This window comes from Pseudomonas sp. GW821-FHT02A08 (assembly GCF_059422045.1).
Window position 1 is genome coordinate 56,865 of sequence record NZ_JBWKWD010000014.1, and the last position, 57,671, is coordinate 114,535.

The following is a 57,671-nucleotide window of genomic DNA, read 5'->3' on the forward strand; positions in this document are numbered from 1 at the left end:
CGGCCGATCAGGGTGCTTTTGCCGTCGTCGACGCTGCCGCAGGTGATAAAACGCAGCAGGTCCTGGCCTTGTTGCTGTTCGAGGTAAGCCTCAATGGTCGAGGGTGATTGCGGGGCGATTGCCAGAGCTTTCGGGGCCATCAGAAGTATCCTTCTTTCTTTTTCTTTTCCATGCTGGCGGAGTTGTCACTGTCGATGGCTCGGCCTTGCCGTTCGGAATGACTGGAGTCCAGCAGTTCAAGCAAAATGTCGGCCACGGTGGTGGCATTCGAATCCATTGCGCCGGTCAGCGGGTAGCAACCCAGGGTGCGGAAGCGAATGTTCCTGGCTTCGATTTTCTCGCCGGGCAACAGGGGCATGCGGGCGTCATCGACCATGAGGGTCATGCCGTTGCGCACCACGACGGGACGTTCCTTGGCGAAGTACAGGGGTACCAGCGGAATGTTTTCCTGGTAGATGTATTGCCAGATATCGAGTTCGGTCCAGTTGGATAACGGGAACACACGAATGCTCTCGCCCGGTTTTTTGCGCGTGTTGTAGAGGTTCCACAATTCGGGACGCTGCTGTTTCGGGTCCCATTGGTGGCTCTGGGTGCGGAACGAAAAGATGCGTTCCTTGGCCCGGGATTTTTCTTCATCGCGACGTGCGCCGCCGAACACCACGTCGAACTTGTATTTGTCCAGCGCCTGCTTGAGGCCTTCGGTCTTGGTGATGTCGGTGTGCAGTGCCGAACCATGATCAAAGGGGTTGATGTCCTTGCTGATGGCTTCCGGATTGATGTGCACCAGCAGGTCCATACCGCTTTCTTGCGCCATCAGGTCGCGGAAGAGGTACATCTCCTGAAATTTCCAGCGCGTATCGACGTGCAGCAAAGGCAGTGGCGGTGCAGAAGGGTAAAAGGCTTTGCGCGCCAGATGCAGCATCACCGCGCTGTCCTTGCCCATCGAGTACAGCATCGCGGGGTTTTCCGCTTCGGCCACCGCTTCGCGGATGATTTGCAGGCTTTCTGCCTCAAGATGCCTGAGGTGGGGCGTGCGCACTTTCAACGCATCGACCGGACCGACCTGGCTGCTTGTGTTCAGTATGGCCGGGTACCCCAACAGCCCAAACTCAACCTGTTCTGGCGCAGTGGCCTGCCTGCAAACGTTGACCAGGCGACCACTGGGGAAGATGACGATGCTCTTGTCGATGTGGGCCTGCAGGCGACGCAGTGCAGCGCCAAGGGATTGAGCGTCAAGCGGTTCGATCCCGAGTGGCAACCAGTAGCGCGCACCTCGGGCGTCGTTGGCGTGCAAGACGTCCGTGCCGTCAGCCGTGCGATGCAACTGGGCATATAGCACCAGCTTGCGTTTGATCCGGGCCTTTTCAATCTCCCAGTCCAGAACCGAGGGTGTCGGACTGCGCCCGGATTCGTCGCTCAGGTTTTGCGCATTGAGCGTATCGGGCAGAAGTGCAAGCTCATGCAAGCGTCGTTCGGCGGTGCGCTTGGTGTCAGCTTGTTTGAGTTGATTGAGATGGACGAAGGCCTGCTGCGTATCCCATACAACCGGGGCATCGAGGCCAAGAAGATCGGGGTTTGCCACTGGATATCTTCCTTGTCGCAAAATGTTTATTTTGCTTTTTCGGATTCTGATTATTATGTTTTATCGAGGTTTTTCGATTTGATTCGCCATTAAATCACAAGTTGCGACATCGGTTCATTGAAAGTTTATGTGCCTGCACCACAATGCCGTGTCGGGCAGTAATCCATTGCCATTCTTGTGCAGCGCTGGTTATAGTCAGCCCTCGGCAGGTTCATGACCTGCTTTTCCACTCCTGAAAAAGATCAGCCCAATGCCTGCATCCCTCATCAACGCGGTAGTCGATTCAGCGGTCAACGCTGGCGTCGTGCCGTGCGGGAATCAGCAGCCGGGGCAGGTCAGTCATTACCCCCCTCCTGTCAGTCGCACGCCAGTGTGCGCGGTGGTCTCACCGCCAGGCGTTGGCATTTCGGGCTGATCGGCTGCTTTCTGCCGTTCCCCCCGCCAACCTGAAAAAAAACGACTGAATTTCAGCTTCGGCTGAGTTGGCTTTTTGCCTGACTACAGGTGGTATTCATGTTTGTCCTTTCGAAAAAGTCCGCGCTCGCGGCGGCGTCCACGAGCCTGTTCGTTCTGCTGTGGAGCAGCGGGGCGATTTTCTCCAAATGGGGGCTGGCCCACGCGTCACCCTTCGCCTTTCTGATGTTTCGGTTCGTCATCGCCCTTTGCGGCCTGATGTTGCTGGTGCCGTTGCTCAAGCTGAAGTTGCCCAAGGGCGGCAAACCGATGCTGTATGCGATGGCCACCGGCATGGTGTTGTTGGGGGCATATCAGATTTTCTATCTGCTGGCCCTGGACCTTAAAGTCACGCCCGGAGTGATGGCGACCATCATGGGCGTGCAGCCGATCCTCACCGTGGTGCTGATGGAGCGCCAGCGTTCCTGGAGCCGGATGTTCGGTCTGGCCATGGGGCTGACCGGATTGGTCATGGTGGTCTATCAGGGTATCGGGCTGGCCGGGATGTCGCTGGCCGGGATGCTTTTCGGCCTGCTGGCACTGGCGAGCATGACCTTCGGTTCGATCATGCAGAAACGCATCACCGATAATCCCCTCGGCACATTACCGGTGCAGTATCTGGCCGGACTGCTGTTGTGCGGGATTTTCGTACCCTTCCAGCCGTTTCACTTCGAGCACGGCAGCGGTTTCATCCTGCCGGTGCTGTGGATGGGGCTGGTGGTGTCGGTGCTGGCGACGCTGTTGCTGTACCGCTTGATCGCCCGGGGCAATCTGGTGAACGTCACGAGCCTGTTTTACCTGGTGCCGGCGGTAACGGCGGTGATGGACTATCTGATCTTCGGCAATCGCCTGGCGATGTTGAGCCTGTTCGGCATGCTGTTGATCATCGTCGGTCTGGTATTCGTCTTCCGTAAGACCGCGTAATTGCGAGGAAACCCGAGAAGGCCTGGAGCAATGCTCCGGGCCTTTGTGATTTTTGGCGCCTGATCAGCCGCCTTCGCGGGCAAGCCCGCTCCCACAAGGACCGCGCAAACCCTGTGGGAGTGGGCTTGCCCGCGAAGGCGTCATCCGCAACGCAACAGTTCTACCGGTCAGCCAGCAAGCCCGGTTTCACGGCAGCCGGCTTCAACACCAACCACAGCGCCACTGCAATCAGCAGCCCGCCATATATATGCGCCATCGACAGCGGCTCATCGAGAAACAGTGCCCCCCACAGCACGCCGAACAGCGGGATCAAAAAGGTCGTAGTCATCGATTTCACCGGACCAATCGAGCTCAGGAGCCGGAAGTAAATAATGTACGCAAACGCCGTGCATCCCAGACCCAGCCCCAGCAACGAGAGCCAGACACTCCAGCCGCCCCAGGTCGCGGGTGGTTGGCTGATCACGCTGTAGCCGAACAGCGGCAGCAGGAACAACGTCGCGCCGAGCATGCTGCCCAGCGCCGACAGGCGACTGTCGAGTCCACCGGCCTGATCGAGCCAGCGGCGGGCCAGAAACCCCGCAAATCCGTAGCAAGTGGTCGCGAGCAGGCAGGCGACGGCACCCATCAGCAGTTGCATGTCGAACGCCACCGGGCCGGCACGGGTCAACACGCCCACGCCGAACAGGCCCAGGAAGACGCCGCCGACTTTGGCGCCCGTGAGTCTTTCATGGAAAAACAGGCCGCCGATCAGCACGCCCATCAAGGGTGTCGTGGCATTGAATATCGACGAGTAGCCAGCCGGTAGCACCTGCGCGGCCACCGAATAGAGCGTCGCCGGAATCCCGGAGTTGATCACTCCGAGCAGCATCACGGTCTTGAGTTTGCCTTTGAAGTCCCAACTGATGCGCATCAAACCGAGAATCACCAGCAGTCCGGCAGCGGCTATCGATACACGGAAAAAAGCGGTAGGGATGCTGCCAATCGCCGGGGCGATGATGCGCATGAACAGAAAACTGGCCCCCCAAATGGCCGCCAGGGAGAGTAAACGGAATATGTCGACGGGGTTCACAGTGCGGTCCTTCCTTGGGGGAGGGGCGAAAGTGTTGCTGAGTGTGTGATCGATGGCAACCGAAAACCGGGCATTTAATTCACCCGGAAAATTACGCTTCTCCTGCACCCGGTTCACTGGCTAAGCTCAAGCCTCCCGAATTCCCGTAGAGGTCTCTCCATGCCGCAGCAATGGCCAGCCGCCGACATCGCCCGCTTGATCCTCGATGGCTTTGACGATTACCGCGAGCATTTTCGCCAGATCACCGACGGCGCCCGGGCCCGCTTCGAACAGGCCCGGTGGCAAGAGACGCAGTCGGCCTCGGCGGCGCGGATCAATCTGTACGAAGAGAAAGTCGGTGAAACGGTGGAGCGACTGCGCACCGCGTTTGATGCCGACACTCTGGACGTCAGCTGTTGGCCGCTGGTCAAGAGCGCCTATATCAGCCTGATCGACCTGCGCTTCGACGATGAACTGTCCGAGACTTGGTACAACTCGATCTTCTGCGGGCTGTTCAGCCATGACCTGATCAGCGACGGCTGCATGTTCATCCACACCACCCGGCCGAGCCTGCGCCGTGCCCGGGCCGCGCAAACCCGCACCTACAAGCCGCAAGGCCAATTGTCGGCGATGCTCGCCAGCATCTTCGCCGACTACCGTTTCAGCGAAGATTACGCTGACCTGTCCGGTGACCTGAAGCGCCTCGAAGCGCAACTGCGCGAGAACCTGCCGGATTGGGTGTGCAAGGACCCGGAGCTGAGCGTCGAGCTGTTTTCCTCGGTCTTGTACCGCAATAAGGGCGCGTACCTGGTGGGGCGCATCTACACCGCCGACGAGCAATGGCCGCTGGCAATTCCATTGCTGCACCTCGAAGGTCGCGGCATCCAGATCGATGCGCTGATCACCGACGAGGCGGACGTGTCGATCATATTCTCGTTCACCCGCTCGTATTTCATGGTGGATGTGCCGGTGCCCGCCGAGTTCATCGGTTTCCTGCGGCGTATCCTGCCGGGCAAGCACATCGCCGAGCTGTACACCTCGATCGGCTTCTACAAACACGGCAAGTCGGAGTTCTACCGGGCGCTGATCAATCACCTGGCCAACACCGACGACCAGTTCATCATGGCCCCCGGCGTGCGCGGCATGGTCATGAGCGTGTTCACCCTGCCGGGTTTCAACACCGTGTTCAAAATCATCAAGGACCGTTTCTCGCCATCGAAAAACGTCGACCGCGCCACGGTGATCGAAAAATACCGCCTGGTGAAAAGCGTCGACCGGGTCGGGCGCATGGCCGATACCCAGGAGTTCGCCGATTTCCGTTTCCCCCTGAGCAAGTTCGATCCGGCGTGCCTGGAGGAACTGCTGGAAGTCGCACCGTCGACGGTGTCGGTGGAAGGCGACACGGTGCTGATCCGTCACTGCTGGACCGAGCGCCGCATGACCCCGCTGAACCTCTACCTGGAAAACGCCAACGAGGCGCAGGTGCGCGAGGCCCTGGAAGACTACGGGCTGGCGATCAAGCAACTGGCGGCGGCCAACATCTTTCCTGGCGACATGCTGTTGAAGAACTTCGGGGTGACCCGTCACGGCCGGGTGGTGTTCTACGACTACGACGAGATCTGCTTCCTCACCGAGGCCAACTTCCGTCACATCCCGCTACCGCGTACACCCGAAGATGAAATGGCGTCCGAACCGTGGTATTCGATCGGGCCACTGGACGTGTTCCCGGAAGAGTTTCCGCCGTTTCTGTTTGCCGATTCGGGGCAGCGCAAGTTGTTCGATCAGTTGCATGGTGAGCTGTACAACGCCGATTACTGGAAGAGCCTGCAGGAGGCGATTCGCGCCGGCAAAGTGATCGACGTGTTCCCGTATCGCCGCAAGGGGCTGGATAACGAATAACCGGCTCCGCACAAGCTTGTAGCAGCTGGCGAAGCCTGCGTTCGAGGAAGCAGTCCTCGCAAAACCGGGCATCGCGGTGCGTCAGGAACAGCCGAACGCAGCCTCGCCAAGGCTCGACAGCTGCTACGGGGGATCTCGCTCGTCCTTCAAATCTGCGACAATCGCCACCCTGCGCCACTAGACGACTGAATTGCGTACCCGATGACCGACGAATCGCCCTCCATCGACAAACTGCTGAAAAACCTCGATCACGCCATGCTTGCCGACCGCCACCGGCTGCGGCGGCAGTTGCTTGAGCTGCGCAAGAACCCCGATGAGGCCAAACTGGGCCAGTGGGTGACGCGGATGCAGGCGTCCTGTGACCAGGTGCTGGCCCGCCGCGCCAGCCTGCCGGTGATTCGTTACGACGACAGTTTGCCAATCGCCGCCAAGCGCGACGAAATCAAGAAGGCGCTGGAAAAACATCAGGTGCTGATCATCGCCGGTGAGACCGGCTCGGGTAAAACCACCCAGTTGCCGAAGATCTGCCTGGAAATCGGTCGCGGCCAGCATGGCCTGATCGGCCACACCCAGCCACGCCGGATCGCTGCGCGCAGCGTCGCCAGCCGGGTGGCCGAAGAACTCGGCACGCCGCTGGGCGCACTGGTCGGCTATCAGGTGCGCTTCGAGGATCAGAGCGATTCCAGCACCCTGATCAAACTGATGACCGACGGCATCCTGCTGGCGGAAACCCAGAACGACCGCTATCTGGAACGCTACGACACGATCATCGTCGACGAAGCCCACGAACGCAGCCTCAACATCGACTTCCTGCTCGGCTACCTGAAAACCCTGCTGCCGCGTCGTCCGGACTTGAAAGTCATCATCACCTCGGCGACCATCGATCTGGAGCGCTTCTCCAGGCACTTCGACGATGCACCGATTGTCGAGGTCTCCGGCCGCACCTACCCGGTGGACACCTGGTATCGCCCGCTGACGCTTGAGCAAGACGAAGAGGGCAACCGCGTCGAGGACGACCTGACGGTGGATCAGGCGATCCTCGCCACTCTCGACGAAATCGCCGCGTATGAGCGCAGCGAGCGCCGCAGTCCCGGTGACGTGCTGGTGTTCCTGCCCGGCGAGCGCGAGATTCGCGATGCCGCCGACATGCTGCGCAAGGCTCAGCTCAAGCACACCGAAATCCTGCCGTTGTACGCGCGGCTGTCGCCAGCCGAGCAACAGCGGATTTTCCAGTCGCACCCGGGGCGTCGCGTGGTGCTGGCGACCAACGTCGCGGAAACCTCGCTGACCGTGCCGGGCATTCGCTATGTGATCGACAGCGGTACGGCGCGCATCAGCCGCTACAGTTACCGGGCCAAGGTTCAGCGCCTGCCGATTGAAGCTGTTTCCCAGGCCAGCGCCAACCAGCGTAAGGGCCGGTGCGGACGGGTCGAACCGGGCATTTGTGTGCGCCTGTACAGCGAAGAGGACTTCCTCGGTCGCCCGGAATTTACCGATCCGGAGATCCTGCGCACCAACCTCGCGGCGGTCATCTTGCAGATGCTGCATCTGCGCCTCGGCGAGGTCACCGCGTTCCCGTTCATCGAGCCGCCGGATGGCAAGGCCATCAGCGATGGTTATAACCTGCTGCAGGAACTCTCTGCAGTGGACCGTAATAGCCAGCTGACACCGCTCGGCCGGCAACTGGCGCGGTTGCCGGTGGACCCGCGCATGGGCCGCATGCTGCTCGAAGCGGCGAAGCTCGGCAGCTTGCAGGAAGTGCTGATCGTCGCCAGCGCCATGTCGATCCAGGACCCGCGCGAGCGTCCGCCGGAGCGTCAGCAAGCGGCGGATCAGGCCCACGCCCAGTGGAAAGACGCCGACTCGGATTTCGCCGGGCTGGTCAATCTGTGGCGTGGTTTCGAGGAGCAGCGCCAGGCGCTGACTGCCAGTCCGTTGCGTAACTGGTGCCGCAAGAATTTCCTCAATTATCTGCGCCTGCGCGAGTGGCGCGATTCCCATCGCCAATTGAGCCTGATCTGCCGCGACATGCAGTTGAGCCTCAATAAAGAACCGGCGGACTATCCGAAACTGCACAAAGCGGTGCTGGTGGGGTTGCTCAGCCAGATCGGGCAGAAAACCGAAGACGGCGATTACCTTGGCGCCCGTCAGCGGCGGTTCTGGATTCACCCATCGTCGGGCATCGGCAAGAAGCGCCCGCAGTGGCTGATGACAGCCGAACTGGTGGAAACCACCAAGCTTTATGCGCGAATGGTCGCCAAGATCGACGCCGACTGGATCGAGCCGCTGGCCGGGCACCTGATCAAGAAAAACCATTTCGAACCCCACTGGGAGAAGAAGCGCGGCCAGGTCGTAGCCTTCGAACAGATCACCCTGTTCGGGTTGATCGTGGTCGGGCGGCGGCCGGTGCATTACGGCCCGGTCGACCCGGTGGTGTCCCGCGAGTTGTTCATCCGCGAAGCGCTGGTGCGCGGTGAAATCCAGTCCAGGGCCAAGTGCCTGACAGCCAACAAGCAACTGCTGGAACAACTCGACGAACTGGAAGCCAAGGCCCGTCGTCGTGACATCCTCGCCGACGAAGAAACCCTGTACGCCTTTTACGACGCGCGACTGCCGGCGGAGATCCACCAGACCGCGACCTTCGACAGTTGGTATCGGATCAACAGCCAGAAAGATCCGCAGCTGCTGATCATGCGCGAAGAAGACGTGCTGGCCCGCGAAGCCAGTGAAGTCACCGCCCAGCATTACCCGGATACGCTGCACATCGGCGATCTGGAGTTGGCCCTGAGCTACCACTTCGAACCGAATCACCCGCGGGACGGGGTGACCCTGCGCGTGCCGGCGCCGCTGTTGCCGATGCTGCCACCGGAACGCCTGGAATGGCTGGTGCCGGGCGTCATCGAAGCCAAGTGCATTGCCCTTGTACGCAACCTGCCGAAGGCCTTGCGCAAGAATTTCGTACCGGTGCCGGACTTCGTCAAGGCGGCCTTGCAGCGCATGACCTTTGCCGAGGGCTCGCTGCCCCAGGCCTTGGGTCGCGAGCTGCTGCGCATGACCGGTGCCCGGGTCAGCGATGAAGCCTGGGCTGAAGCGGCGCAGCAAGTCGAAAGTCATCTGCGGATGAATCTGGAAATCGTCGACGCCCAAGGCAAGTTCCTCGGTGAAGGTCGCGATCTCGCCGAGCTCACCGCGCGTTTCGCCGAAGCCAGCCAGGCTGCGTTGGCCGTGCCGCAAACCGCGAAGAGCCAGCAGCCGGTGGAGCCGAAAGTGTTCGCCGCCGTGGCCGAGAAAACCCAGCAGAAGATCGCCGGGCTGTCGATGACGGTCTACCCGGCGCTGGTGGAAGAGGGCGGCACAGTCAAGGAGGGGCGTTTCTCGACCCCGGCCGAGGCCGAGTTCCAGCATCGCCGTGCCCTGCAACGCCTGCTGATGCAGCAACTGGCCGAACCTGCCAAGTTCCTGCGTGGCAAGTTGCCGGGCCTGACCGAACTGGGCCTGCTGTATCGCGACATGGGACGCGTCGATGCGCTGGTGGAAGACATTCTGCTGGCCAGCCTCGACAGCTGTATTCTAGACGGCGAAGACCCGTTGCCCCGTGACGGCGCCGGTCTGGCGTCCCTGGCCGAGCGCAAGCGAGGTGCCTGGACCGAGCACGCCGAGCGTGTGGCGAAGCTGACCCTGGAAATCCTCAAACTCTGGCACGGCTTGCAAAAGCGCTTCAAGGGCAAGATCGACCTGGCGCAGGCCGTGGCCCTGAACGACATCAAGCAGCAGCTCAGCCAGCTGGTGTATCCGGGGTTTGTCCGGGAAACGCCGATGCAGTGGCTCAAGGAGTTGCCGCGTTACCTCAAGGCGATTGAACAGCGCTTTGAAAAAATCGGTGCCCAGGTGCAGCGCGACCGGGTCTGGAGTGGGGAGTTGAGCGGGCTGTGGACGCAATACCAAGCCCGCGCCAACAAACACGCCCAGGAAGGCAAGCGCGATCCGCAACTGGAGTTGTATCGCTGGTGGCTGGAGGAATACCGGGTTTCGCTGTTTGCGCAACAGTTGGGAACCAGGGTGCCTATCTCCGACAAGCGCCTGAACAAGCAGTGGAGCCAGGTCGAACCGTAGACCCGAGGCTGGTGCAATACCCTGTGGGAGCGGGCTTGCTCGCGAAGGCGTCTTCAGTTTCAACATCAGCGTTGACTGACCCATCGCATTCGCGGGCAAGCCCGCTCCCACAGGTTGCTGTGGTGCCTGTAGCAAATGGTTCATCCAGCAAAAAGGCGCCAAAACCCAAGGTTTATGGCAAACTTCGCGACCATAAACGCCGGTTTCGCGACCTAGAGCCTTCGGCCAGGTCGCGTCACGGAATAAAGCGATGCCAGGTTTGCGTCCCCCGGATGAGAATAGACCCTTTGTGTGTTGGTACGACGGTGCCAATACTTTCTGCCTGAACAGATTAGAGACACGACCATGCATAACGTCGTCATCAGCGGCACCGGCCTGTACACCCCGGCCAACAGCATTTCCAACGAAGAGCTGGTGCAGTCTTTCAATACTTATGTGGCGCAATTCAACGCCGATAACGCCGACGCCATTGCGCGCGGTGAAGTCGAAGCGTTGACCGAATCCAGCGCCGCATTCATCGAAAAAGCTTCCGGCATCAAGAGCCGCTTTGTCATGGACAAGGAAGGCATCCTCGACCCGCAACGCATGGCTCCACGCCTGCCGGAACGTTCCAACGACGAGTGGTCGGTACTTTGCCAGATGGCCATCGGCGCCGCCGAACAAGCCTTGCAGCGCGCCGGCAAGACCGCAGCGGACATCGACGGCGTGATCGTCGCCTGTTCCAACCTGCAGCGCGCCTACCCGGCCATTGCCATCGAAGTCCAGGAGGCGCTGGGTATCCAGGGTTTCGGTTTCGACATGAACGTGGCGTGCTCGTCCGCAACCTTCGGTATCCAGACCGCCGCCAACAGCGTGCAACTGGGCCAGGCCCGCGCGGTCCTGATGGTCAACCCGGAAGTCTGCACCGGCCACCTGAACTTCCGTGACCGCGACAGCCACTTCATCTTCGGTGATGCTGCCACTGCAGTGATCATCGAACGTGCCGACCTGGCGACGTCCAAGTACCAGTTCGACATCGTCAGCACCAAACTGCTGACCAAGTTCTCCAACAACATCCGCAACAACTTCGGCTTCCTCAACCGCGCGGCGGAAGAGGGCATCGGCGCCAAGGACAAACTGTTCGTGCAGGAAGGCCGCAAGGTGTTCAAGGAAGTCTGCCCGCTGGTTGCCGAGCTGATCGGTGAGCATCTGCAGGAGAACCAGCTCAACGTCAGCGACGTGAAGCGCTTCTGGCTGCACCAGGCCAACCTCAGCATGAACCACCTGATCGTCAAGAAGCTGCTGGGTCGCGACGCCACCGAACAGGAAGCGCCGGTGATTCTCGACACCTATGCCAACACCAGTTCCGCCGGTTCCGTGATTGCGTTCCACAAGAACCAGGACGATCTGGCCGCCGGTTCGCTGGCGGTGCTCAGTTCGTTCGGTGCCGGTTACTCGATTGGTAGCGTGTTGCTGCGCAAGCGCTGAGTCTGCGGCTTAAAGAGATCGCAGCCTGCGGCAGCCCCTACGGGACTGGATTTCAACGTGATATTGCGGAGAATCCGGTGAGCGTAGGAGCTGCCGAAGGCTGCGATTTTTTTTTGCGGGAGGTTGGAGGTTATTGCGGGAGAGAAAACAGCCTGGCGTTGATGCATCGGAGGATGATGGGGACCGATGTATCAACGCCAGGCTGTAAAAGAGGCTCGGGCTTCCTTGCCCGAGTCGTGTAGCGGGGTGAATCAGAACTTGGCTTCGGCATCCAGTTGCAGGGTGTTGATGTCCGAATCGGTTTTCTTGATGTTGGCGTTGGTCTGGTCCGAGGTCGCCATGTAGTAGGTCGCGCCCAGGGCAAAGTTCTTGTCCAGGTCGTAGCTCACTTTCAGCTTGCTGCCGCGTGAACCGGTGAAGCCGTTGGCGAAGTCGGAGTCGGTGAAGGCACCCACCACAGCGTTACGCTGCACGTCGCGGTAGTTGTAGTCCACGTTGAAGCCGTAGAGCTTGGACTTCACACCGGCCAGCCAGCCAGTGTCCTGGTCGTTGCTGGCATCGGTGTTATTGACGTACTGACCATAGATCGACAGCGGAACCGGCAGGTTGCTGAAGTCCAGCTGACCAAAACCTTCGTACAGGTTGAACTGCTCGCCCGGGCTGTTGCCGTTGACGGCCAGTGCGCATGGCGCAGTAACGGTACCCGAGGTCGGGCAGGCGCTGCTGTCATCGTTGTCGTAGGCGTAGAGACTGCCGCCCAGGGTCATTTTCATGCTGTCGGTGATGGCGAATCGCGCACCCAACTGGCCGGCGTACAGACGCAGGTCGTGCTTGAATTGCACGCCTTCGCCGTCGACGTTGTCCTTGAGGGTGTAGTGACCGGCACTACCGAACAGTTCGGTGCTGCCGCTCAACGGGTACTTGTAGGTGACGGCCAGACCTTCGGGGTTGATGTCGCTATCCCAGATGATGTCGCCCATGCTCACCCATTGTTGCGGCATCTTGCCGCCAACCAGGTGCAGGTTCTTGATCGCATCCGGGTGGTAGTCGATGTAACCCTGGTCCAGCCAGATCTGCTTCTTGTCGAAGTAGTTGTTCAGGTCCTGGTTGGTCGAGCGAGCGTCGTCGTTGCTGCCGGTGGCGATACGGATGCCGGTGTCGACTTGCGGGTTGATTTCGCTGTAGGCACCCAGGCGGGCACGAATGCGCTGACGATCCTGGTCCTTGTTGTTTGGCACGCCATCGTTGTGGACATTTTCCTGACGGAAGCGCACGTCGCCCTTGAACTGAGTCTTTGCCGCCCATGCAAGCTTCTGGTCGAAGGCGCTCAGTGTGTCGGTTTTCTTCGCGGTGGCCGCGATTTGCTCGTTGGTCTCTTGCTGAGCCTGACGGGCAATCTGCTGTTCTTTCTGATCCCTGGCCAGCTCGGCTTGCAGTTCGCTGTACTGCGCGTTGGTGATCGAGCCGTTAGCCTTGAGCATGTCGAGCAGTTTGGCGTCGACTGCGGCACTGGCCGGAACACTCATGGCCAGCAACAGGCCACCACACAAGGCCGCCGCAGTTTTCGTGGAAGCAAGACGCATATCAATCTCCGAAGATGAGAGGGGATGACAGAGCCATCCGGGACACAACCGACCGTTAGGGGCGGAAAACTGTGGCCGGGTATAACCCGGCGCTCTAAAAACAGGCGCCAGTATCGCGATGGTTTATTACAGGGCGGTGGCAATGTGATGTCATGTCGATGACGATACAAAGTCGCCGTGAACTATTGAGTTAGAGCACTGTCGTCGTTTTGCCCGTGTGCATTGCAGAGCGATAGGCGATACTCGCGGGGCTTTCACGCCATGAAGAGTGAGGACGGTGATGCCGTTGCAACGCCTGCAAAAACTGTCAGAAATCGTCCCGCAAACGTGGGATGCACTGGTGCCCGAGACTCAGCCTTTTCTGCGTCATGCCTTTTTGAGCGCACTGGAAGACAGCGGCAGCGTCGGACCCCATACCGGCTGGCAGCCCGAGCATCTATTGCACGTAGAAGGGGATCGACTGATCGCCGCGCTGCCCGGTTATCGCAAGTGGCATTCCTACGGCGAGTACGTGTTCGATCACGCCTGGGCCGATGCCTGTGAGCGTGCCGGCATCGATTACTATCCCAAACTGTTGAGCGCGGTGCCGTTCAGTCCCGTCAGCGGGCCGCGGCTGTTGGCGGCCACGGTCGAAGACGGCTTCGAGTTATTGAAAAGCCTGCCGGGCTACCTTGAACTCGAAGGGCTCTCCAGCGCCCACATCAATTTCACCGATCCGTTCACCGACGCGGCATTGAGCGAGCAGCCCGGCTGGCTGCAGCGCGTTGGCTGTCAATACCACTGGCAAAATCGCGGCTACCGGGATTTCCAGGACTTCCTCGACGTGCTCAGTTCGCGCAAGCGCAAACAGATGCGCAAGGAACGCGAGCAGGTGGCCGGGCAGGGCTTTGAGTTCGAATGGCTGGAGGGGCGGGAGCTGGCTCAGGCGCAATGGGATTTTGTCTATGCCTGCTACGCCAATACCTATGCGGTGCGCCGACAAGCACCGTACCTGACGCGGGAGTTTTTCAGCCTGTTGGCCGAACGCATGCCTGAGTCGATTCGTGTGGTGCTGGCCAAACAAGGTTCACGGCCAGTGGCGATGGCGTTCAGTCTGGTGGGGGGCGACAGCTTTTATGGCCGTTACTGGGGATGCCTGGCGGAGTTCGATCGCCTGCATTTCGAGACCTGTTTCTACCAGGGCATGGACTATGCCATCGCCAACGGTTTCCAGCGTTTCGATGCCGGGGCCCAGGGCGAGCACAAACTGATTCGTGGATTCGAGCCAGTCATTACCCATTCCTGGCACTACTTGCGCCATCCCGGATTGAAAGCGGCGGTGAAAGACTTCCTGGAGCAGGAGCGGTTGGGGGTGCTGGCGTATGCAGAGGAGGCGAAGTCAGCCTTGCCTTATCGACAAGGCTGATCTCCAGCGTTTCAGCTTTCTTCCTTGCCCAACCAGCGATACAGCACGCCGCCAACCACTGCACCGAGTAGCGGTGCGACCCAGAACATCCACAGTTGTTGAATCGCCCAGCCGCCGACGATCAGCGCCGGGCCGGTGCTGCGCGCCGGGTTGACCGAGGTGTTGGTGACGGGGATCGAGATCAGGTGGATGAGGGTCAGCCCCAGGCCGATGGCAATCGGCGCCAGTCCTGCTGGTGCTCGTTTATCGGTGGCGCCGAGGATGATCAGGATGAACATCGCAGTCATCACCAGTTCACAGACAAACCCTGCCGCCATCGAATAGCCGCCAGGCGAGTGTTCGCCGTAGCCGTTGGATGCAAGACCTCCCGCCAGTTCGAAACCGGGTTTGCCGCTGGCAATGAAGTACAGCAGGGCGGCTGCAATCACGCCGCCAATGACCTGGGCAATGATGTAGGCCGGCAACTCCTTGGCCGGAAACCGCCCACCCACCACCAGACCGAGGGATACCGCGGGATTGAGATGGCAGCCGGAAATATGGCCGATCGCGAAAGCCATGGTCAGCACGGTCAGGCCAAACGCGAAAGACACCCCGAGCAGGCCAATCCCCACCTCCGGAAAAGCCGCGGCCAACACCGCACTGCCGCAACCACCCAACACCAGCCAGAACGTACCTACCAACTCAGTCGCCGAACGTTTTAACAGAGACATAAGAGAGTGCCCTTTCGAGATTATGCTGCCTTGAGCATCCAGCCGATGGACTGCAGAACCATCTCCAGAACGTTGCAGTGAGTACAGCAGGGTTTTTTCAGAATTCCAGCAGGCATAAAAACCGCCAGGCCCCGTTGTTGAAGGGTTCTGGCGGTGTTTTGGGGGCTATCGGTCACGCCAATCCCTGTGGGAGCGGGCTTGCTCGCGAAGACGGTGTGTCAGTCGGCATCGTTGTTGAATGATCTACCGCATTCGCGAGCAAGCCCGCTCCCACAGGTTTTGTGGCCGCAGCAAAGATCAATCGATCCCGACAAACCCGCCGGTCTGGTGTTGCCACAACCGTGCATACAAACCGCCATGGGCCAGCAGTTCGGCATGGCTGCCGGTTTCGGCGATCTTGCCGTTTTCCAGCACCACCAGCCGGTCCATCCGGGCGATGGTCGAGAGCCGGTGAGCGATGGCGATCACGGTTTTGCCCTGCATCAGGGTTTCGAGACTTTCCTGGATCGCCGCTTCGACTTCCGAATCCAGAGCCGAGGTGGCCTCGTCCATGATCAGGATCGGCGCGTCCTTGAGCAACACACGGGCGATGGCGATGCGCTGGCGCTGGCCGCCGGAGAGTTTCACCCCGCGCTCGCCAACGTGGGCATCGAAACCGGTGCGGCCCTCTGCGTCCGAGAGTGAAGGAATGAAACCGTCGGCCCGGGCCTTGTGCACGGCCTCCCAGAGTTCGGCGTCGGTGGCGTCGGGTTTGCCGTACAGCAGGTTGTCGCGGATCGAACGGTGCAACAGCGAGGTGTCCTGGGTGATCATGCCGATGCGTTCGCGCAGGCTTTCCTGACTGACATCGGCGATGTTCTGGCCGTCGATCAGGATGCGTCCGCCTTCGACGTCGTACAGGCGCAGCAGCAGGTTCACCAGGGTCGATTTACCAGCACCGGACGGGCCGATCAGGCCGATTTTTTCACCCGCCTTGATGCTCAGGTTGAGGTCGCCGATGATCCCGCTCTGCTTGCCGTAGTGAAAATCCACATGCTCGAAACGCACTTCGCCACGGGCCACCGCCAGGGGTTTGGCCTGGTCGCGGTCGGTGACGCTGACCGGTTGCGAGATGGTCTGCAGGCCGTCCTGCACCATGCCGATGTTTTCGAAGATGCCGGTTACCACCCACATGATCCAGCCGGACATGTTGACGATGCGGATCACCAGACCGGTGGCCAGGGCAATCGCCCCCACGCTGATCAACGACTGCGTCCACAACCACAGGGCCAGGCCGGTGGTACAGACGATCAGCAAGCCGTTCATGCTGGTGATGACCACGTCCATGCTGGTGACCACGCGGCCGGCCAGTTGCGCCTTCTCGGTCTGTTCCTTGATGGCTTCGCGGGCGTATTGCTGCTCGAAGTTGGTGTGGGCGAACAGCTTCAGGGTGGTGATGTTGGTGTAGCCGTCGACAATCCGCCCCATGAGTTTGGAGCGCGCATCGGACGCCACCACCGAGCGGTCCTTGACCCGTGGCACGAAGTAACAGAGGGCACCGATGAAGGCGAAGATCCACGTCAGCAGCGGGATTATCAGGCGCCAGTCGGCTTCGGCGAACAGTACCAGGGAACTGATGGCGTAGATCAGCACATGCCACAACGCATCCACGGCCTGCACGGCGGAGTCGCGCAGTGAGTTGCCGGTTTGCATGATGCGTTGGGCGATGCGCCCGGCGAAGTCGTTCTGGAAGAAGTTCAGGCTCTGCTTGAGCACGTAGCTGTGGTTCTGCCAGCGGATCATGCTGGTCATGCTGGGGCTCAGGGTCTGGTGCACCAGCAGGTCATGCAGGCCCACGAATATGGGGCGCAGCACCAGCGCAACCACCACCATCCAGGTCAACTCGAGGGCGTGCTCCCGGAACAGATTGGCGTTCGGCGTGCCTTGGGCCAGGTCGATGATGCGGCTCAGGTAACTGAACAACGCCACCTCGATCAAAGCACCAATCAGGCCGACGATCAGCAGGGCGGCGAAGCTCGGCCAGACCTGCTTGAGGTAATAGGTATAAAAAGGGAATACACGGTCTGGCGGAGACGCCGTCGGTGCTTCACGGAAAACATCGATCAGTTTTTCAAAGCGGCGATAAAGCATGGGTTGTTCGCCCGCGGGCGGGCTCTCCTTTTAACGGTTTGAGCGTTGCCGGCAAACACCGGCAACGGCTCGGACATCCTTGTCCAGCTTAGTCTCAGTCGATGCGCTTGGCCGACTTGATGAACACAGGATCGGCCGGCACATCCTTCATGCCGCCACGGACGGTGGTTGGCGAATTGACGATGATGTCCACCACGTCCATGCCTTTGACCACTTTGCCGAATACCGCGTAGCCATCGCCCTGGTCAAGGAAGTCGTTGTCCTTGACGTTGATGAAGAACTGGCTGGTGGCCGAGTCAGGCACCGAGGTACGGGCCATGGACAAGGTGCCGCGCACGTTATGCAGGCCGTTTTTCGATTCGTTCCTGATCGGTGCGTTGGTGTCTTTTTGCTGCATCTGTTGAGTGAATCCGCCACCCTGGACCATGAACCCCGGGATCACCCGGTGGAAAATCGTGTTGTTGTAGAAGCCTTTGTCGACGTACTCAAGGAAGTTCTTGGTACTGATCGGGGCCTTGACCGGGTCCAGTTCGATTTCGATCTGGCCGTTGGTGGTTTCCAGCAGCACATGCGGTGCCTTTTCCGGCGTCGCGGCCATCAGGTTGGCGGCAAACAGGACGGAGCCTGCGGCGAGGGCGATTTTTTTCAGCATGGGTCAGTGATCCTGAGTGGTGGTATCGACTGCGGCCAGAAACTCCAGCAGTGTTTGGTTGAAGTGTTCCGGCTGGTCCAGCGGCGTTGCGTGGCGTGAATCGGCGATCACCACCAGCCGCGCGTCGGGCAGCAGTTTTACGTAGTTTTCCTTCAGCGCCACCGGTGTGTAGTCCCTGTCGGCGCTGACGATGAGGGTTGGACAGGTGACCTTCGAAAGTCGTTCCTGGACCCCCCAGCCGACAATGGCATTGAAGCTGGCGAGATAAGCATGTTTGTCGTTTTTTGCCCAGCGCTCGGCCATCTTTTGTCGCAATTCGGCCTGCTCGGGTTTTGGGAACAGCTTGCCGCCCAGCGCTTTGCCGATGGTGCGCAGGCTGAGTGCGTGCATCAGGCTCCAGCGCTTGAACCATTGCCAGTAATCGTCGCGGCTGCGCAGTTTGACCTCTGGCGCACTGTTGACGATGCACAGGCTCTTGAGCAGTTGCGGCTGATCCACGCCCAACTGGAAGCCGATCATGCCGCCCATGGACAGGCCGACATAATGTGCCGGACCGATATTGAGGTGCTCGATCAATGCAATCAGGTCGGCACTGAATCCGGTAATGCTGTAGCGATCCCGGGGTTTGTCCGATCGGCCGTGACCGCGCACATCCGGGACGATCACCCGGTAGCGGGTGGCCAGTGTCGGGATCTGTTTTTCCCAGTCCAGGGTGCTCGAGCCCAGGCCATGGACCAGCAGCAGCGGCGTGCCGTGGCCATATTCCTCATAGTGCAGGTTGCAACCTTCGTGTTCGAAATAGGCCATGCATACACTCCGTGTCAGGCTTGTTCGGGGGCGGCGAACGGTGCGTCCAGTGGGGCGGTGTCAAATGTACGCAGCAGTTCGATGAGAATCTGCGTGGCCGGCCCCAGCGGTTTGTCCTTGTTCGAATACAGGTAGAAGCTCGGGTTGCGGCTGCCGCCCTGATCCAACGGTAGCAGCTTGAGCGTGCCTTCCTTGAGTTCCCGTTCGATCAAGTGCCTGGGCAGCCAGGCAAAACCCAGGCCGCTGCTGACGAAGGTCGCGGCGGTGGCCAGGCTGCCGACGGTCCAGCGCTGTTCGGCACCGAGCCAGCCGACGTCCCGTGGTTGCTGGCGCCCCGAGTCGCGGATCACCACTTGCATCTGGCTTTCCAGGTCCTGGAAGCTCAGTTCGCGGTTGAGGCGGTGCAGGGGATGTTCCGGGTGGGCGACCGCGACGAATTCGACGTCGCTCAATTCCGCGCCCAGGTAACCGGGAATACTGAGCCCGGTGATGGCCAGGTCGGCCACGCCTTCGAGCAGGACTTCCTCCACGCCTGACAGCACTTCCTCACGCAGGCGCACCCGGCAGCCACGGCTTTGCGGCATGAATGCGGTCAAGGCGCGGACGAGGCGGGCGCTTGGGTAAGCGGCATCGACCACCAGGCGTACTTCGGCTTCCCAGCCCTGCTCCATATGATGGGCCAGGTCTTCGAGTTGGCTGGCCTGTTTCACCAGTTGCCGGGAGCGGCGCAACAGCACGCCGCCGGCTTCGGTCAGCACGGCCTTGCGTCCGTCGATGCGCAGCAATGGCACGCCGAGCTGATCCTGCATGCGAGCCACGGTGTAGCTGACCGACGATTGCGAGCGATGCAGCGCCTCGGCGGCTTGAGCGAAACCACCGTGATCGACCACGGCCTGCAGCGTTCGCCATTGATCAAGGGTCACGCGGGGCGCTTTCATGTTGAGCTCCTCTTGTCCTAAGCTGGCAGCCCTTATTGGAGGCTGCTGAATGAAAAAATTCTGTTGTGTGCTGCTGGCGCTGCTGCCGCTGACGGCGATGGCTTACCCGATCGACGTGAAGAAAGACCTCAACGGCATGAAGATCGATTACCAGACCTACGACACGGATAGCGATATCGGCTCCATTCAGGTGGCCAACTACGGCGACGTCGATGCAAGCTGCAAGGCCGTTTTCATCAATGGTCCGGAAGCACCACGTACCCGCAAGATCGACGTACCGGCCGGCAAGCACAAAAATGCCACCGCCAAGTTCAGCCGCAACATCATCAAGCTGCGCATCGAGCTGAGCTGCACCCCGAAATGACAGCAATCTCCTGTGGGAGCCGGCTTGCTCGCGAAGAGGCCGTGTCAGTCGATATCAACGTTGAATGACACACCGCCTTCGCGAGCAAGCCCGCTCCCACAAGTATGCTGAGCTTATAAACGAATTTATTGATGGGTTATAGCAATTATTTGCGCTTTTTCATCGATATGACTCTGTTTAACCTTCACTCCATCGACCTACAGCATTCTCAGATGGAGGCTACATCCCATGTCCCGCGTTCTGATCATCGAAAGCAGTGCCCGTCAGCAAGACTCGGTTTCCCGCCAACTGACCCAAACCTTCATCAGCCAGTGGAAAGCCGCTCACCCCAATGACCAGATCACCGTCCGGGATCTGGCCGTCAAGCCGGTGCCGCACCTGGACATCAACCTGCTGGGTGGCTGGATGAAACCCGCCGAGCAGCGCAGCGACATCGAACAGGCGTCCCTGGAACGCTCCAACCAGCTGACCGACGAATTGCTCGCCGCCGATGTACTGGTCATGGCCGCACCCATGTACAACTTTGCGATCCCCAGCACCCTGAAAGCCTGGCTCGACCATGTGCTGCGTGCCGGCGTGACCTTCAAGTACACCGAAACCGGCCCGCAAGGCCTGCTCAGCGGCAAGCGTGCCTATGTGTTGACGGCTCGCGGCGGTATCTACGCCGGCAGCACCGCCGATCACCAGGAACCGTACCTGCGTCAGGTCATGGGTTTCATCGGCATCCACGACGTGACGTTCATCCACGCCGAAGGCATGAACCTGGGCGGTGACTTCCAGGAGAAAGGCCTGAACCAGGCGAACGCCAAGCTTTCCCAAGTGGCCTGACCGGTTAATCGCCAGATAATCGCTGGATGGTCTAGTGACCTGGCGCAACCCTTCAAGCCTGTACGCGCATCGAACCTCCCTTCGCACTTGTTGCTCCTGAGTGCTCTGGCCCGATTGAACGCTTTAGCGAGATCGGGCTTTTTTTTGCTCGGGATTTGGCCATCACCCAAAAAACCTGTGGGAGCGGGCTTGCCCGCGAAAGCGGTGTTTCATCCCACATTTATGTCGACTGACACTCCCTCTTCGCGAGCAAGCCCGCTCCCACAGGTTTTGTATTAGCTGACTGTTCGCGATCAGCAGCAAAACCCGCTATCGTCGCCGCCATTCGAAATGAGGCGAGCATGGGCTATCTACTTTTTGTCACGCTGATCCAGGCGTTTTCCTTCAGTTTGATCGGCGAATACCTGGCCGGTCATGTCGACAGTTACTTTGCCGTGCTGGTGCGGGTGCTGTTGGCAGGGCTGGTGTTCATCCCGCTGACCCGCTGGCGCTCGGTGGAACCGGCGTTCATGCGCGGCATGCTGTTGATCGGCGCGTTGCAGTTCGGCGTGACGTACGTCTGCCTGTACCTGAGCTTTCGCGTACTGACGGTGCCGGAAGTGCTGTTGTTCACCATCCTCACGCCGCTGCACGTCACCCTGATCGAAGATGCGCTCAACCGTCGCTTCAATCCCTGGGCCCTGGTCGCGGCGCTGGTGGCGGTGGCGGGGGCGGCGGTGATTCGCTTTGACCGGATCAACCCGGACTTCTTCATGGGTTTCCTGTTGCTGCAACTGGCCAACTTCACCTACGCCGCAGGCCAGGTGCTTTATAAACACCTGGTCGCCCGACACCCGAGCGATCTGCCGCATTACCGACGCTTCGGTTATTTCTACCTTGGCGCACTGGCGGTGGCGTTGCCGGCGTTTCTGCTGTTCGGCAAACAGAACTTCCTGCCCGAAGCACCGCTGCAATGGGGCGTGCTGCTGTTCCTCGGCCTGGTCTCGACCGCTTTGGGGCTCTACTGGTGGAACAAAGGCGCGTGCCTGGTCAACGGTGGGACCCTGGCGGTGATGAACAACCTGCACGTGCCGGTGGGGTTGCTGATCAATCTGCTGATCTGGAACCAGCATGAAGAACTGGGGCGGTTGTTGCTCGGTGGTTCGGTGATTTTGCTGGCGGTGTGGATCAGTCGGTTGGGCATTAGGCGCGCAATGATCAGATGACATCTATGTGATCATCATTTGTCTGCTTTTTGGGTGTTTTAAATGACTTGTAATGCTAATGCCTTTCCCCTTAAAAGCTTATGCTTGAATCTTCTTTTTGTTGTGTTGTCGCCTTTTGTATTGGCTGATGAAGTACCTGTAAAAAATTGGCGGGAGCTAACTGTCAATGACCTTTCTGTTATTCGGAAACTGATAGTTGATTCTCATCCGGGTGCTATAGATAGTAATAATGAGTCTTTTGCAAACTGGGTTGAGCGGGGTTATCTGGAGGCTGGCCAGCTGGCAAAACGTGTCAACTCAAAGAAAGACTCTCAAGCCGTGCTTGATTTTTACATCGCGGGCTTCAAGGATGGACACGTAGGGCTGAGTCAGAGTAGTCCTGGGGGTTCTTCTTGGGCAGGTTTTATTCTGGACATGCAGGGGCAGGATTTTGTTGTAAAACACACCGCAAAAAATTGGCCTGTGCCGTTACCGCCGACTGATTCAAAGGTTATATCGTGTGATAACAAATCAGTCCGCGAGATACTAGAGAGTGAAATATCTCCTTATATTGATCGTAGACTTAATCTGAAGTCGACCTGGTTGCATTTGGCTAAGCAGTTAACGGTCGATGATGCCAACTACCCTGTGCTGGCGAGGGTCTTGTCAAAAAGCTGTCTGGTTATTCTCCCAAATGGAGCAAGCCAAAACTTTACTTTGTTATGGCAAGAAGATCGCGGGCAATTGGAAGCTTTCCTGCATCAGCCTCAACCGGTCCAATCTCTCAAGGATTTGGGGAACGGGCGATATTGGATACATGTATCCAACTTCATGCCATCAGCCGCCGAGAATGCTTCCCTCGATAAAATGCTCGACGTCATCAAGAGTCTCGATGATGCCAAGCTGGTTGTGCTAGATACACGAGGCAATCGCGGCGGCAACAGTTTAGTGGGAGCTGAAATACTGTCCGCTCTGTTAGGCTCGAAATTGGTAAAAAGCCTGGATGAGCCATCTCGTGCGTATGCGATGTGGCGAGTTTCTCCTTTTGCACTCTCAACGCTCAATAAAGCGCTCACTGCCATGGAAAGCGACTATGGAAAAAATAGTGAAGCTTATAAATTTGTTTTTAGTTTAACCAGATCGATGGAGCTCGCACTTCACGAAAAAAAAGACTGGTTGCGTCAGCCCAGCACTTCCTCGGTCGATCAAGAGGGTTCGAGAGGAGTCAATGCCCAAGGTTTTAAAGGTAAGCTTGCGCTGGTTACTGACTCATTTTGCGCAAGTGCCTGCCTCGACTTTGCGGACGTCGTTCTTGCTGTTCCGGGGGTTGTCCATTTGGGGTTACCCACGAGCGCCGATACGCTTTATATTGATATTGGCGCTCAAACGCTGCCGAGTGGCGCCGAGTTCTGGCTACCATTAAAGGTATGGAGAGATCGAACGCGAGGAAATAATCAAAGTTATGATCCCCAGTTTGTTTTTGATGGGGATATAAACGATACGGCGGCAGTTCAAAAGTGGGTTCTTGATCATTTGTAATCGGATCCACGCCACTCCTCAACTGCGCCGCAAAACCGGTGGAACTGCCGCAGGGGGTTGCGGTATTACATGATGTGTTTTTCCGGCTCGGGAATATGGCTTGCGCCCAATACCGCCGGCAACAACCCGGCTCTCAAATCCGTTCCGCTCGGCTGCTGATACAGGCTCAACCCGAACTCCGGCAACACCGCCAGCAGGTAATCGAAAATATCCCCCTGGATCCGCTCGTAGTCGGCCCATGCCGTGGTGCGGGTAAAGCAGTAGATCTCCAACGGAATGCCCTGGGCCGTGGTCTGCATCTGGCGGACCATGCAGGTCATGCTCGGCTGGATCCCCGGGTGACTCTTCAGGTAGGCCAGCGCATAGGCGCGCAAAGTGCCGATATTGGTCATCCGCCGGCGGTTGGCCGACAGGGCCGCAACGTTGCCCTGGGCTTCGTTCCAGGCCTTGAGTTCGGCCTGTTTGCGGGTCATGTAGTCGGTGAGCAAATGCACCTGGGACAGCTTCAGCTCTTCGTCGTCACGCAGAAAGCGCACGCCGCTGGCGTCGATGAACAGGCTGCGCTTGATCCGGCGGCCACCGGAAGCCTGCATGCCGCGCCAGTTCTTGAACGACTCGGACATCAGGCGCCAGGTCGGGATCGAGACGATGGTCTTGTCGAAGTTCTGCACCTTGACCGTGTGCAAGGTGATGTCCACCACATCGCCGTCGGCGCCTACCTGCGGCATCTCGATCCAGTCGCCGACCCGCAGCATGTCGTTGCTGGTCAACTGCACGCTGGCGACGAACGACAGCAGCGTGTCCTTGTAGACCAACAGGATCACCGCCGACATGGCGCCCAGACCCGACAGCAGCAACAGCGGCGAGCGGTCGATCAGCGTGGCGACGATGATGATCGCGCCAAATACGTACAGCACCATTTTCGCCAGTTGCACATAGCCTTTGATCGAGCGGGTGCGGGCGTGCTCGGTGCGGGCGTAGATGTCCAGCAGGGCGTTGAGCAGAGCGCTGACCGCCAGCAGCAGAAACAGGAAGGTGAAGGACAGCGCGACGTTGCCGAGGAAATTCAGGCTGGTTTTGCTCAGGTCCGGCACCAGATTGAGACCGAACTGGATCACCAGCGAAGGCGTGATCTGCGCCAGGCGATGGAACACCTTGTTCTGCAGGAAATCATTGACCCAGTGCAGGGCCGGCTGGCGGCTGAGCATTTTTGCAGCGTGCAGGATGAGGTAGCGCGCCACCCGTCCGAGGAACAACGCAATTGCCAGCAGCAGCAACAGCGACAGGCTGGAGTGCACGAGCGGGTGCTGGTCGAGGGCACCCCAAAGGTCCAGGACGTTGGTCCAGAGCTGTTTGATATCCATGGTCGAAAACGATTCTTCTGTAAGGCGCGAGAGGGGATTAGAGCATTTAAGAGGCTTTGTATTACGTTTCGGGAAAAATCAGGCAACAAAAAACCAACTGTTTACCGCCATTTGTATAAAGAAACTCGGCCTGAGCGCTCGAAACCGTTACCCTATGCAGCTGTTTTTTTGCATTTCTTCGAGGTAGCACCCGTGTTTTCCCAATTCGCCCTGCACGAACGCCTGCTCAAAGCCGTGGCCGAGCTGAAATTTGTCGAGCCAACGCCTGTGCAAGCCGCGGCCATCCCGCTGGCGCTCCAGGGGCGTGACCTGCGGGTGACGGCGCAAACCGGTAGCGGCAAAACCGCTGCATTCGTTTTACCCATCCTCAACCGTCTGATCGGCCCGGCGAAAATTCGCGTCAGCATCAAGACCCTGATCCTGCTGCCGACCCGCGAGCTGGCCCAGCAGACCTTGAAGGAAGTTGAACGCTTCTCGCAGTTCACTTTCATCAAGTCCGGCCTGATCACCGGCGGCGAAGACTTCAAGGTCCAGGCCGCGATGCTGCGCAAGGTGCCGGATATCCTGATCGGTACGCCGGGCCGGATGATCGAGCAACTGAACGCCGGTAACCTCGACCTGAAAGAAGTTGAAGTGCTGGTACTCGACGAAGCCGACCGCATGCTCGACATGGGCTTCGCCGAAGACGTGCAGCGTCTGGTGGACGAGTGCACCAACCGTCAGCAGACCATGTTGTTCTCCGCCACCACCGGCGGTTCGGGCCTGCGCGAGATGATTGCCAAGGTCCTGAACAACCCTGAGCACTTGCAGCTCAACGCGGTCAGCCAACTGAACGACACCACTCGCCAGCAGATCATCACCGCTGACCACAACCAGCACAAAGAACAGATCGTCAACTGGCTGCTGGCCAACGAGACCTACCAGAAGGCCATTGTCTTCACCAACACCCGGGCCATGGCCGACCGTATCTACGGCCGCCTGGTGGCGCAGGAATACAAAGCGTTCGTGCTTCACGGTGAGAAAGACCAGAAGGATCGCAAACTGGCGATCGACCGCCTGAAGCAGGGCGGCGTGAAAATCCTCGTGGCCACCGACGTCGCCGCTCGCGGTCTGGACGTGGACGGCCTGGACCTGGTGATCAACTTCGACATGCCGCGCAGCGGCGACGAGTACGTGCACCGCATTGGTCGTACCGGTCGCGCCGGTAACGATGGCCTGGCCATCTCGCTGATCTGCCATGGCGACTGGAACCTGATGTCGAGCATCGAGCGCTACCTCAAGCAGAGCTTCGAGCGCCGCACCATCAAGGAAGTCAAAGGCACCTACGGCGGACCGAAAAAGGTCAAGGCCTCGGGCAAGGCCGTCGGCGTGAAGAAGAAAAAGACCGACGCCAAGGGCGACAAGAAGAAGACTGCCGCCAAGACCCCGACCAAGCGCAAGAGCGCCAACCGCCCGAAGACCGATTCCCTGGTCAGCAAGGACGGCATGGCCCCGCTCAAGCGCCGCAAGCCGGAAGCGCCGGCGGCTGAGTAAGTCGTTGTCGTGACCCAAAAAACCGGACTGATGTCCGGTTTTTTTATGTGCGCCCAGCCCGCTCCCACAGGGGCCTGGTGTGAACACATATCTTGTGTACGACACAAAACCTGTGGGAGCGTGGCTTGCCCGCGAAGGCCGCTCCTCGGTGTCTGGGTCTATCCACCCTGACAGCAGGTCGACTTCTCCTGTTCCTCATATTTGTCGTGATGCCGCACCCACTCCATGATTTCCTCTTCGTTGCGACCCTTGGGCGTCAGGTCGAGGTAGTTGTAGGCGCCGACCAGCATGTCCAGGCCCCGGGCATAGGTGGAGTAGGTATGGAAAATTTCACCGGCGTCATTGCGAAAAAACACGCTGAGACCGGGGAGTTCTTCCTCGGCGCCATCGGTTTTTTCGTAGTTGTACGTAGCCTTTCCGGCGGCGACCTCTTCGGCCCGTGCACAGACGCCAAAGTCGTAGTTGAAATCGCATCCTTCTGATGACACCCAATCGAATTTCCAGCCCATGCGCCGCTTGAACGCCTGGAATTCAGTGAAGGGTGCGTGGGAAACCGCCACTACTGCAACGTCATGGTGGGCCAGGTGCTGGTTGGCACCGTCGATGTGATCGCTCAGGTACGAGCAACCGGGGCAGCCCTCGTCCCAGCCCTCGGCGAACATGAAGTGGTAGATGACCAACTGGCTGCGGCCGCCGAACAGGTCCGCCAGTTTCAGTTCGCCGGCAGGCCCCTGGAAGTGGTAGTCCTTGTCGATTTTCACCCAGGGCAAGGCGCGGCGTTCGGCGCTGAGCCTGTCCCTTTCCTTGGTGAAGGCTTTTTCGTGGGCAAGGTGTTGTTTGCGGGCGGTGAGCCATTCTTCCCGCGATACGACGGGATGATTCTGAATGTTCATGTTGTGTTCTCCTGCGTGGGGCGGGGAGGTGACTTACACAGACTAGTCGTTTGGCTTGCATGGATTTCGACATGCCGCCGGTCGGTCGTCAGCAAATGCCCGGCTGAACGACAGCAGTATTCCCGGCAATGATCACCCGCGGCAGCAGTTGGACGAGCAGGACGATGCGCTGGAGGAGGCGTTTGATCAGGTGGAGTCGAAGGTGCAGATTGCCTGAAGTCTTCATACTCCACCCTGTGTTTCAGTCAGCGTTGCGCTGCCGCTTTCAGGCACTTCAAGTCACTGAAGTCCTTGCGCACACCCTCGATTTTCTTCAGCAAGCGTGCGCGCTGGTTCGGTGTACTTTCAGCCATCAGATCCACGAACAGTGAACGCGCCTGGGCTTCTGTGTTGGCAAAGGCCTGACGATAGGCGGGCGTCCACAAGCTCTCGCGATGGACCAGAAGTGTCTCGATGCGTTGTGGGAATTGGGGGCTCTGGCGTTGGGCAACGGCCGCGCTGAACTGCTTCTGCCAATGGACCCGGTTGGCAAGCCACTGGGTGTTCTGCTCGCCCAGGGCGTTGGACCATGTGGCTACCCGTTGTTGCTGGGTAGTGTTCAGTGGCCCGAGCCAGTCGTTCAGGCGCTTCTCCATGCGCGCGCCGCGTTCCTTGATCTGCTGGTCGAGGGAAGGCTTGAGGTATTCCTCCTGGCGTTTGCGCTGGTCCTTGGCAAGGGCGTCGTTCATTTCGGCGACTTGCTTGTCATCCAGCCCTTGCAGCAACTCGATGGCCGACGGGGTGATTTCCCTCGCGGTCTCGGCGACCGCCTGTTCGGCTTCACGGGCGCGGGCCTGCAACCCGGCATCGGTGACCTGGTTGGTGGCGATCATGGTTTGCAGGCGGTCCAGCCAGTCGAGGTAGCCGGGCAGTTGGGTGGTGCAGTGCCAGCTCAGGTGTTCCTTCAGGCGTTCGTCCAGCCAGCTTTTCTGCTCGCCGTTCATGTCCAGGTAGTCACTGAGCGTCCACGGGATGATCACATCGAGATTGCGGTAGGCCAGGCCCACGCGGCTGCACGCGCCGAGGGCGAGGGCAATGGTCAACACAACCGCGATATGTTTGAACCAGCGGGACATGGGCCAATCCTTGCGAAAGCCAGCTTTCAGGGGCTGATTCTCATGTGAACCCAAGAGGAGTCCGGCAGTTCAGCCGATCAATAGAACGCGTGTTCGGCCTTGAGCGTCACCAGCCCGTCGCACTGGCTGTTGTGCCCGGCATAGGCCGGGCAACCGCTGCCGCTCAGGCTGGAGTCACTGTAGATCAGGTCGAGGTCGATGCCCATGAACGGGCGGGACAATTTCAGCGACCAATCGGTAAAACTGCCTACATAGCCGCCATCCACCGCCACTGGCGTATTGAATTGGTGGGTGGTGTATTTCAGGCTGATGCCGACACCGAACGGTTGATTGCCGCTCAAGTCAGCGAACAGGGTGTTGTTCTGTTTGTCCGGGTCATTGCTGAAGGCGATGCCGAAACGGCTGCCGAGCAAGGTCAGGCCGCCGAACAGTTCCTGGCTGTCAGGGGACGTGACTTCGGGGTAGCTGTAGCGGATCAGGCCCACTTCGTAGCCGAGGGTTTTGTCGAAGGGTTGTTTAAAACCCATGTAGGAATCGATCTCGAGGTTTTTCCCCGGGCTGATACCCATGCTGGGCGACCATTGGCCCACATAGAAACCGCTGTCGTGGCTCAGGTCCAGGCCGCCGTGAAACGAGCCGACGGCCGAGGGTTTGACCAGGCCCTGGGCCATGCTGCGGGTGGGGCTGGTGCCGAGTTTGAGGTCGAAGGCACCCAGCTCACGCTGAAAGATTTGTGCGTGTGCTACGGAGCAGGCCAGCAGGCTGGCGAGCAATGCCGATAGATAGAAAGGTTTGAACATGCGTCACTCCATGAACAGCGAGGACGGGCTGGCGGGCCCGCTGAAACGCTTGATCCAGACGTGTGCAAGGATACCGGCGAATGATCGGCAATGAGGGCCGTTCGTCGATTTTCAGAGGATTTGAAGGAGTGCCGGAGGAGTAACGAGGGTTCCAGTCCAAGCGCTTCGAAGCTCAAAGCGCTTTGGGACCAGGTGACGCGAGGGGATTACTTTTTGCCCAGGGTGATCTGCTTGGACGGGCCGAACGTCTGGCCGCTGACGCCTTTGGCAATTTGCTGGATTTCACCGCCGGACTTGAGGAACGCAGCGATCTGGCTGTTGATCGATTCGCTGGTTTCGACGGCTGGAGCTGGCTTTGCTTTGCTGGTGGATGCTTTTACGCGCATGGCGGCCATTAACCTGTAGAAAATTAACTTGGCCAGGCATCGTACAGGAATTACCTGATAATTGCTTGGCAAATATCCCCTCGGCATATTCGTGAGGGCGGGGTAATTAGTCACCGGCCAATATTCGAAATATGCACCTAAGCCGCTGTTTTAACTAAGAACATTGCCTGAAAAAATACCGCGTGACGCTTGCCTGGGCATGGCGTAAATGCCCGGAGCGGCCTGACGAGCGGCCAGGCGCGGGATGAAAACCCGGGAAAATTAAGGGTTTCAGAGGATTTTCTCGTGCCACCGGGCCGGCTGCCGAACGCAGCGCTTAAAACCGGGTAGAATGCCGCCCACGCAATGAGGGTATTGGACATGGCTTTAGTCGGGCGTTACAACAGTTTGCAAGTGGTTAAACACACTAACTTCGGATTATATCTGGACGGTGGCGCGGATGGCGAAATCCTTCTGCCTAATCGTTATATTCCAAAAGATATTCCTACCGAAGATGAAGACTGGCTCAACGTTTTTATTTATCTGGACAGCGATGACAAACTCATCGCAACTACTGAAAAACCTAAAGTTCAAGTCGGTGAATTCGCCAGTTTGAAAGTTGTTGAAGTCAACAGCATCGGCGTATTCCTGGACTGGGGGTTGCCCAAAGACCTGTTGCTGCCGTTCTCCGAAGAGAAGCGCCAGATGACGGCGGGCGAGTATGTGGTAGTGCACGTCTATCTCGACAAACACACCCGTCGCATCACCGCCACCGCGCGCCTGGACCGCTACCTGGACAAGACCCCGGCCAACTACACGGCGGGCCAGGAAGTCGATCTACTGGTGGCCGAAGCCACGGACATGGGCTTCAAGGCCATCATCAACAACAAGCATTGGGGCCTGATCCACAAGAACGAAATCTTCAAGTTCATGCGCGCCGGTAAAGAAGAAAAGGGCTTCATCAAGGAAGTTCGCGCCGACGGCAAGATCAGCCTGAGCCTGCAACCGGTCGGCCAGGAAGCGGCCACCAGCCTGAACTCGAAGATCCTCGCCAGGTTGCGCGAAAACAACGGCACCCTGGCGGTCAGCGACAAGAGCGATCCGGCGTTGATCAGCAGCCTGTTCGGTGTCAGCAAGGGCAACTTCAAGAAGGCCATCGGTGCGTTGTACAAGAATGGCCAGATTGTCATTCATGCCGATCGCATTGAGCTCAGTTGATGCGCTGACAAGACAGAGGGCCAGGATGGCGCAAGCAGAGAAGTCGAGGTCTCTGGCAGGCGGCATTTTCTGGCCTTCTGGTTAATAATCGACAACATGATTTTTCGCCCCGGTGATTTCTTTTCAACGAGAAGGCCGGGGTTTTGCTTTTACTGTCGAGTCTTTGCCATGGATTGTGTCTTCGAGGTGTTCCGGTGAGCGCCACTCGGCGCAGCGCCGACGGGTTTGCCCTGCAAGTGATGGTCGGGTTGTGCCTGGTCTGGGGCGTGCAGCAGGTGATGATCAAGTGGGCGGCGGCCGATATTGCGCCGGTGATGCAGGCGGCTGGACGTTCCGGTATGTCGGCGTTGCTGGTCGGGCTGCTGATCTGCTGGAAGGGCGGTTGGAACCAGGTGGGTGCGACCTGGCGCGGCGGTCTGTTGGCCGGTGCCTTGTTCGGCCTGGAGTTCTTCTTCATTTCCGAAGGCCTGCAACTGACCACGGCGGCGCACATGTCGGTGTTCCTCTACACCGCGCCGATTTTCACCGCATTGGGGGTGCACTGGCTGCTGCCCAGTGAGCGATTACGGCCGCTGCAATGGCTGGGGATTGTCCTGGCCTTTATCGGGATTGCCATTGCGTTTGCCGGCGGGGTGTCCTGGGACAACCTTGATTACCGCATGTTGATGGGCGATGCCTTGGGTGTGCTGGCGGGTGCCGCCTGGGGCGCGACCACGGTGGTGGTGCGCGCCTCGCGCCTGTCGGAAGCGCCGGTGACCCTGACGCTGTTTTATCAGTTGATTGTCGGCTTCTTCGGCTTGTTGTTGATTGCGCTGCTCAGCGGCCAGATCACCCATGTCAGCCTGACCCATGTGGCGGTAGCCAGTGTGTTGTTTCAGGGCGTGGTCGTGTCGTTCTTCAGTTACCTGATCTGGTTCTGGCTGCTGCGCCGTTACCTGGCGGCCAACCTCGCAGTGTTTTCGTTCATGACGCCGTTGTTCGGCGTCACCTTCGGTGTGGTACTGCTCGGTGAGGAGCTGAGCCTGAACTTCGTCATCGGTGCCGTGCTGGTATTGGCGGGCATCACTTTTGTCAGTGCCGAGCAGTGGTTGCGCCGTCGATTGCGCAAAGCCCTCGGGCAGCACTGACGAGCGACAGACCGCCGGCGATCAGCAAGCCGCAGCCGGCGACCACCAGCGCCGGTTGCAAACCGCCACTGAAATGACTGCTCAGCGCCGCCAGCAATGGCCCGCTGAGCTGACCCACGGCAAAGCAGGCTGTCAGCAGGCCGGCATTACGCTGGGTGGCATGGGGCGCCAGTTCCCGGGAACGTTGCATCACCAGTTGCATGCAGGCCAGGAACGGCGTGCCGCACAGGATCACACCCAGCGCCAGACCGGGCCCGTTGCCCAGCAGGCAGGCGAACACGCCAGCGGCTTGCAGCCATAACGTCGCCATCAGCCAGTGACCCGTGACACCGGGTTTTTGCCGCCGCAGGCTCACCAGTACCACGCCGGTTGCCGCCGCCAAACCAAAGCATGGCCAGAACAGGTCGGCCTGCCATTGGCCATGGAATTGCGCATTGGCCATTTGTGACAAAAAGGTCGCCGGAATGATGTAGCCCAATCCGTACAAGGCATAGATCCAGCCCAGGCGAGCGATACCTTGATTGCCTGAGGCGCTGGCGCTGGGCACAGCCGTCGCGGTGACTCCCGGTTGTGGCAGGAACGGCAGGATCCCCAGCAGCATCGCCAGCCCTGCGGCGGCGTACACCAGCCACAAGGTGGCGGACGTCTGGCCCAGCAGATTCGAGCCAAGGGCCAACAGGCCTGTCAGAAAAATCCCCAACCCCGGTCCGGCGAATACCAGGGCACCGAGCCGAGGGCGACCGGCCGCTGCCGCGAGTGGCTGGCTCAGGGCGGTAATCATCACCAGCACCCAGGCGCTGGCCACGCCGGTGCCGAAGCGCAGCAGCAGATGCGACCAGAAATCATTGGCCCAGAACGACGCCAGGGTCAGCAGCACGCAGAGCCACAATCCGCCGAGCAAGCGTCGGCGCACTTGCGCCGGACGCCGGGAAAACATGGCGTCTACCGCACCAATGAAATAGCCGAGGTAGTTGGCGGCGGCGATCAGCCCGGCGGCCGTCAGGTCGATCTGACCTTCGCAAAGCAGGTGCGGCAGCTGCGGTGTCAGGGCAAAACGGCCGATGCCCATGGCCATCATCAGGGCAACGAAACTGGCGGATAAGCGGATCAGGGGAGACATGGTCTGGATTCCGTCTGGAGGATCAATGACCGTCAGGCTAGGACTGATTGACTTTCTTTAAAAATGAATAATAGTGAGTAACTTGTTCTTTTTTGGAGAATGCTGTGGAGTTCAGCCAATTGCGCATCTTCCAGGCAGTGGCGGAAGAAGGGTCCATCACCCGGGCCGCCGAACGGCTGCATCGAGTGCCGTCGAACCTGTCGACCCGGCTCAAACAACTGGAAGAGCAACTGGGCGTCGAATTGTTCCTGCGCGAACGTCAGCGTTTGCAGTTGTCGCCTGCGGGAAAAGTCCTGCTGGACTACACCGCCAGGCTGTTTGCCTTGCGCGACGAAGCCAGCGCGGCAGTGCAGGGCGGGCAACCGGCGGGCGACTTCGTGCTCGGCACCATGTACAGCACGGCGGCGATTCACCTTCCGGGGCTTTTGGCGCACTACCACCGGTTGTATCCGGCGGTGAACCTGCAAGTGCAATCCGGCCCCAGCGGTGAACTGCTCGAAGGCCTGCTCACCGGCCGGCTCGATGCGGCGCTGGTGGATGGCCCCCTGGAACTGGCCGGGCTCGACGGGGTGCCTTTGTGTGACGAGCGCCTGGTGCTGATCAGCGAGGCCGACCATCCGCCCGTGCGCAGTGCGCTGGATGTGCAAGGTCGTTCGGTGTTCACCTTTCGCCAGGGCTGTTCCTACCGCATGCGCCTGGAAGCCTGGTTCGCCCATGACCACGCGGCCATGGGCCGGGCGATGGAGATCGAGTCCTATCCGGGGATGCTGGCATGCGTGATTGCCGGTTCCGGTGTGGCGCTGATGTCGGAGTCGATGCTCGCCAGTCTGCCGGGCCGTGAGAGTGTGGCCGTGCATCCGTTGGCCGAACCGTTCGCCAGCGCTACCACCTGGCTGATGTGGCGCAAGGGCATGGTCGGGGCCAACCTGAATGCCTGGATCGAACAGCAACAGGTGGTTTTTCCGCCGGCACGGGTACGGGCACGGGAAATTGCCTGAACACAGGCTGATTGTGATGGATTCAGTAACAGATCATTGTGACTTTGCGCGAGCATTGCGTAGGACTTCGGACTATTATCTGTACGAAGGGGCTACAGAACTTTGGCCGCTCGGCATTACCCTGAAGGGGGCACCATGAAAGAGAAAATCCAAAACTGGCTGCATGATCTGGGCATTGCTCTCGGTTTGATCGAACCGCCTCTGCAACCCGTGCCGGTTCGTACTGACGACGAACAGCGTCGGCGCCAGCAGCGACGCCGGTAATGGCAGATAATATCTGACGGGTGAACGGTTTCCAGTGGCGAGGGAGCAAGCTCCCTTGCCGCTTCGTGTACGTTTGATCACCCGCCTTAGTACCGCCCGATTTCCAGCAAGAACCGACTCAAATCATTCGCCGTCCTGGCGGTCTTGAGCATCCGGTCTTCCTCCACCGTAAACGCCGTGACACCCAGTTCATCTTCCAGATGGAAGATCAGCTCTTCGATGTCTTTTTTATCCAGTCCCAACTGCGCCAGGCTGGCGTTGTCGTCGAAGTCATCCCGGCCCTCCAGCAGGCGGCTGATGTAGCGATGTACGACAGTACGAAGGGCAGCTTCTTTCATGATCGTTCTTCGAGGAGGTGGGTGTAGTTCTACCTGCCGGTGCAGTTCCTGTCGTTGAGTACAGCAGGCTTTAGCCGTGTGAGCGCTGCCATTGGTCGATCATGCTGCGTAAATGCTCCCCGGAAAAACTGCCGAAATGCCCGCCATGCACCGTGCGGATCGATAGCGCGTGCAAGCGTTGCAGGCTGCGGGCGTAGTCATCGAGGTTGGAATGGTAGGCGTCTTCGATCAGCGGGCCGTCGTAGATGATGTCGCCGCTGAACAAGGTCTCGGTGGCGGCTTCGTACAGGCAGATGCCGCCCGGTGAGTGTCCCGGTGTGTGCACGACCTGCAACACCCGATTGCCCAGGTCCAGTACATCTCCATCTTCGATAAACCCCGTGGCCGGTGCGGCCTTGACCCTGTATTCGGCGTAGCACAGCGGGCAATCGGGGTGCGCCTCGAACATGTCGTCGCCGACGAAGGCTTTGCTCAGGTCGTTGTCGCCATCGGGCGCGGCGAGAATGTCCGCCTCGGCGGGGTGCACCAGTCGTTCGGCGAACTCGTGATGACCGGCGATGTGATCGAAATGGCAGTGGCTGGCCACGGCCACCAGCGGCCGTTCGGTGATCCACGGCAGTTGCTCGCGCAGGCTGACCAGGCCCGAGCCGCTGTCCAGCAACAGGTCTTTGTCGCGGCCCTGGATGTGCCAGAGATTGCAGCGGTAGAAGGGGCGGATGTACGGCTCGTGAATCAGGCGGATGCCGTCGCTCAAATGTTTGACTTCGAACCACTGATCGCGGCTGACGATCTTCATGTGCAGTTTCCTTCAGGCGAAAAAAAACGAGTGTGGCAACCGACGCCACACTCGTCGAAGAAAGCATCGAGTCGTTATGTTTCAGCTTAGGCGGCGCTCGCCACCACTGCCGGGCGGCGGGACATCAAGCTCACCACCACGAAACTCACCAGGCCTACACCGAGGCTGTAGTAGATCGGGGTGTTGGCGTCCAGACCGTCCTTGAACATGAACAGCAGCGCGGTGGCGAAGCCCATGCCCATGCTGGCGATAGCGCCGGCGGTGGTGGCGCGTCTCCAGAAAATCGCGCCCATCAGCGGGATCAGCATGCCGCCTACCAACAGGTTGTAGGCCAGGGTCAGGGCGCTGATCACATCGTTCACGATCAGAGCGATGCCCAGTACCACGATGCCGGTCAACAGGGTGAACAGGCGGTTGATCGCCAGGCTCGACTGTTTACCGCCACGCAGTTTCGGTAGCAGGTCTTCGGTCAGGGTGGTGGCAGCGGCCAGCAGGCCGGCGCTGGCGGTGGACATCATGGCGGCCAGTGCGGCAGCGATCACCAGGCCACGGATACCGTCCGGCAGGGACAGTTTCACAATCGCGGCGAAGGCATTGTTGACGTTGTCCAGATCCGGGATCAGTACGTGTGCGGCCATGCCGATCAGGGCGCAGGCCAGGCCGTAGAGGATGCAGTAGATACCGGCCGCGGTACCGGCAACCTGAGCCACTTTGGCGGTCTTGACGGTGAACACCCGTTGCCAGATGTCCTGACCGATCAGGATGCCGAAGAAGTAGATCATGAAGTAGGTGATGATGGTGTCCCAGCCGATGGTGGTGAAGCTGAAGCTCGCCGCCGGCAGTTTCAACACCAACTCATCCCAACCGCCGACGCGGTACAGGCAGATTGGCAACAGGATGAACATCAGGCCGACAGTCTTGATCACGAACTGGACGATGTCGGTCAGGGTCAGCGACCACATGCCGCCAATGGCCGAGTAGATCACCACGACGCCGCCGCCGAGCAGTACCGAGATCCAGAACGGCAGGCCGAACAGCACTTGCAGCACGGTGCCGATTGCCAGGATCGAGGTCACGCCGATCATCAGCGCGTAGGCCAGCATGATCACCGCGCTCGCCGAGCGGGCCATCGGGTTGTAGCGTTTTTCCAGGACCTGGGTAACGGTGTAGATCTTCAGTTTCAGCAGCGGTTTGGCGAGGAACAGGTTCAGCGCCACGATCCCGCAACCCAGGGCCGCACACAGCCAGAAGCCGGAGATGCCATGCACGTAGCCCAGGCGCACGGTGCCCACGGTGGACGCGCCGCCCAGGACGGTGGCAGCCATGGTGCCCATGTACAGGCTTGGGCCGAGGTTACGACCGGCGACCAAAAAGTCTTCGTTGGTCTTGGCCTTGCGCATGCCGTAGTAGCCGAGTATCAGCATCGCGGCGGCGTAGATGAGTACGACGAATAAATCCAAAGCCATTATGGCGTGTCTCCGATTGTCTTTTTTATGTGGATCAAAAATATTTCTGTGGCGCAGCTCTCTGTGGGAGCGGGCTTGCTCCGGGCGGCGCTCCGACGAAAGCGGTCTGTCAGTCACATCAGTGTTGAATGTGCCGCCGTCTTCGCGAGCAAGCCCGCTCCCACAGGTCTTGTGTTACATCAGGCGACTTGACGCATCGCCGGTTTAGCGAGCGAATCCGTGCTCTTGCTGCGAGGGTCGTTCGGACCGAACACTGCGCTCGACTCCGGGAACAGGCCCAGCAGCGCCAGGTACACCAGCGAGGCCAGGCCCAGGGTCACCGGCAGGCTGATGTCGATACCACCGGCCATTTCGCCCAGCGGCCCGACAAACTGACCCGGCAGGTTTACGAAACACAGGCCGACGGCCGCGCTCGGGATCCAGGCGCCCAGGCCACGCCAGTTCCAGCCGTGGGTGAACCAGTAGCGGCCACCTTTTTCGCCGCGGGTGAACACTTGCAGGTCATCCGGGCAGTAGAAGCCGCGACGCACCAGCAGGCCGATGATCATGATCACCATCCACGGGGTGGTGCAGGTAATGATCAGCACGGCGAAGGTCGACACGCTCTGCACCAGATTGGCCGCAAAGCGCCCGATGAAGATGAAGGCAATCGACATCACACCGATCAGCAAGGTGGCCTTGACCCGCGACAGCACCCGAGGGAACACGCTGGACATGTCCAGCCCGGTGCCGTAGAGCGAGGTGGTGCCGGTGGACATGCCGCCGATGACCGCGATCAGGCACACCGGCAGGAAGAACCAGCTCGGCGATACCGCCAGCAGACCACCAACGTAGTTGTTGGCCGCGATGTAGTCCGGAGCCTTGACCGCTACGATGGTCGCAGTGACGAGGCCGAACAGGAACGGGATGAACGTTGCGATCTGCGAAATCACCACCGCCGCCATGATGCGGCGCTTGGAGGTGTCACGGGGAATGTAGCGGGACCAGTCGCCGAGGAACGCACCGAAGGAAATCGGGTTGCTCATGGCCACCAGCGCAGCACCGATGAACGCGGCCCAGAAACCGGGTTGCCCCATGTTGACGGTGCCGGCGTAGTTCGCATCGAAGGGACCGGCGAAGGCGAAGATGCCCAGCAGGAACAGCAGGCTGGCACTCCACACCGCGATCTTGTTGACCCACAGCAGGAAGCGAAAGCCATAGATGCACACGGTCAGTACCAGGATCGCGAACAGACCGTAGGCCAGGCCCAGGGTCAGGTCGGTTTCCGGCAGGCCGATCAGGCGTTTGGCGCCACCGATCAGCGCATCACCCGAACTCCACACCGAGAGCGAGAAGAAGGCGATGGCGGTCAACAGCGACAGGAACGAACCGACGATCCGCCCGTGCACGCCGAAGTGCGCACCGGAAGAGACGGCGTTGTTGGTGCCGTTGATCGGGCCGAACAGGCCCATTGGCGCGAGGATCAGCGAACCGAGCAACACGCCCAGCACAATCGCCCAGACGCCCGCCTGGAAAGACAGGCCGAACAGTACCGGGAAGCTGCCGAGGACGGCGGTTGCAAAGGTGTTGGAACCACCGAAGATCATCCGGAACAAGTCCGTCGGGCCTGCGGTGCGTTCGTTGTCCGGGATCTGTTCGACCCCGTGGGTTTCAATCTGCGTAAGGCTTTGGTCGTTGTTGTTGTTATTCATGATCAGCTCCGATCATAAAGGCGCGCTCATCGTGCGTGAGCGTCACCTGTGTTGGCTAAGGGGGTGGCAGCCCTTCCGGCATCGCGGACAAATGTTCGTGGCAGGCCAGCCATAGGCCTTGTTGTTCTTGGCCAGACGCTTGTTTCTTGAAAACAATCGTCTCGCGCTCCTGGCTGAAGTGTTGCTCCCCTTGCATGCGCAACTCGGTGGCTACGTCATGGATGAAAATCGCCACGTCACCCTGCAGGCTGACGAAAGCGTTGCTTGAGGTGCACGAGAGCACCTCGAAGCCATCCTCGGCGCGCCAGCCGTCCCACATCGCCTGATAGGCGTCGCGCGACAGCAGGGGCTGTTCGAGGGTGTAGAAGACGAAGCTGGCGTCCGCGCTGAATGCGCCGAAGTAGGCTTCGCGATCGTTACGGGCGAAGGCGGATACCAGATCGGCAGCCGCTTTCAAAACCTGATCACGTTCGGTCATGACCCATCCTCAGCGGTGGACTACGCCAGGCAGTACGCAGAGCATTTCGTACAGCAGGTTGGCGGCCAGCAGCGAGGTGTTGCCGGTGGTGTCATAAGCGGGCGAGACTTCTACCAGATCGCAACCGACCAGGTCGAGGCCTTGGCAACCACGAACGATCTCGATCGCCTGAATGGTCGTCAGACCGCCGATTTCCGGGGTGCCGGTGCCAGGTGCCCAGGCAGGGTCGATGCCGTCGATGTCGAAGCTCAGGTACACCGGGCCGCCACCGACTTTCTCGCGGACTTCAGCCATCAAAGGCTCCAGCGATTTGTGCCAGCACTCTTCGGCCTGAACCACGCGGAAGCCCTGGTTGCGGCTCCAGTTGAAGTCGTCAGCGGTGTAGCCCTGGGCGCGCAGGCCGATCTGCACGACGCGGTCCGGATCCAGCAGGCCTTCTTCGACAGCGCGACGGAAGGTGGTGCCGTGGGCGATCTTCTCGCCGAACATGTGATCGTTCACATCGGCGTGAGCGTCGATGTGCACCAGGCCGACCTTGCCGTGCTTTTTATGGATGGCACGCAGGATCGGCAGGGTGATGGTGTGGTCGCCGCCCAGGGTCAGGGGGATCACGTTGTGTTCGAGGATGTCGTCGTAGGCTTCTTCGATGATGCGTACGGCGTCCAGCAGGTTGAAGGTGTTGATCGCCACGTCGCCGATGTCGGCAACCGACAGCGAGTCGAACGGCGCAGCACCGGTGGCCATGTTGTAAGGACGGATCATCACCGATTCGGTGCGGATATCACGAGGCCCGAAACGGGTGCCGGGGCGCAGGGAGGTACCGATGTCCAGCGGCACGCCTACGAAGGCGGCGTCCAGGCCGGCAGCGGTATTCAAATGGGGGAGTCGCATCATGGTGGCGATGCCGCCGAAGCGCGGCATTTCGTTGCCGCCCAGTGGTTGGTGAAGAATCTTGTCCACGGGTAGGGCCTCATCGTCGTTGTTTTATTTATAGGGTTGCGCCGTTCACGGAAGGTACGGGCACCGTTGTGGGGCGATTCTGCGAAATGTAGTGGCCGGGAAGAATCGCTACGGGCAAATACTTAGTTCAGATTTTTCTAAACTAATGACGAGGACGGCGATAGACTTGCCGTGTTCTCTGTAGCAGCTGTCGAGCACCGCGAGGCAGCGTTCGGCGGCGGAGCCGTCGTAAAAACCTGAACGCGAGGTTTTCCTGAAACAGCGCGTCGCCTGATTTCACGACGGCTTCGCCGCCGGACGCAGGCTTCGCCAGCTGCTACAGAGCGTTATCGTCCACCTGATTTTTGTGTTGCTGCTGGAGCCCTCATGGCCAACGCTTTACCCGACCTGAAACTTTTGCGCATCTTCGTCAGCGTGGTGCGCCATCAGGGGTTCGCCAACGCCCAGCAGGAGCTCAACCTCTCGACGTCGGCCATCAGCACCTACATGAGCCAGCTCGAAGCAGCCCTTGGCCTGGTGCTGTGTCATCGCGGCCGCGGCGGTTTCAGCCTGACCAGCAAGGGTGAGTTGTTCCATCAGGAAACCCTGCGTCTGTTGGGCGAACTCGAAGGCTTCGAGCAGTACGCCGCCGCCCTCAAGGGCGAGTTGCGCGGTACCTTGAACCTGGGGGTGATCGACTCCACCGTCAGCGACAAGGCCTTGCCGTTCGCCGAGGCCATCGGCGCCTACAGCCAGGAGCACCCGGCCGTGCACTTGCACCTGTCGGTGATGAGCCCTTACGAATTGCAACTCGGCGTGCAGGACAACCGCCTCGACCTGGCCATCGGCGCGTTTTCCACGCGCATGAGCGGCCTGGTGTACATGCCGCTGTACCGTGAACAACACTGGTTGTATTGCAGCACGCGGCATCCGCTGTTCAACGAGCGGCGCATCCCCGAGCAAGTCATTACCCAGCAGCGTATGGTCGGACGTGGCTACTGGAGCCAGGCCGAACTGGCGCGCCACGGTTTCAAGCACAGCGCCGCAACGGTAGAAAGTATGGAGGCCCAGTTGATTCTGGTGCTGTCCGGCGCCTACATCGGCTACCTGCCGGAGCACTACGCCCAGGCCTGGGCCGACAAGGGGGACTTGCGGGTGTTGCTGCCGGCGACCTTCGGTTACCAGGCGCCGTTCTCGATGATCGTGCGCCGGGGCCGTAGCCGCGAGCCGCTGATCCAGACCTTCCGTGATCTGCTCAAAGCACAACTGAATCAGGCGTAAAGACGATGTCCAGAGTTCAATGTCCGCGCTGCCTGCGCCCGCAAAGCCACTGCCTGTGCCCGTTGATCCCGAGCCTCGACAGCCGCACTCGGGTGTTGCTGTTGCAGCATCCGAGTGAAGTGAACCATGCGTTGAACACCGCGCGTCTGGCGGCGCTTGGGTTGAACAATGCCGAGTTGATTGTGGGGGAAGTGTTCGAGGATTTGCCGACGCTGTTGAATCAGCCGGGGTATCGGGCGCGGTTGCTGTTTCCGGGCGAAGAAGTGCAACCGATGAAAGCCTATGGCTCATCTGATGAACCGATGTTGTTAGTGGTCCCGGACGGCACCTGGCGCAAGGCGCGCAAGATGCTGCACCTCAATCCGCTGCTGGCGGCGTTGCCGAGGGTGACGCTGGCCGAAGGCGGTGTGTCCCGTTATCGGCTGCGCAAGGCACCGGGACCCGGGGCGCTGTCGACGGTGGAAGCGATTGTGCAGGCGCTGGAAACCCTCGAAGCGCCGGCGACGTTTGAGCCGTTGCTGAAGCCGTTCGAGGCATTGATCGAAGGGCAGATTGCGGCGATGGGGGAGGAGGTTTACCTGCGTAATCATGCCGACAGGTGATCGGGGTATGTGCCGGCCTCTTCGCGAGCAAGCCCGCTCCCACATTTGATCGTATTTCTCCTGGAGGAATACGATCAAATGTGGGAGCGGGCTTGCTCGCGAAGGCGGCGGAACAATCACCAGAAAATCTCAGCCAGAATCTACCGCTCCCGCATCGCCTCGGTCCGCGCTTTCAACACCGGTTTAAGCAAGTAATCCAGCACCGTTTTCTCCCCGGTAATAATGTCCACCGTCGCCACCATCCCCGGGATGATCATCAGCGGCTTCACATCCCCGCCCAAATGGTTTTTGTCGGTTCGCACCTGAATCAGATAAAAGCTGTTGCCCTTGTCGTCGGTGATGGTGTCGGCGCCGATCAATTCCAGTTTGGCGCTCAGGCCGCCGTAAATGGTGTAGTCGTAGGCACTGAACTTGACCATGGCTTTCTGACCCGGATGCAGGAATGCAACGTCCTGTGGCCGCACCTTGGCTTCGATCAGCAGGTTGTCTTCCAATGGCACGATTTCCACCATGTCACTGCCGGGCTGGACCACGCCGCCAATGGTGTTGACCTTCAACACCTTGATGATGCCGTGCACCGGCGAGACCACGGTGGTGCGGGTGACACGGTCGTCGATGGCGATGCTCGATGCCGTTATTTTTGACAGGTCTGTGCGTTTCTCGTTCAGCTCTTTGGCGGCTTCCGAGCGGAAGGTTTGCTCCGATTCGTCGATCTTGCTTTTGATCTCGTCGATGGCCGATTCGGCCCGGGGGATTGCCAGGGTGGTGGCGTTCAATGAGCCGCGAATCTCCACGGCGCTGCGTTTGAGCCGCAGGATTTCCACCGGTGAGACCGCACCCGTGCCCACCAGCGGCATGGACATGTTCATCTCTTGTTGCAGCAGCGCCAGGCTTGAACTGAACTGCCCCTGTTTCGAGCGAAATTCGGCAAGCTCCTGGGTTTTTTGCCGAAGTTGCTCGCTCAGGGTGCGTTGCTCGCTGGCCAGTCGGCGTTGCCGTTGCTCGTACAGCGAGCGCTCGTCTTCGGCCACTTGCGGAGCCTTGGCGATCACTTCTTCTGACAGCTTGAACGGCCGCCCCTCAGCCTCGGCCGAAAGCCGTTCGACCTGTGCGGTCAAGGCGTAACGATCAGCTTCGCTTTCGCCCTTGTTCGACAGGTAGCGGGTGTCATCCAGGCGCAGCAAGGTGTCGCCCTTGTTCACCATTTGCCCTTCACGGACGAAAATTTCAGTGACGATGCCGCCCTCCAGGTTCTGGATCACCTGGACCTTGCTCGACGGAATCGCCTTGCCTTCGCCCATGGTCACTTCCTGCAACACGGCGAATTTGGCCCAGACCACTGCGCTGACCAGCAGCGCGGCGGCCAGCCACACGGTGATTCGCGACCAGCGCGGTGAGTCCTGCAACGAGGCGCCGGCGGTTTCCGGCATGAACTCGGTCTCGGCACTTTTGTTGAAACTGTCGAAGTAGCCACGGGATCCTTGATCGGCAGACATGGGCTACTCCTAGACGGCCGCAGAGCCGACACGGCCCTTGCGCAGTGCATCGATGACCGCTTCCTTCGGACCGTCGGCGACGATCCGTCCGTTGTCCAGTACCACCAACCGGTCCACCAGACTCAGCATCGAGGTGCGGTGGGTCACCAGCAGGATGGTTTTGCCCTGGACCCAGCCGTGAAGTTTTTGCCGCAGGACGTCTTCGCTGCTGTTGTCCATGGCGCTGGTGGGTTCGTCGAGCAACATGATGGGCGGGTCGAGCAACATCGCCCGGGCCATCAAAACGGCTTGGCGCTGGCCGCCGGACAACAGTTGCCCGCGTTCGCCCACGGGCCGGTCGAAGCCTTGCGGGTGTTGCCGGGCCAGTTCGGTAACGCCGGTCATTTGCGCCACTTCGAGCATGCGTGAGTCGCTGATGTAGCGCGCGCCGAGGGTCAGGTTGTCGCGCAGGCTGCCGGCCAGAAGCGGCAGGTCGTGGGCGACGTAACCGATTTGATGGCGCAGGTCGGCGATGTCCAGTTGCCGCAGGTCCAGGCCATCGAGCAGCAACTGGCCTTCATCCGGTTCGTAGAAGCCCATCACCAGTCGCGCCAGAGTGCTTTTGCCTGAGCCGCTGCGGCCGATGATGCCGACGCGCTCGCCGGGTTTCATACTGAAGCTGACATTGGCCAAGGCGGGAGAACTCTGGCCGTTGTAGCGGAAGGTCACGCCGACAACATCCAGTGCGCCTTGCAGTTGGGTGCGCTCAAGCGGCCGTTGCCTGGCGTCGCGCTCCTGGGGCAGGCCCATCAGCGCGTCGGTGCTTTTCATGGTCAGTTGCGCTTGCTGGTAGCGGGTGATCAGGCCGGCGATCTGCCCCAGTGGCGCCAGTACCCGACTGCCGAGCATGTAGCTGGCTACCAGGGCACCGACGCTGAGATTGCCGGCGATGATGCTGTAGACCCCGGCGACGATGGTTGCCATGCCGGACAGTTGCTGGATGAACAGCGTGCCGTTGGTGGCCAGGGCCGAGAGGTTGCGCGCGTGGCTGTCGAGGCGGGTGAGGGCGCCATGGGTGCTTTCCCATTTGTGCTGACGTTCGCTTTCGGCGCTGCAGGCCTTGAGGGTTTCCAGGCCACTGAGGGTTTCGATCAACAGTGCCTGGCGTTCGGCGCCCAGGCTGAGGCTTTTCTGCACGGTATCGCGCAGCCGTACCTGGATCACCATGGCGAAGATGATGGTGACGGGAAACGCCAGTATCGGGATCACCACCAGCCAGCCACCGAGCAGGCCGATCACCAGCAGCATCAGCAGGCAGAAGGGCAGGTCGATCAGGCTGGTGAGGGTTACGGCGGTGAGAAATTCCCGCAGGCCCTGGAAGTCATGAATGCTTTGGGCGAAACCACCGATGGTCGCCGGCCGCGCTTTCATCGCCATGCCGGTGATGCGCTCGAACAGGGTGGCCGACAGGATCACATCGGTTTTCTTGCCGGCGGTATCGAGCAAGTGCGCACGCACGACCCGCAGCACCAGTTCGAACGCGGTGCCGATCAGCAGGCCGGTCGCCAGCACCCACAAGGTCGAAGTGGCCTGGTTAGGCACCACGCGGTCGTAGGTCTGCATCACGAACAACGGCACCATCAGTCCCAGCAGGTTGATCAGGAAGCTCGCCAGGATCGCATCGCTGTAGAGCCATTTCGACAGCTTCAGCGTATCGCGGAACCAAGCATGGACCCGAGGCAGCAGCGGCGAGCGCAAGTCTTCGAGTTCGTGGCGTGGCCGGGCAAACAACGCCTGGCCACTGTAGTGTTCGGCCAGCTCCTCGGGGCTGAGCCATTGTTCGCCGCCGTCGGCTTCGCTGGGCAGGATCAGTACCTTGCCGTCTTCGCCATAACGGCGCAGGACGGCCGTGCGGCCGTTGTTGAGCAACAGCAGCACGGGCAGGTTGAGCGCGGAGATGTCCTTGAGGTCACGGCGCAGCAAGCGTGCCTGCAAACCGGCCCGGGCCGCTGCACGGGGCAGCAGGTCCTGGCTCAGGCGTTGGTGTGCCATGGGCAGCCCGGCACTGAGGCTGGCGCGACTGACCGTCGCGCCGTGGAGTTTGCAGAGGATCAACAGACCGTCCAGAAGCGGGTCATCGAAGCTCAGGCGCGGATCGATACCGGAGTTGCCGGGTTCCATGCTGGTCATTGAACCCTCCCGTGAACTACTTCATATCAGGCAGACGAGCTTCGTTTTTCACTTCGGTCTGGGCGATCGCGTCGGCGGGCAATACGACCCGTTGCTTGCTCAGCAACTGGCCCATGTTCGCCAGGACACGGTACATCGAGAACTCTTCGGTGTAGCGCACTTCGGTGTAGCGACGGTTGGCGTTGTAGAGTTCGTTTTCACTGTCGAGCAGGTCAAGCAGGGTCCGTTGGCCGAGGCCGAACTGGTCCTGGTAGGCAATGCGTACGCGCTTGCTGGTTTCGGCATATTCACGGGCGGTCGGGGTTTGTTTCTTGGCATTGACCATGGCGTTCCAGGCCAGGTGAATGTTCTCGTTGAGCTGGCGCAGGGCATTGTTGCGGATGTCCATGGCCTGGTTGATCTTGTGCGAGTCGGAGGCCAGGCGCGCCTTGTCGCTGCCGCCGCGGAACAGGTTGTAGTTCATTATCACGCCGACCCGCCATTCGTTGTCGTGGCCTTCGTCACCCTGCACGTTGTTGTTCGCGCCCACTGCTGCCTCGGCGTCGAGGCGCGGGTAGAACGGCGACTTGGCGACTTCGTACTGGCTTTCGGCCGATTGCACGTCGGCCTGGGCGGATTTCAGGTAAGGGTTGTTTTCCACCATGCTCTGCTGGGCTTCGGGCAGGGTGGGGGGGACTTCGCCGCGAATCGACGGCGGGGTTTCGAGTTCATCGGGCATGCGCCCCACGACGGCGTAGAAGTTCGACTCGGCATCGGCCAGATCGACTTCGGCGGTGTCGAGGTTGTTTTCCGCCAATGCCCGGCGAGCGCTGGACTGGTCGGCATCGGCGTTGCTGCCCACGCCGCGCTGGGTGCGCAGGCCGATCTGGTCATTGACCCGCAAGTGCGCTTGCAGGTTGTTCTTGGCCAGTGTCACCAGTTCGCGACGTTTGAGGACTTCCAGGTAAACCTCGGTGGTGCGCAGGGCCAGATCCTGAGCCGTACCCTGAGCGTAATAGGCTCGCGAGTTGACCACGCCTTTGGTGCGCTGGACTTCATTGGAAGTGTTGAACCCGTCGAAGAGCATTTGCCGCAGGCGCAATTCCGACTGGGTGTAGTTCAAGGTTTCGGTGTTGTGCCCGCCGGGGGTGAGCGCCCGGGTATTGGTGTTGTCGCTGTACGCGCGTCCGTAGGCGGCGTTCAGGTCAACCGATGGATAAAAGCCCCCTTTGGCGACCTTCACGTCCTCGTCAGCCGACAGACGGCTGTCCACCCGTGATGCCAGCTCCGGGTGCGTCGCGATGGTGCTCTGGATTGCCTCTGTCAGCGTCATGGCCTGGGCCTGGTACGAGCAGGCCATGGCCAAAAGAACCGCGCTGCAGAGGGGGGTTAATAGGCGCATGGTACATCTCCCTGATTCCTGATGGTGCTTATCAGTCGCCAATTTTTTGACGACATTTGTAGGTAAAGTTGTTTCACGTCTTTAACAAAAGAGCTAAGAACATTCTGGAGCGTAGCTAAGAAATTTTTTTCATAGCGGGTATGCCAAAAAAAACTTATGCGCTCTGCAAAATCCAGCACATTGTTCAATCAGAAAGCCCTTGTTTTATGGGCTCTAGGGCGCTCATCGGGGTTTGAGGAAAGTTCCAATCCACTTATCGAAATAGGGCGGAGAAGTGCTGGAGGGGAGGGATGCGAGCGATCTGATGGCGACGGTTTTTTGTCACTTGAGTGCTTCGAGATCGTTACGCATCGCTCACAGGCAAGGTTGTTGCGAACAGGGATCCGATGCCATTGATTGCAGAGGGATTTTCCCGAAATCGTAAACAGCGCCGTGAGCGACTGGCTGGGCGAGATCGTTGCCGGGTCCACGGCTTACTCAAGTAAGCCGGCGCCCGGAACACGATCCGCCAGACAACCCGCTCGAACCATGAGCACGTTCTTCGCACAAACAAGGTGCCGACAGCGGTTGGCAGCGGAGGAAGTGCACCATGGCAACGCTCATCGGTATCGTCAGTAAGGTCATCGGTCAGGTGTTCGCGGTTGCGAGCGACGGCACCCGGCGTGCTTTGGTCGAGGGGGACCGGCTGTTCGCCGGCGACCAACTGAGCACCGGCGCTGAAGGCGCGGTGGCGGTGCATCTGCAAAATGGCCAGGAACTGACCCTCGGGCGCGACAGCAGCATGCAGATGACGTCGCAGCTGCTTGCCAATCAGATTCCCCATGTGGAGTCACCTGAAGCACTGACACCGAGCGAAGCGCAACTGACCGATGTCGAACAGCTGCAAAAAGCCATTGCGGCGGGCGACGACCCGACCCAAACCGCTGAAGCCACCGCTGCGGGGCCTACCACGACTGCCGGTGTACCGGGTGGCATCGCGGGCAGTGGCCATAGTTTCGTCATGCTCGAAGAAGTGGGCGGACGAGTCGATCCGGTCATCGGCTTCCCCACAGCCGGATTCAATGGCATCCCCGAACTTCCCGAAGAACGCCTGAATGTTAATCCGGACAACGCTACAGCGGACGAAGCCCCTGTGGTGCCGCCGGTGGTTGCACAGGTGCCGAACAATCCGGTCACCTTCGTCGGCCTGTCAGAGCAGAACGGCGAGCGGACCGTCAACGAAGCCAACCTGGCCGACGGTTCGGCGAGGAGCGAAGGATCGCTGACGCGAAGCGGCACCTTCACCATCAATGCGCCCGACGGATTGACCAGCCTCACCATCGGCGCAATCAACGTGATCAGCGGCGGTGTGGCGACAGGTGTTGCGCAGTCGATCACCACTCCTCTGGGCAGTACCTTGACCTTCACCGATTACAACCCGGTTACGGGCGTGGTCAGTTACAGCTACACCCTCAACCGTTCCGAAACCCACGCAAGTGGTGGCGGGGCCAATAGTCTCGACGAACAATTCACTGTGGTGGCCATCGACAGCAATGGCGACAGCGCTACCGGTACGCTGGATATCAGCATCATCGACGACGTGCCGCAAGCGGTCGATGACAGCAATGGCACCGCCTCGGAAACCCAGCTGACCCTCAACGGCAACGTGCTGAGCAACGACGTGCAAGGCGCTGACCGGGTGACGCTTGGGGAAAACAGCGGGCCGATTACCCCCGGCACCTTCACCGGCACCTACGGCACCCTGGTGCTGAATGCCAACGGCACTTACACCTACACCCTCAACACCAGCGATGCGGATTTCAAAGCCCTGCACGGCGGTGGCAATGGCACCGAAACCTTCACCTACACCCTCACCGATGCCGACGGCGACAGCAGCACGGCCAACCTGGTGCTGCAGATCCACAACAACGATGACCTGATCACGATTGGCGGATTGAATACTGGGGGCGGCGAGTTGACCGTCTTCGAGAAAAACCTCGGCGACGGCAGCGCACCGGACGCCACCGCGCTGACCCAGAACGGCACCTTCACCGTCGCCGCGCTGGACGGCGTCACCACCCTGACTGTCGGCGGCATCGCCGTGGTCACCGCTGGCGTGGCCGCCAGCTTCCCGCAATCGATCACCACCCCGCTGGGCAGCACCCTAACCATCACCGGGTTCAACGCGGCGAGCGGCGTGGTGAGCTACAGCTACACCCTCAACGATAACGAAGCGCATCCAACGGCCAACGGTGCCAACACCCTGCCTGAGCAGTTTGCCGTGACCGTGGTCGACGACAACGGCACCACTGCCACCGGTTCACTGGACGTCAACATCGTCGACGACCTGCCCAGTGCCGTGGGCGACAGCAATGGCACCGCCTCGGAAACCCAGCTGACCCTCAACGGCAACGTGTTGAGCAACGACGTGCAAGGCGCCGACCGGGTGACGCTCGGGGAAAACAGCGGTCCGATCACCCCCGGCACCTTCACCGGCACCTACGGCACCCTGGTGCTCAATGCCAACGGCACTTACACCTACACCCTCAACACCAGCGATGCCGACTTCAAAGCCCTGCACGGCGGCGGTAACGGCACCGAAACCTTCACCTACACAATCACCGATGCCGACGGCGACAGCAGCACCGCCAACCTGGTGCTGCAGATCCACAACAACGATGACCCGACCACGATTGGCGATTTGAACGCCGGGGGCGGCGAGCTGACCGTCTTCGAGAAAAACCTCGGCGACGGCAGCACACCGGACGCCACCGCGCTGACCCGGAACGGCACCTTCACCGTCGCCGCGCTGGACGGCGTCACCACCCTGACTGTCGGCGGCATCGCCGTGGTCACCGCTGGCGTGGCGGCGGGCTTCCCGCAATCGATCACCACCCCGTTGGGCAGCACCCTGACCATCACCGGGTTCAACGCGGCGACCGGGGTAATCAGCTACAGCTACACGCTGGTCGATAACGAAGCCCATCCAACGGCCAACGGTGCCAACACCCTGCCTGAGCAGTTTGCCGTGACTGTGGTCGACGACAACGGCACCACTGCCACCGGTTCACTGGACGTCAACATCGTCGACGACCTGCCCAGTGCCGTGGGCGACAGCAATGGCACTGCCTCGGAAACCCTGCTGACCCTCAACGGCAACGTGCTGAGCAACGACGTGCAAGGCGCCGACCGGGTAACGCTCGGCGAAAACGCCGGCCCCATCACCCCCGGCACCTTCACCGGCACCTACGGCACCCTGGTGCTGAATGCCAACGGCACTTACACCTACACCCTCAACACCAACGATGCCGATTTCAAAGCCCTGCACGGCGGTGGCGACGGCACCGAAACCTTCACCTACACCCTCACCGATGCTGACGGCGACAGCAGCACGGCCAACCTCGTGCTGCAGATCCACAACAACGATGACCTGATCACGATTGGCGGATTGAATACTGGGGGCGGCGAGCTCACCGTCTTCGAGAAAAACCTCGGCGACGGCAGCGCACCGGATGCCACGGCGCTGACCCAGAACGGCACCTTCACTGTCGCCGCACAGGACGGCGTCACCACCCTGACCGTCGGCGGCATCGCCGTGGTCACCGCTGGCGTGGCGGCGGGCTTCCCGCAATCGATCACCACGCCACTGGGCAGCACCCTGACCATCACCGGGTTCAACGCGGCGAGCGGCGTGGTGAGCTACAGCTACACCCTCAACGATAACGAAGCGCACCCGACCGCCAACGGTGCCAATACCCTGCCTGAGCAGTTCGCCGTGACCGTGGTCGATGACAACGGCACCACTGCCATCGGTTCACTGGACGTCAACATCGTCGACGACCTGCCCAGTGCCGTGGGCGACAGCAATGGCACTGCCTCGGAAACCCAGCTGACCCTCAACGGCAACGTGCTGAGCAACGACGTGCAGGGTGCGGATCGGGTGACGCTCGGGGAGAACAGCGGCCCGATCACCCCCGGTACCTTCACCGGCACCTACGGCACCCTGGTGCTGAATGCCAACGGCACTTACACCTACACCCTCAACACCAGCGATGCGGATTTCAAAGCCCTGCACGGCGGTGGCAATGGTACCGAAACCTTCACCTACACCCTCACCGATGCTGACGGCGACAGCAGCACGGCCAACCTCGTGCTGCAGATCCACAACAACGATGACCTGATCACGATTGGCGGATTGAATACTGGGGGCGGCGAGCTCACCGTCTTCGAGAAAAACCTCAGCGACGGCAGCGCACCGGATGCCACGGCGCTGACCCAGAACGGCACCTTCACTGTCGCCGCACAGGACGGCGTCACCACCCTGACCGTCGGCGGCATCGCCGTGGTCACCGCTGGCGTGGCGGCGGGCTTCCCGCAATCGATCACCACGCCACTGGGCAGCACCCTGACCATCACCGGGTTCAACGCGGCGAGCGGCGTGGTGAGTTACAGCTACACCCTCAACGATAACGAAGCGCACCCGGCCGCCAACGGTGCCAACACCCTGCCTGAGCAGTTTGCCGTGACTGTGGTCGACGACAACGGCACCACTGCCACCGGTTCACTGGACGTCAACATCGTCGACGACCTGCCCAACGCCGTGGGCGACAGCAATGGCACTGCCTCGGAAACCCTGCTGACCCTCAACGGCAACGTGCTGAGCAACGACGTGCAAGGCGCCGACCGGGTGACGCTCGGGGAGAACAGCGGCCCGATCACCCCCGGTACCTTCACCGGCACCTACGGCACCCTGGTGCTGAATGCCAACGGCACTTACACCTACACCCTCAACACCAGCGATGCCGATTTCAAAGCCCTGCACGGCGGTGGCAATGGCACCGAAACCTTCACCTACACCCTCACCGATGCCGACGGCGACAGCAGCACGGCCAACCTGGTGCTCAACGTCTACAACAACGACGATCCGGTGACCCTCAACGGCCTCAACGTGTATGGCGGTGAGCTGACGGTCTACGAAAAAAATCTCGGCGACGGCAGCGCACCGGATGCCACGGCGCTGACCCAGAGCGGTACCTTTACCGTCACCGCCCTCGATGGCTTGCAAACCCTGACCGTCGGCGGAATCACTGTCGTCAGCGGGGGGGTGGCCGCCGGCTTCCCGCAAACCGCCGTCACGCCGTTGGGCAGCACCCTGACCATCACCGGTTACAACCCGGCGACCGGGGTAATCAGCTACAGCTACACCCTCAACGATAACGAAGCCCATCCAACGGCCAACGGCGCCAACAGCCTGACCGAGAACTTCAACGTCGTCGCTACCGACAGCGATGGCGACAGTGCAACCGGGCAGATCAACGTCAACATCGTCGACGACCTGCCCAAAGGCGTGTACGACAGCAATGCATCAACGGCTTCGGAAACCCTGCTGACCCTCAACGGCAACGTGCTGAGCAACGACGTGCAGGGCGCCGACCGGGTGACGCTCGGCGAAAACGCCGGACCCATCACCCCCGGCACCTTCACCGGCACCTACGGCACCCTGGTGCTGAATGCCAACGGCACTTACACCTACACCCTCAACACCAGCGATGCGGATTTCAAAGCCCTGCACGGCGATGGCAACGGCACCGAAACCTTCACCTACACAATCACCGATGCCGACGGCGACAGCAGCACCGCCAACCTGGTGCTGAACGTCCACAACAACGACAATCCGGTGACCCTCAACGGCCTCGACGTGTATGGCGGTGAGCTGACGGTCTACGAAAAAAATCTCGGTGACGGCAGCAACCCCAACGCGTCGGCCCTGACCCAGAGCGGTACTTTCACCGTCATCGCACTCGACGGCGTCACCACCCTGACTGTCGGCGGTATCGCCGTGGTCACCGCTGGCGTGGCGGCGGGTTTCCCGCAATCGATCACCACGCCACTGGGCAGCACCCTGACCATCACCGGGTTCAACGCGGCGAGCGGCGTGGTGAGCTACAGCTATACCCTCAACGATAACGAAGCGCACCCGACCGCCAACGGTGCCAATACCCTGCCTGAGCAGTTCGCCGTGACCGTGGTCGATGACAACGGCACGACTGCCACGGGCAGCCTCGACGTGAACATCGTCGACGACCTGCCCAAAGGCGTGTACGACAGCAATCCTTCAACGGCTTCGGAAACCCAGCTGACCCTCAACGGCAACGTACTGAGCAACGACGTGCAAGGCGCCGACCGGGTAACGCTCGGCGAAAACGCCGGCCCGATCACCCCCGGCACCTTCACCGGCACCTACGGCACCCTGGTGCTGAATGCCAACGGCACCTACACCTACACCCTCAACACCAGCGATGCCGATTTCAAAGCCCTGCACGGCGGTGGCGACGGCACCGAAACCTTCACCTACACAATCACCGATGCCGACGGCGACAGCAGCACCGCCAACCTGGTGCTCAACGTCTACAACAACGACGATAAGGTCACCCTCAACGGCCTCGACGTGAATGGCGGTGAGCTGACCGTCTACGAAAAAAATCTCGGCGATGGCACCAACCCGGATACACCGGCCCTGACCCAGAGCGGTACCTTTACCGTGACCGCCCTCGATGGCCTGCAAACCCTGACCGTGGGCGGCATCACGGTCGTCAGCGGCGGTGTTGCAGCCGGCTTCCCGCAAACTGCCGTCACGCCACTGGGCAGCACCCTGACCATCACCGGTTACAACCAGGGCGTGATCAGCTACAGCTACACCCTCAACGATAACGAAGCCCACCCAACGGCCAACGGCACCAACAACCTCATCGAGAACATCAATGTCGTAGCCACCGACACCGATGGCGACAGCGATACCGGGCAGATCAACGTCAAGATCGTTGATGACCTTCCGAGCGCCAATCCCGACGCGGATTCGGTGCAGGAGGGCGGCACCGTCAACATCAGTGTGCTGGGCAACGACGTCAGCGGGGCTGATGGTCCGGCTGTCGCTGGGGCGGTGATTGGTGTGCGTGCGGGTAGCGACACATCAACCTCGGCCATCGGCGGGCTCGGCGACCACATCGCCGGTACTTACGGTTACCTGACCCTCGATGCCAACGGCAACGCCGTGTATCACAGCACGCCTAACGCAGTGAGCGGCCCCGGCGCGGTGGATGTGTTCACCTACACCGTGCGCGACTCCGATGGTGACGAAAGCACCACCACCATCACCATTGACCTCTACAACAGCTCCCTGAAGGCCGTCAGCGACAACGACGTGACGGTTCTGGAAAAAGCCCTCGACCTGAGCCAGGACGGCCAGGACCTGGTGGCCGGCACCGTCACCGGCAGCGATCCTGCAAGCACGGGCGAAACCGCGTCCGGCACGCTGGTGGGGTCGGTCACCCATGCCGTCGGCGCAATCACCTATGCCCTGGTCGGCAGCGATGTCGGGGCATACGGGCAGATTCAGCTCAACGCCAACGGCACCTATACCTACACCCTGACGACACCACCGAGCACCATGCCGCATGGCAATGACGGCCCGAACGTGATGCACGAAACCTTCACCTATCAGGCCACTGATTCGTTGGGCAACATCGTCACCAGCACCATCGTGGTGAACATTGTCGATGACGTGCCCAAAGCGCTGAACGACAGCAACCTCGGCACCGCTTCGGAGACAGTGTTGAGCCTCAGTGGCGACGTGTTCGGCAACGACGTGATCGGCGCCGATAAAGTCGCCATCGGTCCGGATGCCGGCCCGGTCACCCCAGGCACCTTCTCCGGTACCTATGGCACCCTGGTGCTCAATGCCAACGGCACCTACACCTACACGCTGGATCCCGATAATGCGGACTTCAAAAACCTGCATGGCGGTGGCAGCGACACCGAAACCTTCACCTACACCCTCACCGATGCCGACGGTGACATCAGTACCGCCTATCTGGTACTGAACGTCTACAACAACGACGATAAGGTCACCCTCAACGGCCTCGACGTGTATGGCGGTGAGCTGACGGTCTACGAGAAAAATCTCAGCGACGGCACCACCCCCGACACACCGGCACTGACCCAGAGCGGCACTTTCACCGTGACCGCCCTCGACGGCCTGCAAACCCTGACCGTGGGCGGCATCACGGTCATCAGTGGTGGCGTGGTCGCCGGTTTCCCGCAAACTGCCGTCACACCACTGGGCAGCACCCTGACCATCACCGGTTTCAGCCAGGGCGTGATCAGCTACAGCTACACCCTCAACGATAACGAAGCCCACCCAACGGCCAACGGCACCAACAACCTCATCGAGAACATCAACGTCGTAGCCACCGACACCGACACCGATGGCGACAGCGATACCGGGCAGATCAACGTCAAGATCGTCGACGACCTGCCAAGCGCCAAACCAGACTCGTCATCGGTCGTGGAGGGCGGCAGCGTCAACATCAGTGTGCTGGGCAACGACGTCAGCGGCGCCGATGGTCCGGCGACGGTGGTTGGTGTGCGTGCCGGCGGCAACACCTTGACGTCAGCCATCGGCGGGCTGGGCAACCAGATCAACGGTACCTATGGCTACCTGACCCTCGATGCCAACGGCAACGCGGTGTATCACAGCAACCAGAATTCCGTCGGCGATCCGGGTGCCACTGACACGTTCACCTATACCGTGCGTGATTCCGATGGCGATGAAAGCACCACCACCATCACCATCGACGTCACCAACAGCACGATCAAGGCCAATCCCGACAGCGACGTGACGGTCTACGAAAAAGCCCTCGACCTGAGCAAGGACGGGCAGGACCTGGCCGCCGGTACGGTCACCGGCAGCGACCCGGGCAACACGGGCGAAACCGCGTCCGGGACCCTGGTCGGTTCGGTCTCGGGTGCCAGCGGCGCACTCACCTACACCCTGGTCGGCAACGCCACCGGCACCTACGGGCAGATCCTGATCAACCCCGACGGCAGCTACACCTACACCCTGACCTCGGCACCGAAAACCTTGCCGACCGCCAACGACGGGCCCAATAGCCTGAGTGAAAGCTTTATGTACAAAGCCACCGATGCGCTGGGCAACAGCAGCACCAGCACCATCGTGGTCAACATTGTCGATGACGTGCCCAAGGCAGTGGCAACGGATCGCTCGGTGGCGGCGGTGGAGATCGATTCCAACCTGCTGATCGTGCTCGACGTCTCCGGCAGCATGGCCGACGCTTCCGGCGTGTTGGACGCGTCGGGCGCGAGCCTGTCGCGCCTGGCCCTGGCCAAGCAGGCCATCAGTGCCTTGCTGGATAAGTACGACGACCTGGGCGATGTGAAAGTGCAGCTCGTCACCTTCAGCAGCAGCGCCACCGACAGGACCTCGGTGTGGGTCGATGTCGCCACCGCCAAGACGCTGCTCGCCGGTCTGACTGCGGACGGCGGCACCAACTACGACGCGGCCGTGGCGACCATGCAGACCGCGTTCAACACCTCGGGCAAACTCACCGGTGCGCAAAACGTCGGCTACTTCTTCTCCGACGGCAAGCCCACCGCCGGCCAGGAAATCGGCACCGCCGACGAAACCGCGCTGAAAGCCTTCCTCAATGCCAACGACATCAAGAACTACGCGATCGGCCTGGGCAGTGGCGTAAGCAACGCCAACCTCGATCCGCTAGCCTACGACGGCCACAGCCACACCGACACCAATGCGGTGGTGGTCACCGACCTCAACCAACTCAACTCGGTGCTGTCCGGCACCGTGGTCGGCGCACCGGTCACCGGTTCGTTGCTGGGTGAGGGCGGCGCGTTCGGCGCTGATGGCGGTTTCATCAAATCCATCGTGGTCGACGGCACCACCTACACTTACGATCCGAAAGCCCTCAGCGGCCAGGGTTCGTTGACGCCAAGCGGCGGCACCAACCACGGCACCTTCAATACCGTGAACAACACGCTGAGCATCGCCACCAACAACAGCGGCACGCTGGTGATCAATCTCGACACTGGCGACTACAACTACACCTCGCAGAAAACCACGTCGGTGTTGATCACCGAGAACATCGGCTTCACCGTCAGCGACAACGATGGCGACCTCACCAGCTCGACGCTGACCGTGAAAGTGATCCCCAACGCGCCTCCAGTGGCGGTGGACGACCACGTCATCACCAACGAGCTGTCGAGCAACATCGTGGTGCCGGGCGAACTGTTGCTGGCCAACGATACCGACCCCAATGGCGACCAACTTTCGGCGACACCCACCTCGTTCAACACCGGCTGGGTCGTGAAAGGCGGGGACTTCACCGGTACCGGCGCGATCGACTTCACCGGCGAAAACAACAACCTCGCCAACCAGAGTCTGGCCAACGTGCGCAATGCCTTTGCGGCCAACGCGGCGACCATGACGGCGCTGCTGGTGATCAGTGGCTATCTGGGCGCCGCGAACAACTCCAATGGCAACAATGAAGACCTCATCACGGTTAAGCTGAAACAGGGTGAGACGCTCAACCTCGATCACAACCTGGACCCTGGGCACGTCACGATGGAGTATTCGCTCAACGGCGGGGCGTTCACAGGCATCGCCGATGGCGGCACCATCACCGCAAGCGCGGATGGCACCTACCAGATCCACGTGACCAACATCGCCAACACCAGTGGCGGCAATAAGAATTCGGCGGAAAACTACGACCTGACCATGACCGTCAACTACGCAGGAGCACACGAAGTCACCACGGACTA

Annotated in this window: 41 protein-coding genes and 1 pseudogene (2 of these 42 cut by a window edge); 18 read left to right on the forward strand and 24 right to left on the reverse strand. The window is 60.3% G+C overall.

The annotated features are described in order from the left end of the window. Positions 1-140, reverse strand: partial view of a sulfate adenylyltransferase subunit CysN gene (gene cysN / locus AC07W4_RS12570; RefSeq protein WP_495032627.1) — the beginning only. It extends 1,756 nt beyond the left edge of the window; 140 of the gene's 1,896 nt are visible here — the first part of the coding sequence; it begins with the start codon at positions 138-140; the stop codon falls past the left edge of the window. Then, the gene (cysD, locus tag AC07W4_RS12575; protein ID WP_495032658.1) at positions 140-1,081 is read right to left on the reverse strand and encodes a sulfate adenylyltransferase subunit CysD; all 942 of its coding nucleotides are present in this window, start codon (positions 1,079-1,081) and stop codon (positions 140-142) included. The genes cysN and cysD overlap by 1 nt, the downstream gene beginning before the upstream one ends. A gap of 1,014 nt (positions 1,082-2,095) precedes the next feature. On the opposite strand from cysD, the gene AC07W4_RS12580 reads away from it, so the two are divergent. Continuing rightward, positions 2,096-2,959: a DMT family transporter gene (locus tag AC07W4_RS12580; protein WP_495032628.1), complete on the forward strand. Its 864-nt coding sequence runs from the start codon at positions 2,096-2,098 to the stop codon at positions 2,957-2,959. Between the two features lie 160 nt (positions 2,960-3,119). Here AC07W4_RS12580 and AC07W4_RS12585 read toward each other — a convergent pair whose 3' ends face one another. Then, positions 3,120-4,028 carry a DMT family transporter gene (locus AC07W4_RS12585; RefSeq protein WP_495032629.1) on the reverse strand — a complete coding sequence of 303 codons (909 nt, stop codon included), beginning with the start codon at positions 4,026-4,028 and terminating at the stop codon, positions 3,120-3,122. 159 nt (positions 4,029-4,187) lie between these two features. Between AC07W4_RS12585 and aceK the strand changes: the two genes are divergently transcribed. The 3 genes from aceK (at position 4,188) to AC07W4_RS12600 (ending at position 11,486) form a co-directional block, all read left to right on the forward strand. Further along, the gene (gene aceK, locus AC07W4_RS12590; RefSeq protein ID WP_495032630.1) at positions 4,188-5,906 is read left to right on the forward strand and encodes a bifunctional isocitrate dehydrogenase kinase/phosphatase; all 1,719 of its coding nucleotides are present in this window, start codon (positions 4,188-4,190) and stop codon (positions 5,904-5,906) included. A 201-nt stretch (positions 5,907-6,107) separates the two neighbouring features. Then, positions 6,108-10,019 (forward strand): ATP-dependent RNA helicase HrpA, encoded by a 3,912-nt coding sequence (gene hrpA / locus AC07W4_RS12595; RefSeq protein WP_495032631.1) that lies wholly within the window; start codon positions 6,108-6,110, stop codon positions 10,017-10,019. Positions 10,020-10,364: 345 nt separating this feature from the next. Beyond that, complete coding sequence (locus tag AC07W4_RS12600) at positions 10,365-11,486, forward strand: beta-ketoacyl-ACP synthase III (protein ID WP_495032632.1); 1,122 nt, start codon at positions 10,365-10,367, stop codon at positions 11,484-11,486. Between the two features lie 251 nt (positions 11,487-11,737). Here the strand turns inward: AC07W4_RS12600 and AC07W4_RS12605 are convergent, their stop codons facing one another. Next, positions 11,738-13,069: a putative porin gene (locus tag AC07W4_RS12605; RefSeq protein WP_008049137.1), complete on the reverse strand. Its 1,332-nt coding sequence runs from the start codon at positions 13,067-13,069 to the stop codon at positions 11,738-11,740. Positions 13,070-13,349: 280 nt separating this feature from the next. On the opposite strand from AC07W4_RS12605, the gene AC07W4_RS12610 reads away from it, so the two are divergent. Next, positions 13,350-14,474 carry a GNAT family N-acetyltransferase gene (locus AC07W4_RS12610; RefSeq protein WP_495032633.1) on the forward strand — a complete coding sequence of 375 codons (1,125 nt, stop codon included), beginning with the start codon at positions 13,350-13,352 and terminating at the stop codon, positions 14,472-14,474. 11 nt (positions 14,475-14,485) lie between these two features. On the opposite strand, the gene aqpZ is transcribed toward AC07W4_RS12610, so the two are convergent. The 5 genes from aqpZ to AC07W4_RS12635 form a co-directional block, all read right to left on the reverse strand. Next, entirely contained in the window at positions 14,486-15,184 is a 699-nt protein-coding gene (gene aqpZ / locus AC07W4_RS12615) for an aquaporin Z (RefSeq protein WP_090453724.1), read from the reverse strand. Between the two features lie 297 nt (positions 15,185-15,481). Further along, the gene (locus tag AC07W4_RS12620; protein ID WP_008046843.1) at positions 15,482-17,314 is read right to left on the reverse strand and encodes an ABC transporter ATP-binding protein; all 1,833 of its coding nucleotides are present in this window, start codon (positions 17,312-17,314) and stop codon (positions 15,482-15,484) included. A 94-nt stretch (positions 17,315-17,408) separates the two neighbouring features. Next, on the reverse strand, positions 17,409-17,966 hold the full coding sequence (locus AC07W4_RS12625; RefSeq protein ID WP_008046842.1) for a peptidylprolyl isomerase A: 558 nt from the start codon (positions 17,964-17,966) through the stop codon (positions 17,409-17,411). Positions 17,967-17,969: 3 nt separating this feature from the next. After that, positions 17,970-18,773, reverse strand: coding sequence for an alpha/beta fold hydrolase (locus AC07W4_RS12630; protein ID WP_495032634.1), 804 nt, complete (start codon positions 18,771-18,773; stop codon positions 17,970-17,972). A 14-nt stretch (positions 18,774-18,787) separates the two neighbouring features. Next, complete coding sequence (locus AC07W4_RS12635) at positions 18,788-19,711, reverse strand: PA3225 family LysR-type transcriptional regulator (RefSeq protein WP_495032635.1); 924 nt, start codon at positions 19,709-19,711, stop codon at positions 18,788-18,790. A 49-nt stretch (positions 19,712-19,760) separates the two neighbouring features. Between AC07W4_RS12635 and AC07W4_RS12640 the strand changes: the two genes are divergently transcribed. The 4 genes from AC07W4_RS12640 (at position 19,761) to AC07W4_RS12655 (ending at position 23,626) form a co-directional block, all read left to right on the forward strand. Next, positions 19,761-20,075, forward strand: coding sequence for a hypothetical protein (locus AC07W4_RS12640; protein WP_007984867.1), 315 nt, complete (start codon positions 19,761-19,763; stop codon positions 20,073-20,075). Positions 20,076-20,303: 228 nt separating this feature from the next. Next, a complete protein-coding gene (locus AC07W4_RS12645) occupies positions 20,304-20,903 on the forward strand; it encodes an FMN-dependent NADH-azoreductase (RefSeq protein WP_046043697.1) in 600 nt (199 codons plus the stop codon). A 341-nt stretch (positions 20,904-21,244) separates the two neighbouring features. Next, complete coding sequence (locus tag AC07W4_RS12650) at positions 21,245-22,108, forward strand: carboxylate/amino acid/amine transporter (RefSeq protein ID WP_204934746.1); 864 nt, start codon at positions 21,245-21,247, stop codon at positions 22,106-22,108. A 42-nt stretch (positions 22,109-22,150) separates the two neighbouring features. Then, positions 22,151-23,626, forward strand: coding sequence for a S41 family peptidase (locus AC07W4_RS12655; RefSeq protein ID WP_495032636.1), 1,476 nt, complete (start codon positions 22,151-22,153; stop codon positions 23,624-23,626). 65 nt (positions 23,627-23,691) lie between these two features. Here AC07W4_RS12655 and AC07W4_RS12660 read toward each other — a convergent pair whose 3' ends face one another. After that, positions 23,692-24,990, reverse strand: coding sequence for a mechanosensitive ion channel family protein (locus tag AC07W4_RS12660; RefSeq protein WP_495032637.1), 1,299 nt, complete (start codon positions 24,988-24,990; stop codon positions 23,692-23,694). A 192-nt stretch (positions 24,991-25,182) separates the two neighbouring features. Between AC07W4_RS12660 and AC07W4_RS12665 the strand changes: the two genes are divergently transcribed. After that, positions 25,183-26,523, forward strand: a complete 1,341-nt coding sequence (locus tag AC07W4_RS12665) for a DEAD/DEAH box helicase (protein WP_008046830.1) — start codon at positions 25,183-25,185, stop codon at positions 26,521-26,523. 158 nt (positions 26,524-26,681) lie between these two features. Here the strand turns inward: AC07W4_RS12665 and AC07W4_RS12670 are convergent, their stop codons facing one another. Next, on the reverse strand, positions 26,682-27,416 hold the full coding sequence (locus tag AC07W4_RS12670; protein ID WP_495032638.1) for a DUF899 domain-containing protein: 735 nt from the start codon (positions 27,414-27,416) through the stop codon (positions 26,682-26,684). A gap of 103 nt (positions 27,417-27,519) precedes the next feature. Between AC07W4_RS12670 and AC07W4_RS12675 the strand changes: the two are divergent. Then, a pseudogene (locus AC07W4_RS12675) lies at positions 27,520-27,633 on the forward strand (transcriptional regulator); the annotation flags it as partial. A 28-nt stretch (positions 27,634-27,661) separates the two neighbouring features. Here AC07W4_RS12675 and AC07W4_RS12680 read toward each other — a convergent pair. The 3 genes from AC07W4_RS12680 to AC07W4_RS12690 all read right to left on the reverse strand — a co-directional run bounded on the left by AC07W4_RS12680 (position 27,662) and on the right by AC07W4_RS12690 (position 29,726). Then, positions 27,662-28,531 (reverse strand): DUF6279 family lipoprotein, encoded by an 870-nt coding sequence (locus tag AC07W4_RS12680; protein WP_495032639.1) that lies wholly within the window; start codon positions 28,529-28,531, stop codon positions 27,662-27,664. Between the two features lie 77 nt (positions 28,532-28,608). Further along, a complete protein-coding gene (locus AC07W4_RS12685) occupies positions 28,609-29,331 on the reverse strand; it encodes a TorF family putative porin (RefSeq protein ID WP_495032640.1) in 723 nt (240 codons plus the stop codon). A 206-nt stretch (positions 29,332-29,537) separates the two neighbouring features. After that, positions 29,538-29,726 (reverse strand): PFL_1563 family small protein, encoded by a 189-nt coding sequence (locus tag AC07W4_RS12690; RefSeq protein WP_015096330.1) that lies wholly within the window; start codon positions 29,724-29,726, stop codon positions 29,538-29,540. A gap of 351 nt (positions 29,727-30,077) precedes the next feature. On the opposite strand from AC07W4_RS12690, the gene AC07W4_RS12695 reads away from it, so the two are divergent. Then, positions 30,078-30,914, forward strand: coding sequence for a CvfB family protein (locus AC07W4_RS12695; RefSeq protein WP_007984894.1), 837 nt, complete (start codon positions 30,078-30,080; stop codon positions 30,912-30,914). Positions 30,915-31,108: 194 nt separating this feature from the next. After that, entirely contained in the window at positions 31,109-32,041 is a 933-nt protein-coding gene (locus AC07W4_RS12700; protein WP_008046826.1) for a DMT family transporter, read from the forward strand. Here the strand turns inward: AC07W4_RS12700 and AC07W4_RS12705 are convergent. Beyond that, the gene (locus tag AC07W4_RS12705; RefSeq protein WP_495032641.1) at positions 31,986-33,161 is read right to left on the reverse strand and encodes an MFS transporter; all 1,176 of its coding nucleotides are present in this window, start codon (positions 33,159-33,161) and stop codon (positions 31,986-31,988) included. The two genes, AC07W4_RS12700 and AC07W4_RS12705, sit on opposite strands and share 56 nt — an antisense overlap. Positions 33,162-33,265: 104 nt before the next feature. Here AC07W4_RS12705 and ptrR point away from each other — a divergent pair, with 104 nt between their 5' ends. Together ptrR and AC07W4_RS12715 are read left to right on the forward strand one after the other, a co-directional pair. Further along, a complete protein-coding gene (gene ptrR, locus AC07W4_RS12710) occupies positions 33,266-34,159 on the forward strand; it encodes a putrescine utilization regulator PtrR (RefSeq protein WP_223445903.1) in 894 nt (297 codons plus the stop codon). A gap of 135 nt (positions 34,160-34,294) precedes the next feature. Continuing rightward, entirely contained in the window at positions 34,295-34,423 is a 129-nt protein-coding gene (locus tag AC07W4_RS12715) for a PA1414 family protein (RefSeq protein ID WP_495032642.1), read from the forward strand. An 86-nt stretch (positions 34,424-34,509) separates the two neighbouring features. Here AC07W4_RS12715 and AC07W4_RS12720 read toward each other — a convergent pair whose 3' ends face one another. The 6 genes from AC07W4_RS12720 to speB all read right to left on the reverse strand — a co-directional run bounded on the left by AC07W4_RS12720 (position 34,510) and on the right by speB (position 40,152). Next, on the reverse strand, positions 34,510-34,761 hold the full coding sequence (locus AC07W4_RS12720) for an acyl carrier protein (protein WP_495032643.1): 252 nt from the start codon (positions 34,759-34,761) through the stop codon (positions 34,510-34,512). A gap of 70 nt (positions 34,762-34,831) precedes the next feature. Next, positions 34,832-35,557 carry an MBL fold metallo-hydrolase gene (locus tag AC07W4_RS12725; protein ID WP_008046822.1) on the reverse strand — a complete coding sequence of 242 codons (726 nt, stop codon included), beginning with the start codon at positions 35,555-35,557 and terminating at the stop codon, positions 34,832-34,834. Between the two features lie 86 nt (positions 35,558-35,643). Next, positions 35,644-37,023, reverse strand: coding sequence for a sodium:solute symporter family protein (locus AC07W4_RS12730; protein ID WP_495032644.1), 1,380 nt, complete (start codon positions 37,021-37,023; stop codon positions 35,644-35,646). A 179-nt stretch (positions 37,024-37,202) separates the two neighbouring features. After that, positions 37,203-38,714, reverse strand: a complete 1,512-nt coding sequence (locus AC07W4_RS12735) for a purine-cytosine permease family protein (RefSeq protein WP_495032645.1) — start codon at positions 38,712-38,714, stop codon at positions 37,203-37,205. 55 nt (positions 38,715-38,769) lie between these two features. Beyond that, positions 38,770-39,192 (reverse strand): YybH family protein, encoded by a 423-nt coding sequence (locus tag AC07W4_RS12740; RefSeq protein WP_495032646.1) that lies wholly within the window; start codon positions 39,190-39,192, stop codon positions 38,770-38,772. Between the two features lie 9 nt (positions 39,193-39,201). Continuing rightward, positions 39,202-40,152, reverse strand: coding sequence for an agmatinase (gene speB, locus AC07W4_RS12745; protein WP_008018246.1), 951 nt, complete (start codon positions 40,150-40,152; stop codon positions 39,202-39,204). A 366-nt stretch (positions 40,153-40,518) separates the two neighbouring features. Between speB and AC07W4_RS12750 the strand changes: the two genes are divergently transcribed. After that, positions 40,519-41,412 (forward strand): LysR family transcriptional regulator, encoded by an 894-nt coding sequence (locus tag AC07W4_RS12750; RefSeq protein ID WP_007972518.1) that lies wholly within the window; start codon positions 40,519-40,521, stop codon positions 41,410-41,412. A gap of 5 nt (positions 41,413-41,417) precedes the next feature. Beyond that, entirely contained in the window at positions 41,418-42,014 is a 597-nt protein-coding gene (locus AC07W4_RS12755) for a tRNA-uridine aminocarboxypropyltransferase (protein ID WP_495032647.1), read from the forward strand. 140 nt (positions 42,015-42,154) lie between these two features. Here AC07W4_RS12755 and AC07W4_RS12760 read toward each other — a convergent pair whose 3' ends face one another. Genes AC07W4_RS12760 through AC07W4_RS12770 form a run of 3 tightly spaced genes read right to left on the reverse strand, consistent with a single transcriptional unit; the run spans position 42,155 to position 47,060 of the window. Beyond that, on the reverse strand, positions 42,155-43,510 hold the full coding sequence (locus tag AC07W4_RS12760) for an HlyD family type I secretion periplasmic adaptor subunit (RefSeq protein ID WP_495032648.1): 1,356 nt from the start codon (positions 43,508-43,510) through the stop codon (positions 42,155-42,157). A 9-nt stretch (positions 43,511-43,519) separates the two neighbouring features. Beyond that, positions 43,520-45,679 carry a type I secretion system permease/ATPase gene (locus AC07W4_RS12765; RefSeq protein ID WP_495032649.1) on the reverse strand — a complete coding sequence of 720 codons (2,160 nt, stop codon included), beginning with the start codon at positions 45,677-45,679 and terminating at the stop codon, positions 43,520-43,522. A gap of 16 nt (positions 45,680-45,695) precedes the next feature. Further along, positions 45,696-47,060 carry a TolC family outer membrane protein gene (locus tag AC07W4_RS12770; RefSeq protein WP_495032650.1) on the reverse strand — a complete coding sequence of 455 codons (1,365 nt, stop codon included), beginning with the start codon at positions 47,058-47,060 and terminating at the stop codon, positions 45,696-45,698. A gap of 589 nt (positions 47,061-47,649) precedes the next feature. On the opposite strand from AC07W4_RS12770, the gene AC07W4_RS12775 reads away from it, so the two are divergent. After that, positions 47,650-57,671, forward strand: the 5' portion of a protein-coding gene (locus AC07W4_RS12775; RefSeq protein ID WP_495032651.1) for a retention module-containing protein. 892 nt of this gene lie beyond the right edge of the window; 10,022 of the gene's 10,914 nt are visible here — the first part of the coding sequence; the start codon lies at positions 47,650-47,652; its stop codon lies off the right edge, out of view.

Coding starts and splice junctions, on each gene's coding strand:
- AC07W4_RS12680 (WP_495032639.1), bottom strand. CDS start 28,531: ATGTCCCGCTGGTTCAAACATATCGCGGTTGTGTTGACCATTGCCCTC.
- AC07W4_RS12690 (WP_015096330.1), bottom strand. CDS start 29,726: ATGGCCGCCATGCGCGTAAAAGCATCCACCAGCAAAGCAAAGCCAGCT.
- AC07W4_RS12770 (WP_495032650.1), bottom strand. CDS start 47,060: ATGCGCCTATTAACCCCCCTCTGCAGCGCGGTTCTTTTGGCCATGGCC.
- AC07W4_RS12740 (WP_495032646.1), bottom strand. CDS start 39,192: ATGACCGAACGTGATCAGGTTTTGAAAGCGGCTGCCGATCTGGTATCC.
- AC07W4_RS12645 (WP_046043697.1), top strand. CDS start 20,304: ATGTCCCGCGTTCTGATCATCGAAAGCAGTGCCCGTCAGCAAGACTCG.
- AC07W4_RS12605 (WP_008049137.1), bottom strand. CDS start 13,069: ATGCGTCTTGCTTCCACGAAAACTGCGGCGGCCTTGTGTGGTGGCCTG.
- AC07W4_RS12660 (WP_495032637.1), bottom strand. CDS start 24,990: ATGGATATCAAACAGCTCTGGACCAACGTCCTGGACCTTTGGGGTGCC.
- AC07W4_RS12610 (WP_495032633.1), top strand. CDS start 13,350: ATGCCGTTGCAACGCCTGCAAAAACTGTCAGAAATCGTCCCGCAAACG.
- AC07W4_RS12655 (WP_495032636.1), top strand. CDS start 22,151: ATGACTTGTAATGCTAATGCCTTTCCCCTTAAAAGCTTATGCTTGAAT.
- AC07W4_RS12630 (WP_495032634.1), bottom strand. CDS start 18,773: ATGGCCTATTTCGAACACGAAGGTTGCAACCTGCACTATGAGGAATAT.
- AC07W4_RS12685 (WP_495032640.1), bottom strand. CDS start 29,331: ATGTTCAAACCTTTCTATCTATCGGCATTGCTCGCCAGCCTGCTGGCC.
- AC07W4_RS12620 (WP_008046843.1), bottom strand. CDS start 17,314: ATGCTTTATCGCCGCTTTGAAAAACTGATCGATGTTTTCCGTGAAGCA.
- AC07W4_RS12650 (WP_204934746.1), top strand. CDS start 21,245: ATGGGCTATCTACTTTTTGTCACGCTGATCCAGGCGTTTTCCTTCAGT.
- AC07W4_RS12760 (WP_495032648.1), bottom strand. CDS start 43,510: ATGTCTGCCGATCAAGGATCCCGTGGCTACTTCGACAGTTTCAACAAA.
- AC07W4_RS12735 (WP_495032645.1), bottom strand. CDS start 38,714: ATGAATAACAACAACAACGACCAAAGCCTTACGCAGATTGAAACCCAC.
- AC07W4_RS12730 (WP_495032644.1), bottom strand. CDS start 37,023: ATGGCTTTGGATTTATTCGTCGTACTCATCTACGCCGCCGCGATGCTG.
- AC07W4_RS12750 (WP_007972518.1), top strand. CDS start 40,519: ATGGCCAACGCTTTACCCGACCTGAAACTTTTGCGCATCTTCGTCAGC.
- aceK (WP_495032630.1), top strand. CDS start 4,188: ATGCCGCAGCAATGGCCAGCCGCCGACATCGCCCGCTTGATCCTCGAT.
- AC07W4_RS12715 (WP_495032642.1), top strand. CDS start 34,295: ATGAAAGAGAAAATCCAAAACTGGCTGCATGATCTGGGCATTGCTCTC.
- AC07W4_RS12640 (WP_007984867.1), top strand. CDS start 19,761: ATGAAAAAATTCTGTTGTGTGCTGCTGGCGCTGCTGCCGCTGACGGCG.
- AC07W4_RS12600 (WP_495032632.1), top strand. CDS start 10,365: ATGCATAACGTCGTCATCAGCGGCACCGGCCTGTACACCCCGGCCAAC.
- AC07W4_RS12670 (WP_495032638.1), bottom strand. CDS start 27,416: ATGAACATTCAGAATCATCCCGTCGTATCGCGGGAAGAATGGCTCACC.
- aqpZ (WP_090453724.1), bottom strand. CDS start 15,184: ATGTCTCTGTTAAAACGTTCGGCGACTGAGTTGGTAGGTACGTTCTGG.
- hrpA (WP_495032631.1), top strand. CDS start 6,108: ATGACCGACGAATCGCCCTCCATCGACAAACTGCTGAAAAACCTCGAT.
- AC07W4_RS12755 (WP_495032647.1), top strand. CDS start 41,418: ATGTCCAGAGTTCAATGTCCGCGCTGCCTGCGCCCGCAAAGCCACTGC.
- AC07W4_RS12625 (WP_008046842.1), bottom strand. CDS start 17,966: ATGCTGAAAAAAATCGCCCTCGCCGCAGGCTCCGTCCTGTTTGCCGCC.
- AC07W4_RS12765 (WP_495032649.1), bottom strand. CDS start 45,679: ATGACCAGCATGGAACCCGGCAACTCCGGTATCGATCCGCGCCTGAGC.
- AC07W4_RS12705 (WP_495032641.1), bottom strand. CDS start 33,161: ATGTCTCCCCTGATCCGCTTATCCGCCAGTTTCGTTGCCCTGATGATG.
- AC07W4_RS12635 (WP_495032635.1), bottom strand. CDS start 19,711: ATGAAAGCGCCCCGCGTGACCCTTGATCAATGGCGAACGCTGCAGGCC.
- AC07W4_RS12720 (WP_495032643.1), bottom strand. CDS start 34,761: ATGAAAGAAGCTGCCCTTCGTACTGTCGTACATCGCTACATCAGCCGC.
- AC07W4_RS12580 (WP_495032628.1), top strand. CDS start 2,096: ATGTTTGTCCTTTCGAAAAAGTCCGCGCTCGCGGCGGCGTCCACGAGC.
- AC07W4_RS12695 (WP_007984894.1), top strand. CDS start 30,078: ATGGCTTTAGTCGGGCGTTACAACAGTTTGCAAGTGGTTAAACACACT.
- AC07W4_RS12725 (WP_008046822.1), bottom strand. CDS start 35,557: ATGAAGATCGTCAGCCGCGATCAGTGGTTCGAAGTCAAACATTTGAGC.